Genomic DNA, 56,061 nt, shown 5'->3' with positions numbered 1-56,061 from the left:
ATCTGCCGCGGCCGGGCGCGACACCGCTTTCCAATCTCGGCTGGAGCACCTTCCAGACCGGCTGCCTCTATGCGCGGATGGGCTTCACCACCGTCGTCGAGCCGGCCATGCCGCCGGGAACCGCGCTTCACACCCATCTGGAGCTCGCCGACATCCCGATCATCGACAAGGCGACGCTGGCCGTTCTAGGCAATGACGACTTTCTGCTCTCGCTCATCCGCGACCGGGCTTCATCGGAAATGATCGAGGACTACGTCGCCTGGACCGTCGCCTCCACCCGGGCGCTCGGCGTGAAGACCATCAATGCGGGTGGTGCGGCGGCCTTCAAGGAGAATGTCCGCACCTTCTCGCTGGACGACGTGGTGCCGTCCTACGGCGTCTCCTCGCGCAGCATCGTCAAGACGCTGCAAGCCGCCGTCACCAGTCTCGGCGTGCCGCATCCGCTGCACGTCCACTGCAACAATCTCGGCGTGCCGGGTTCCGCCGATACCGCCGCCGCCACCATGGAAGCCGCCGAGGGCGTGCCGCTGCATCTGGCCCATCTGCAGTTCTACGGCTACGGCAAGGAGGGGAAGCGGCGCTTCTCCTCCGCCGCGAGCCGCCTTGCAGAGCTGGTCAATTCCACGCCCGAGATCACCATCGACGTCGGCCAGGTGATGTTCGGGCAGACGGTCACGATCTCGATGGACGTGCTCAGGCAGTATCCGGCGCGCAAGAACGCGCATCCAAAAAAATCCTTCATCATCGACGGCGATGGAGAAAGCGCCGGCATCGTGCCCTATCGCTACCGCAAGGATTTCTACGGCTCGCTGCAATGGGCGGCGGGGCTGGAGCTTTTCCTCTTGATCGACGATCCCTGGCGGGTCTTCTTCACCACGGACCACCCGAACGGCGCGCCCTTTACCGCCTATCCGGCGCTTTTTGCGCTTCTTATGGACCGGGAGGCGCGGCGGCGGACGGCCGAGAATCTGTCGAAGCCGGCGCTGGCACTCACCACGCTGCCGACGATCGACCGCGAATACACCTTCGAGGAGATCGCCATCATGACGCGGGCCGCACCGGCGCGCCTGCTCGGCCTCAAGGACCGCGGCCATCTGGGGCAGGGGGCGATCGCCGACATCGCCGTCTACCGCAAGGACCGCGACATCGAAAAGATGTTCGCCGCCGCCGCCTACGTCTTCAAGGACGGCGAGATGGTGGTCGAGGAGGGCGAGATCACGGCCCTGCGCTGGGGCAAGACCCTGCGGATCGCGCCCGAGCCCGACAAGGCCATGCTGCGGCGCATGGAATCCTACCACCAGGAGCGCTATGGCCTGTCGCTCGACTGGTTCGTCTTCCCCGACTGGGCGATCGACCGCGAAGAGCCGTTCGGGGAGGTGCCATGCATCGCGTGACGGTCAACGGCGTCGAGATCGACGATACTTTCGCGGAAGCCTTCGGCATGCGCGCCACGGCGATCATCGTCACCGCGCCGACGCGAAAATGGGTGCTGGAGGCGGCGCGCTCCATGACCGGCTTCGCCACCTCGGTGATCGGCTGCGGCTGCGAGGCCGGCATCGACGTGGAACTGCCGCCCTCGGAGACGCCGGACGGCCGGCCCGGCTGCCGCATCATGCTGTTCGCCGTCAGCACCGACGAATTGCAGAAGCAGCTTTTGAAGCGCGTCGGCCAGTGCGTGCTGACCTCGCCGGGCAGCGCCTGCTTCGCCGGGCTCGACGGCACGGAGCCGCTCAAGCTTGGCTCGTCGCTGCGCTATTTCGGCGACGGCTGGCAGATCTCAAAGAAATTCGGCGGCCGGCACTACTGGCGCATCCCCGTCATGGACGGCGAGTTCGTCTGCGAGGCGGCCACGGGGCTCACGAAGAAGGCGGTCGGCGGGGGCAATCTGCTTCTCTTGGCCGGCAGCAACGAGCAGGCTTTGGTGGCGGCGGAAGCCGCGGCCGAGGCGATGGGCAAGGTGCCCGGCGTCATCCTGCCTTTCCCGGGCGGGGTGGTGCGCTCGGGCTCGAAGGTCGGCAGCAAATACAAGAGCGTCGTCGCCTCCACCAATGAAGCCTATGCGCCGACCCTGCGCGGCCGGGTGGACAGCGCCCTTGGCGCCGAGATCAACGCCGTGCTCGAAATCGTCATCGACGGCGAGACAGACACGGCCGTCGCCGCCGCCATGAAGGCGGGGCTCGACACCCTGATCGGCCTCGGGTCGGAGCGCGGCGCGGCGCGCATCAGCGCCGGCAATTACGGCGGCAAACTCGGCAAGTTCCACTACCACCTGAAGGAACTGTTGCCGTGACGTCTCTCACCTTCACGCTTGTCTCGGAGCCGCCGGAGCGGCTCGATCTCTCGCCGCTCACCCCGCAAGGGCTCGCCGGCCTTTCCCGACGTACGATCGAGCAAACCAGGCTGGGGCTGTCGAAAAGGGGGGCAAGGGTAGGGGACCTCTTCCGCCTGTCGGGCGAGGACGCTGAAAGCATCGTCTTCGCGGGCGGCAGCGTCCGTTTCGATCGCCTGGGCGCCGGAATGACGGAAGGCGCCATCCGCGTGACCGGCGACGCCGGCGCGCAGGCCGGGCGTAAGATGTCGGGCGGATCGCTCACGATCGAGGGCAGCGCTGGCCCGCATGCCGGCTCCGGCATGACCGGCGGGCGGCTCGATATCCACGGCGATGCCGGCGACTTCGCCGGCGGACCGTTCACCGGCGAGATGCGGGGTATGAACGGCGGCGTGCTCGTCATCCGCGGCCGCGCGGGCGACCAGGCGGGTGACCGGATGCGGCGCGGGCTTATCGCCGTCGGCGGCGGATGCGGCGACTATGCGGGCAGCCGCATGATTGCCGGCACGCTGGCGATCGCCGGCGGTGTGGGCCACCTGCCGGGCTATCTCATGCGCCGCGGTTCCATTCTTCTCGACCGCCCGCCCGCAACCCTCTCGCCCAGCTTCACGGGAAGCGGTGCCGTCGAGAGCGTCTTCGCCTCGCTGATGGACCGCTATCTGATCGCCGAGAATATCTTCGACAAGCCGCTGCTCACCGGCGCGGCCGGCCGCTACTGCGGCGACAATGCGGTGCTGGGCAAGGGAGAGATCCTGTATTCGCTTCGATGAGCCGAGGTCGGGCCGGCCAGGGCGGCATTGACCCACACCGCAGCCGATTGCACATTGCCCGTCATTTGATGACGCTTTGATAATGGTGATGGACATGGGATTGCTGGACGGTCTTCTGGGACATGGCAGCGCGGTCGATACCGCCAGGCTCGCACAGCGCCTCGACGGCGTGCTCATCGAGGGAGAGGATGTCAGGCTCGCCTTCAAGGTGATCCGTGACCTCATCGTCTTCACCGACAAGCGGATGATCGTGATCGACGTCCAGGGTCTGACGGGCAGCAAGGTCGACTATCTGAGCATCCCTTACCGGGCCGTCACCCGCTTCTCGGTGGAGACGGCCGGCACCTTCGATCTGGACACCGAGCTGAAGATCTGGGTTTCCGGCACCTCCTCACCGATCCAGAAGACGCTGAAGAAGGGAACGGATGTCCGCGGGATCCAACGCGCGATCGCAGCCGGCGTTCTCGGTTGAAAGCCGGCCGGCCCGACACGCGCGGATTCTTCCGGGTGAACTGACGAGGCAACTCTTCGGGTTTCGAGCGGTCATGGTGTTGCGGCATTCGCCGGCCTTGGCCGGTTCCGCCGCAGGAAGCGCCCAAAGGGGGCGACCTTCTGGCGACCTTGCACATAGCTTTTCTTCAGTCCTCTGTCGGCTCGGACCTTCGTTCAACGTCCTACGAAAGCAATCACGATGGGGTAGAAGCATGCTGGTTATTGCAGGTCACTTCAAAGTTCCGGCCGATCGGCGGAAGGCGTTCGTTGAAGCACACGCAGATCTGATAAGGCGTGCCCGCGCATATCCGGGTTGCCTCGACCTATCCATCAGCGAAGATCCTTTCGATCCTTCGCGTGTCAACCTGATGGAATTGTGGGAGTCCGAAGCCATTTTGGAGGCTTGGAGAAAGATATCAAATCCGCCCAAAACAGATATTCAGTTCGAAGGCGGAAATGTCCAAAAGCACCATATCAGCCACTCCGGTCCTCCATTCTGAAGAACACAGGCAGCTTTCCTCCCGATCCGACGCGGCGCGGGCTGTTCTGGCGAGGAAATTGCATAAGATTTATTATGGAACTTACTTGCACGGCGCGGCAGCTTGATTGATTGCTGCCACCGCCTTGCCCCAGAGCGCTCCACTGACAATCAGTACGCGCTGTGCAGGTGCTCGGGCCCGCGTCAGACCACGAGGTTTGCGACCGTCGCGCGCGCGGCATTCACCAGCGCTTTCGGCTCAGCGGCGAAGACGGCGTCGTGCGCGCCGGCGGCCGCCCACACGCAGCCTGCACTTCCTGGCGCGGACCCAACATCGGCATCAACCTCCCAAATCAATAGGAAAACTGAATCGGCGCCGAACACCCGCTTCAGGCGGAATTTTTCAACGGTATCTGGACGAAATGGGCTTTCAGACCTACTCGGCTCTGCGCGCGTTTCTATGTCACTTGCGTGAACGATTCCTCGAGGATTGGCGAAATCCTCTCACGGATTATGCGGAGGCTACATAAAAGTTGCTGTAAATCGGGGAATTGATGTGATGCCTTTATTGGTACCTGCCAACAAGCCACCACGATCACCCGTCAGTTAGATTTCTCGGTTGCTTACCCAATGATCCGATGGAATCATATGTTGCATTGCAGCATTACGGCATTGAGAGGTGCAGAGAGTGAGCGATGGCTGTTGCCTGGAACGAAGCGGGCGAATGTTCGGCGCGCGAGGGCCTCTTGCGTAGTGCGATTGGTCCTCGCCGAACCTCAAAGATCGAAAGCAACCACCCAGACGCCTACATTGAAGGACCTGTGAGGGATCGACGTGTTCGTTCGGGATTTTCTCGCCGAAAGTTGCCTATCACGCTGACTGCCTCGGCACGCGGTGTGCTTGCCAATGACAAGGCACACCGGCTCGGATGCCACCTCACGCTCGTTCGTCGGTGACTTGAATGGACGCCTTCGAAGATCCCGGACCAAGGACAACTTGGAGTAAACGACAAATGGCCTCGCCAAGGCGCCCCATGTCGCTTCGGTCCCAAATAGTCGGCTGCCGCTGTGGGCAGAGATCCGCTGAAGGAACAGAGTTTGCTGGATCGTAGCGACAAGAGCCTTGAGCAGGAAGAGGAGGTCGTCCACGGCCGCCTGCGCAGTGGTCGGGCACGCGCAGCCGTCCACGGCGTGTTCTGGTCGGCCCTGAGTGGCTTTGCGCCGGCGGCGGTCGCTGCGGGTGTGTTCACTGTCACCTCGCGCTTCCTCACACCCGCAGAGTTCGGTCTGGTCGCGCTGGCGGCAAGCATCGCCATGTTCGCCAGCGCTGTCGCCCCGGCTGGCTTCGGCCAGGCTCTCATTCAACGCACCGATCTGGGGCGGCGGCATCTCGATTCGGTGTTCTGGCTTTGTGTCGCCGCCGCACTGATTATCTACGCGGTGATCGTGCTGACCGCCCCGGTATTCGCCTATTTTATGGGCGAGGCCGGCCTGGCCGCGCTCCTGCCTGTCATCGGCCTGCGTGTCGTCTTCGACCTTGCCGTCGTCGTGCCGAATGCGCTTCTTTCGCGCGCCATGGCTTTCAGCAAGATGGCCATGCGAACGATGATCGCTTCGCTTGTTTCCGCCGCCGTCTGTCTAGGCCTGCTGGCCCTTGGATACGGGCTTTGGGCGCTGGCGCTGTCGCAGCTGGCCGCGTCGGTTGCCATATGCGTGGGCACGCTCCTGTCGGTCAACTGGCGGCCCGGTCTGCGCTTCGAATGGAGAGCTCTGCGTGAGCTTGCCCACTACGGCATGTTTGCTTCGGGCCACCGGGTCTTCCGCATGATCAGCTTGGACCAGATTCTGATCGGCAGCCTTCTGGGCACGACGGCGCTCGGCATATACAGTTTCTCGCGGCGGATATTCAATATCCTCAATGATCTTGTCGCCGGGGCGCTGAACTCGGTTTCCTATTCGCTACTGTCGTCCCTGCAGAGTGAGCACGAGAAGTTGAAGGAGGCGTTCCTCTTCGCGACCTTCGCCTCCTCGGCGCTCTCATTTCCAGTGTTCGTCGGACTGGCTATCGTCGCAGGCGATCTCATCCCGATACTCTTCGGCGCGCACTGGATCGAGGCTATACCCGCTCTCCGCAGCTTCTGCGTCATTGGACTGATGAGTTGCATCGGCATCCTGCAAGCATCACTCATCAACAGCCAGGGCAATGCGAACTGGTGGTTCTACTATATGGTGGCGAAGCAGGTTATGACCGTGCTGGTGGTTGTGATCTTCCATCGCTTTGGCGTTTCCACGCTGGTCTTCGCCATTGCTGTACAGACCTTCCTCATGTGGCCGGCTGCCGTCTGGATGGTGCTGAGGATACTGAAGATCGGTCCCTGGACTTATCTGCGGCCCTTTTTCTCTCCCGCGTTTGCCAGCCTGGCGATGTTCGTCGGTGTATTCACTCTGCGGCAGTACATAGCTGAGGAGTCGGCATATTTGCGTCTCGCCGGCGAGGTCCTATCCGGTGCGATAATCTATTGTGCTGTGCTTACCGCTCTCGACGGTCGCCGGATATTTCAGATGCGCAACCTTGTGCTAAAGCGAAGAGCGATTTCGGCATGAAGCTCACTTACTACAAGGGCAGTGTGCCCAATTTCGGTGACGAACTGAACACCTATATGTGGCCGCGGGTGCTGCCACAGGGCTTCCTCGACGAGGATGACAGCGAATTGTTTCTCGGCATCGGCTCGATACTGTGGGAGCATCATCCGAAGAAAGCCCGAAAATATGTTCTCGGATCGGGATATGGAGGATATGCAGCCGCGCCCGATGTCCATGACGGCACGTGGGATGTGATATTCGTGCGCGGGCCCCGAACGGCCGCGCAACTCGACCTGCCGCCATCCAAGGGCATTTGCGACAGCGCTATCCTCTTGCGTAAATTCGACTTGCCGCCTGCGGCTGAAGAGCTCGGCATTGCATTCATGCCGCACTATCATAGCTTTTCACGGGGTCATTGGCCGGAGGCCTGCGCGCAAGCCGGCATTCGCCTCATCGATCCCCGCGAAAATGTCGAAACGATCATCAGCGAGATTCGCGGTGCGCGCATGCTGATCACCGAGGCCATGCACGGCGCTATCGTTGCCGACGCCCTGAGAACTCCATGGCTTGCGGTCCGTCCGATACACGCCGAGAACGCTGCCAAATGGTCCGACTGGGCCGAATCTCTCGGATTGGATCTGAACCGACACCAGCTCCAGCCGTCGAGCCTGTTCGAATTCTATGTGAGCGCGACAAAAGGCCGGCGCTACTATGAGGGCCGCGCGAGGAAATTGGGCAAAAGCGCGATTGCAAAGCCGGCCGACCGGGTCTTGATTTCCCTCGCCGCACGACATCTCAGAAAATTGTGCCGATGCGAACCGCAGCTGAGCCACGATGACCGCCTCGATAACGCTTTCAATCGTGCAATGGAGGCGGTCGAGGATTTCGTTCGGTCGCGCGCATCCATTATGGAGCGACGGCCATGAATACCAGGATCGCCGTCGTCATCCCCTATTTCCAGCGGAAACCGGGTATTTTGCGCAGAGCGGTCGATTCGGTCATAGCCCAGAACCTGCCCGGCGGTTTCGATGTGAAGATCGTTGTTGTTGACGACGAGTCGCCACTTTCCCCGCAGAACGACCTTCGTGACCTTGATCCCCCCTCCCCATACAGCATTGTCGTGCTGAATCGGAGCAACGGCGGCCCGGGCGCCGCGCGGAATACGGGGCTCGACCATCTTGATCCGGCAGAGACGGACTTTGTGGCCTTCCTCGATTCGGATGATGTGTGGTTCTCCGGTCATCTCCGTCAGGCTGTCGCGGCGCTTGCCGATGGAGCAGACTTTTATTTCGCCAATAGCATGCACGACAGTGTCACGTCGTTCTCCTATTACGAATACATGACGAAGAACCATGATGTTCGGGTCGGTGCGCAACCCGAGTCGCGATCGATATCGGGAAATGAGGCCTTCAACGAATTTCTGGTTCACTGCATCCCGCACACGTCCAATGTCGTATACAAGTTTCCGCCCCACTGCGACGTACGCTTTGCCAAATTGCGCCGCACCGGTGAGGATCAGCTGTTCTGGATCACGCTCGCGAAGCGGTCTAGCAAGGTCAGCTATTCAACGGCTGTCATGGGAACGCGCGGTGAGGGCGTATCGGTCTACCGGGAAGCTCTCGCTTGGGATTCGGTCAACGCGCCCGACCGCCTGATCGACGGTCTCGTCTTCAGGGACAAGCTTGCCACCACATTCGATCTGGATCCGACGCAAAGGAGGCTGAGCGAACAGGAGGCCCAGGTAACGCGTGATCACCTGGTGTTTCTGTGCCTTAGGAATCTTCGCTACAGACCGCTTGCCACTCTGCATGCAGCTCTAAGGATATCGCGGGAACTGCCCTCATTCTGGCTTCACTTTCCAAAGACCTGCCTTCGCGTTCCAGCCCACTACCGTACATTCAAAACTCAGGCAGCCGTTCCGCAACTCTAACCTGATGAGCGAAATGTATGAATATCGTTTTCGCCAGCGCCCATCCGTACCTCCCGCAGATCGCCGGCGGCAGCCAGTCAAATACTCATGAAATGGCGCGGGAGCTCCTTGCACGCGGCCACGAAATCAGCGTCCTAGCCGGCCTGACGCCCGACGGCTGGATCGGCGCACGCGGTCGGGTGATGATGAAGCTGTTGCGGCGCAAGACCGTGTGCGACCGCAGCCAGGGCTACCCCGTTTACCGTTCCTGGTTCGCCTGGGAGGGGGCTGCGGACGTTGCACGTTCGGTGGCGCCAGATGTCGTCGTGGCCCAGTCCGGCAAGGTCCTGCGCATTGCCCGGACCTTCCGGGACATGGGTCTACCGACGGTCATCTATCTTCACAACGTCGAGTTCGAGGATCACGGAGAGCCGATCGAGGATTTCGACGACGCCGTCTTCCTTGCCAACTCACAATTCACCGCTGACCGCTACGAAGAAGCCTACGGAATTCGCTCGACGGTCTTGAATCCGCTTTTCCAGCCCGAACGCTATCAGGTTCCTACGCGCCGCGAACGGGTCCTGTTCGTGAACCCCCATCCCTTAAAGGGGGTCGATCTTGCCCTCGCGCTTGCACGGGCGTGTCCCGATATCCCGTTTGATTTCGTCGAGAGCTGGACGCTGTCGGAAGACCAGCGATCGGCACTTTTGCAAAGCATGGCGGGGCGGGACAACATCACGCTGCATCCACGGACTGACGACATGCGCGAGCACTACGGTCGGGCCCGTGTCGTTCTGGTCCCCAGCCAATGGGAGGAAACCTGGGGGCGCATTGCCTCTGAAGCGCATTACAGCGGCATCCCTGTTCTTGCCACGCAGATCGGCGGGTTAGGTGAAGCTGTCGGGCCGGGCGGTATTCTCCTGCCGCCGCAGGCGGAACTGTCAGAATGGATCGCGGCCCTGCGTTCCCTTTGGGATGATTCGACCCTCTACGAATCCCTCTCTCAGGCCGCAAAGCGTTATGCCGAACGCCCTAAGCTCGATCGCGCGCGCCAGATCGAGCAGATGGAGGAGATATTGGCCACAGCCGTCGATTATTGCGCAGAAAAGGCCGCATAAGACGGGACGGTCCAATAAGCAGGAAGTTTGAGGCAAAAATATCGAACTGTGGGCTTGCGGATATTGCGGCCAGCTGCAATCCCGTCAAGGATGAACCCATGTGGTCAACGGGTCGTTCACCGCGAAACAGCGCTCCCCTTCATCCACTCTCCAGCATCCAGCGATAAGACGTCTTCCCGACCATTTCCCGCAGCTCGTCATAGTTCTCGATCATGTCACTAAGCGGATCGGGGTTGGTCTTGCGCAGAAGGATATCCGGCTTGCCGGGCTCCAGCCCCATAAATTCCATTACTTTGCGGTAGGCGACGAGCGGGTCATCGCTGATGTGCTCTTCGTAACTGAGTTCGCACACTTGCTTGCCTGCGAGGAGCCGATCGAGATGCTCATGACCTTCTTCGATCATCCGGATTGCGTCGACCAGGTCAAGATATCTGGCACCGAGCGGTATCCTGTGCAGATCGAGATGGAAGCGTCTCTTCTGCCGCTTCTGGTCCGCGCGAATATGAAACTGGCCGGTTTCGCGCAGGACGGCACCGGAAATCAGCCGGCGCAGGACGTTCTTCCTTTTCAGCACGACAAAACGTTCGAATCCGAGTTCGGACAGTGTGTCCACATAACGCTCCAGATCTAGGCCAATCACCTTGAGATGGTGCTCGTCGAGAAACTTCGTTTCAAAACCAAATATCCGGTTGCGCGCCTCGCGCATTTCTGTCCGCAGAACCTTTAATGGGTCCTCGGGAAGAGAATAGCCGCCAGACGCGACGGCTTCCATGTAGCGGTCATGTTCCCTCTGGAACACCTCACCAGCCCAGTAGATGCGTCGGTGCTGCTGCAGCATACCTACCACCACAGTGCTGCCGACGCGCCCAACATGAAACATGGCGACGTTTCCCGGACGAAAGATGCCAAGCAGCGGATTCAATACGGCCTTGGCGTATCTGCGCGTCTGATGACCGATGAAGGGTTGGAGAAGTTCCGACATGGGCGCCTCCCTGCGTTCGGCACGGAGCGCGGCGAGCTCGCTACGGCTCGGCCCGTCACGCTGCGCACTGGCGGCAGCGACCCGGCTCGCACTGAGTCGGGTGAGCCACTAAATGGGCTCGGCCATGAGCCGCCGACCATATTAGACCCCCCAGAATGGATAATTATAACCGGGGTGAGGCGAATTGCACCCGCCTTATCGCACCATGCGCAATTCTTCTGGCAATCTATCACGCCTGTCATCGACTTCTTGGTGGTGCAAACGATTAGCGAAATTGGCTCGTCTTGGCTAATCGCTTGCTAAAACTGGATTATTTTAGTTGGCGAGGCATGCAGATCGGGTAATCGAGCGAGCGATCTGCGAACATGGCAGCGTAGGATTGCTCCTCGACCGGGAGCCGATGGGCGGCTCTGGAACCCGAGGAGACGCGATCATGAAATACCACGCTGGATGTATCTCTCGACGAGACAAGCGTCTGCATTGTCGACGAAGCCGGTACCTATGTGACAGAGGGGAAGGTCACCAGCGATCCGGCAGTCCTCGCCGACTATCTTCAGGCGACGGGGCTGTCGTTTGTGCGGGTCGGGCTGGAAGCTTGTCCACTGTCGCAATGGATCTATAGCGGCCTAGCCGACGCCGGCTTTCCCGTGGTCTGCGTGGAGGTCCGCCGGGTCAAGGCGGCGCTGGCGGCGATGATCAACAAAACCGATCGTAACGATGCCCGCGGCATCGCGCAGATGATGCGAACAGGCTGGTTCCAATCGGTTCATGTGAAGACCAACGAGAGCCACGAGCTGCGCTTCCTGCTCGTCGCGCGCAAGCTGCTCCTCAAACAGCAATACGAACTCGAGAACAGCATCCGTGGATCATTGAAAGTCTTTGGGCTCAAGGTCGGCACCGTAACACGGCGGATGTTCGAGCCACGTGTCCGCGAACTGGTCGACGGCAGACCGTCGCTTATCGCCATCGTCGACCCGCTCCTGCGGTCCAGGGCTTTGTTGATCACAGAACACAACCGGCTCTACCGCATGATCGTTAGGGCAGCACAAGGCGACGCGGCCTGCCGACGCCTGATGAGCGTCCCCGGTGTGGGAGCCCTGGTCGCGCTCACCTATCGCACCGGCATCGATGTGCCGGCAAGGTTTGTCAGGTCAAAATCGGTCGGCGCTCACTTTGGGCTCACACCGCGCAAGCATCAATCCGGGGAACTCGATCGCACCGGCCATATCAGCAAGGTCGGCGACGAGATGGTTCGATCGGCCTTGTATGAAGCGGCCAACGTGATGATGAGCCGCGTGGTTAAGTGGTCCGCCCTCAAGGCCTGGGCGATGCGGGTCGCCAAGCGACAAGGGCTGAAGAAAGCCAAGGTCGCCCTCGCCCGCAAGCTGGCCGTGATCCTTCACCGCATCTGGGTCGACGGCACCTCATTCCGCTGGAGTGACAGCGCTCCCGCCGTCGCCTGATCCTGGGCCATCGCTGACATCTCTCCAGACACCGGAAGTCCCTCCACGGGGACGATGGGTCGGGTGAAGCCGATATCGGTGGAGTGCCCCGCACGGAAGCACGTCTTGCAGCATGGCTTCCCGACCTTCTTACCCGATCATGAGGCGGCCGAATGCCGACCTCGGACAGAAGCCAGAGCCCCGTGGTAGGACAGCTGAGGATTTGCGCTTGACCTCAAACGCTCGATTACAGAAACCTTCGATATCAGCAGGGTCTCTTCCAGGCGGCCGCATGATAAGCCAGCATAATCCAAGTTTGCTCTCGATAGCTCGTTCCAGAGTGCGCCTTGTTCTCTCAAGTTCCCAATGTTTCCGAACTATAGTGAAGCATGGCTGGCCTGCTGCCGGTTCCTCAAAACACCTTATCTCGGTGTCCACAAAGCCTAGCTGCGCAAACCGGGAATGGTTGTCCAGCTTTCAACAAACTGAAGTATCTGCGCGACTATGCTGGTCAAGACGATATAGACGAGTGCCAGGAGCACAAAGACCTCAAAGAATCGGAAAGTTGTATAGCCGATCTCCTCCGCCTTCGCCGTAATTTCGGATACGCCGATCGCATAGGCGATGGAGGTGTATTTGAGTTCTAGGATCGCCTCGTTCGACCATTGCGGGATCACCCGTCGAAGCGCCTGCGGCAGCACTATCCAACGCAGGCCTTGAAGCTGTGTCATTCCCATGGCGCGTGCGGCCGTCATCTGTCCGCTCGGGATGGAGCGAATAGCGCCGCGGAAATATTCCGCCTGATATGCGGCGGTGTTCAATCCAATGGCCACGACCGCAGCTGTAAAAGGGTCAAGAACAATGCCGATTTCAGGCAAGCCCAGATAAATGAAGAACAGCTGGACTAGCATCGGCGTGCCGCGGAAAATCTCGACATACACGGTCGCGGCCAGATAGATCGGCTTCGGCCCGTAGACCCTGCACCAGGCAAAGACAAGGCCAAGCAAAGCGCCGCCGGCCATAGCCAGCGCCCACAGGCTGAGTGTGACCGGCAAAGCTTGAAGAATCTCCGGTAGACTCTCGGCAGCAAAGCTCACGAAATCGTTCATGAACCACGCTCCTCGTGTCCGAGTACGTCGAGAAACTGCCTGGTGCGCTTGTGTTGAGGGTCGACGAACATTTTGGACGGCGGCCCTTGTTCGAGAATTTCGCCTCCCTCCATAAAGATGATCTCATCGGCCGCTTGACGGGCGAAGTTCACCTCATGGCTAACGACAAGCATGGTCATGCCGTCGGCGGCCAGTTGACTCATGACCGAAATGACCTCGCCGGTTAATTCCGGGTCGAGTGCGGATGTCGGTTCATCGAAAAGGATCACCTTCGGCTGCATCGCAAGGGCGCGGGCGATGGACACACGCTGCTGTTGCCCTCCGGAAAGTTCCGCCGGATAGGCATGTGCCCTGTCGGCCAGACCCACCCGCTCCAGTTCATGCATGGCAAGATCGCGGGCCTCCTTCTTCTTCATGCCCCGGATCTTTTCTGGACCGATCTGCACGTTGTCGATCGCACGCAGATGCGTGAAAAGGTTGAAATCCTGAAACACGAAGGCCAAGACCTCGCGCATCTTGTTGATGTTTTTCGGTGTCAACTCCTCCCCATCCAGGAAGACGCGCCCGCCGTCGGGCAGCGTCAGGTGGTTGATACAGCGCAGGAGGGTCGATTTACCCGTTCCAGACGGTCCCATAATGACCTTGGATTGCCCCCGGGACAGGCCGAGCGAGACGCCCTTGAGTATCTCGGTATCGCCGTAGCTTTTTTGGACATTTTCGACCTGAAGCAGCATCAGTCATCCCGCCGCGTTTCAAAACCCGGAAGGGCCAGCGACCGTTCGAGTTTGTAGAGGAGTTGATTGCCGAGCCAGTTCGCCACGAAATAGAGGGCGGCAACGACGGCGAAGACTAGAAGCACGTTACCTTGTGTACTGGAGATGATGTAACGGCCCTGACGAGTGAGTTCGACCACGCCGATAACGTAAGCGAGGGAGGTTGCCTTGAGTTCGCTGGAAAACTCGTTGGTCCAGGGACCTATGGCTTGGCGCAATGCTTGCGGCAGGATGATGTGGAAAACGGCTTTGTGCTTCGGCATGCCCAAAGCGCGGGCGGCGGCCATCTGCCCAGCGGGCACGGCCTGGATCACCCCGCGGAATATTTGCGACTGATAGGCTGCCGAGCGCAGTCCCAGCGCCAGCACCGCCGAGGTGAAGGCACTGAGCTCGATGAACTCCGTGACACCATAGTAAAAGAGGAGGAGCAGAACGAGAGCCGGAATCCCGCGAAAGATCCTTTCAAAGAGAATGCCGGCCCAGCGCAGCGTCCAGTGGCCGTAAACCTCCATCAGAGCTATGCCAAGACCAAGCCCCAGGCCAAGGATAAGCAGAAGGGCCAGAAGTTGCAGGGCGACCCAAAGGCCGCCCAGCAAAAATGGCATCTGACTGATAACAACGCTATTGAACGCTTCCATCGTCCCTACGACGCCACCTTTCGCTAATTGCTAAATTGTCGAATCTGGCTGGGTGGTCATTCCGAATAGCCGGGGATCGGCTCATGGTAGGAATCGACATAGTCGGGCATTGTCGTCGGGATTTGGCGGATTGTCGCCTGCGGTGAGTAGCGATGCACGATTTCCGCCCAGCGTCCGTCGTTGTAGAGCTTGAGAATCCCGCGATTGAGGCTTTCGAGAAGCCCGTTGGGATCACCTTTCTGAACAGCAAGCGCCTGCGGCTGGTTCTGCTGGATTGTCCCGACAATCTTGATCGGCCGGTCGTTCGCGAGGAAACTCTCGGCGGTGTCGGTCGAGGTGACCACGGAATCGAGCCGGCCGGCCAGCATGTCTTCAACCGCGATCACATAGTCCTCATAGGTTCGGACGGCCAAATCGACGTTTTCATTATCCGCCAGGTTTTCCTCCAGCCACTGGGCCTGGGTCGCCCCGCCCTGTGCTCCGACCGTGGCGCCGCAGCACAGGGCCGTGACAAGGTTTAGGTCGGAATCCTCGGGCACCAGAACCTCATCGTCGTTCTCCCACCAGGGAATGGTGAAGTCGAGCACCTCGGCACGTTCAGGTGTGACGTTCAAACCCGTCACGAGCAGGTCTATGCGCCCGCGGGACAATGCTGGAATGAGGGAGGGCCAGGGTAGATCCCGAAACTCCACGTTTAGCCCTTCGTCCTTTGCGATCTCGCGCATGGCGTCAATGGCAATGCCCTTGAATTCACCATTCTCGACATAGGCCCAGGGCGGGAAGGCAGCTTCAACACCGGCCGTAAGCGTTTCCTGCGCAAGGCTCTGCGACGGCGCGGACGCCACGGCCAGCAAAGCGGCGCCTGAAATCAACGCGCAAAGCTTTTCTCTCATATTCATTCTTTCAACCACTCCTGTGCGGGATGCATGCAAAACGTCGTGAGACTACATGCTAGGCCCAAAGAAGCAAAACGGCCGGTGAAACCGCATAAACCTGCCCCGGTTCTCCACACGTCGGTGCGTCCTGGGCATTTTCCAGAACCCGCCCTGCGAACTTCTTCCTTTGGCCATCTTTCTCGCAATTTATGCTGCGCCTGAAGGAAATCTGGACCACTGCCGGTTTCGGCGCGATTCAGGTCGCCATTAGCACGCCGTTTGTGTCGATCGGCGCCGGAAGCACAAGGAGACGAGATGAAGGCAAACTTGCTCTTGGTCGCCGCCATATTACTCCTCGGCACTGCCGCCACGATCAGCTCGGCTGACGCCGAAGAAGCTTACACGACAACCGACGTTAATTTACGTGCGGGTCCGAGCACCAGGTTTTCGCGCGTGACAACACTTCCTGCCGGCGTCGTCGTCACCCTCTACGGTTGCACAGAAGCCTGGGGTTGGTGTGATGCGGGTTGGAGAGGGCTGCGCGGTTGGGTCAGTGGTCACTACTTGGAAGCCCTCTATGACGGGCGTAGGACCATCCTACCCGAATATGTTCCATCTGCGGGGATTCCGATCATAACTTTCGAGTTCGGGACATACTGGGACCGCTGGTATCCGGATCGTCCTTGGTATGAAGAACGTGATCGGTGGCGCCGTGAGTGGAGAAGCGGCTGGACCGTCGAGATTGACCCCCGACCCACCTACCGGGTCATAGATCCCGCACCGCACCGGAGGGGCGTGCCGCCTGGCATTCGTAAGAAGGGACCCGGCTTCTGTCCGCCCGGCCTGCAAAAGCAGGGCCGGTGCTAAGGAACCTGATAGCCTATTCGGAGCGAACGAGCTCGTCACGGGAGGCATTGAGCGTAACGCGCTCGTTCGAGACCGATGAAATCTGATCGGGCAGGATGTACCGATCGGCAGCGAACAAGCCCTTCGCGTCCACCCGCACGAACCCTTCCCGGAGCAGGCGGCCCTGAAGCGTCTCAGGCACATCGTCGGTTCTGAAGGCATCAGCGATCAGATCGGTGAGGTCAACTGCTCTGCGTGCGCCGCTGGTTCCCGGTGTCGCGGTTTCGGTTTCAGGTGTTGTGGGATCTTCATCGGACATCTTCACCCATTCAACGGTGCCGATCTCGTCGCCCTGGGCATCGACGACGCGCATGCCCTCGCGAACCTTGTTCAGGATGTTGGTCATTGAGATAGCCTCCTCTCGTCCATCGTCAGGTCAAGAACGGGATTGACGAGGAGTCGGTTCCTGGAGCCGGAGCGGCGCGCGCAACGGGATCCCAATTCTGAATAGTTCGCAGTCAACGAAAATATTTGACGTTCCATTCAGTCGATATGCCTATGGGATGAGTGGTGAGGCATGTGAAGGTTGAACCAGTCCATCATGAAAGCTGGAGCGGACGGCGAACTTGAAGACAGAATTCGAGAAGATCAGCTTGCCGATCTAAGGACTGGCCTGCTCTTTTCAATGCCGATCAGCACTGCGCTCACTGTCCTGATCCTGATCGTGCAGTTGATGTCCGGTAACGCTTTTGCCGCGGCCGTTTGGTTCCTGGTGGTCAATGCCATCAACACCTCCCGCCTCGTGCTCGCGCTGTGGCGATCGAAGGACGTATCAGAAGAGCGCAACAAGGATTTGCAAGCGACGTCGCGGCAGCTTCGCTTCTATAGCATCCTTGCTCTTTTGTCGGGCCTTGCCTGGTCGTTTGTTGCCCTTCTCACGGACGGGTTTACGGCGCCTCATTCATCGCTCCATCTGGTCATTCTTGCAGGCATTTCAGCTGGTGCGGTCACCTACGGCAATTCATATGCCGCGCCGTCCATCAGTTTCATTACACCCCCGCTCCTGATTACAGCCGGGTGCCTGGTGGCGATCGGGAATCTTGATGGCTACGTGTTGGCGTTCGCCGTCCTGCTCTTTCTGGGAGGGATGGTGCGGAGCTCCCTGCTGGGACAAGCCCGGTTCCGCGAGGCAAGTCGTCTAAAACATGAGGCAGCACAGATTGCGACAGCGATGGAGCTACGTTCAAGGCAGGACCCCCTAACCGGTCTCCTCAACAGACGCGGCTTGGAACACGCCGTTGACGGGCTCAGGAATACAAATGGCCCATTTGTGATGATGCTGGTCGATCTGGACGGATTCAAAGCCGTCAACGACACGTATGGCCACAAGATCGGTGATGACCTTCTCGCAAGGATTGCGCGCAGGATCGAAGAGGAGGTTTCACCGGGTGCGACGCTCGCCCGCATCGGCGGCGACGAGTTCGTGGTGCTGTTCTCCTCGGCCTCAACGTCACTATCTGCCACTGATCTAGCATCCCAAGTCATAGCTAAGCTCGCCAGCCCATATCCTGGGCTCGCCTCAATCCGAATTGGTGCGTCGATCGGCATTTATCTATCGGATGAACCACGGCTCACCGAAATGTTGTTGCGAGCCGACATGGCGCTCTACACGGCCAAACGTCGTGGCAGAAACGAGTTCTGCCTGTTCAACTGCGAGCTCGATGGGGAACTGCAGCGCCGGCAATGCATCGAACGAGATCTTCGCTCGGCTATTGAGACAGCTAGCCTCAGCACGTGGTTTCAACCGGTCGTAAGGCTCAATAGTGGAGCTGTTATCGGCTTTGAAGCGCTACTGCGGTGGAACCACCCGCTCCACGGTGACATCTCCCCACCCGAAATCGTAACCGCAGCGCGTGAAACTGGAATGCTTCAGTTGCTCACGGAAACCGTATTCCTGAGTTGCTGCGCTCTGATTGATGATCTCGCCAAGGCAAATCGTCGTCAGGTTCGCGTCGCCATGAACGTCTCTCCTCGTGAGTTGGAGGCTGGCAATATCGATGACCTGATCTTGAATGGCCTGGAAGAACGAGGCCTCCCAGCAACGATGTTCGAAATCGAGATCACCGAGGAAGCTCCCGTGGACCCGGACAGGGTCGACGAGAAGCTCGGGCGACTTGCACATGCCGGCATTTCCATCGCTCTTGATGATTTCGGCACCGGCTTTTCCACGCTGGCATCACTCAAGGATGGGCGAATAAGCAAGGTCAAGATCGACCAGGCTTTTATCCGCAGCTTGGCCAAATCCCGGGAGGATCAGTTACTGGTGAAAACGGTCATCGATCTTGGCAACAAGCTCGGGATAGAGGTCATGGCAGAGGGCGTCGAAACGGAGGCAAATCGGAGAATCCTTCAGACACTGGGATGCAGAGCGGCCCAGGGCTTTCTGTTTTCAAAAGCCATACCTCCGCAACATGCGCTTGAAATGGCGATAAGGGAGCATGCTAGGCTGCAGTGAACAATCGGGGACGAAAAACATGGGGCCGGGAACGTCCTGGCCACCATACTGGCTCAGGTAGGATCGACGGTCTAACAATCAAAACACTAACCAGCAGTAGAATTTTCATTAAGCCCTCCCGAGAGAGGGAATCCCAAGCGCAGTACGGCAGGCCGTCCAGCAAGATAACAGGGCGGCAGTGTCTCAGTCTGCGTGGCTCGCTCCCCTCCAGCTTGCGCCCCCTACTGGGATCAGGACCTATTAATTTGGCTTGAGATGTGATTCACGATCTCCCATGAAGGAGGCCGTGATAAGTGATTTGTTCTGCTGAGCGAACGCCAGCCGGCTGGGTGTGTTCGACAGGATCTTCGCCGCGCTCGCCGGCGAAGGGCCGGAGCCCGAGCGCATCATGATCGACGCCACGCATCTGAAGGCCCACCGCACGGCGGCGAGCCTGCTTAAAAAGGGGATGTTCCCCGCCGTATCGGGCGAACCAAAGGCGGGCTGAACTCCAAGCTGCATGCCGTCTGCGACGCCGAGGGCCGACCGCTCGTCCTGCTTCTGAGCGTGTAGCCGTGGTCGACACTTTCCCGCCCGAAGGGTCGGCACACGGGTGTGATGTGCAGTTTACACGACGATGGCCTCTTTTCATGTCACCCGGGAAGCTGGCATACAACAAGCGCACGGCAGATTGCCGGGATCCGGGGATCATCGAAGATCCCGACCGCCCGGTGGCCCCGAGAAACCGCGATGCCGAAAAACGTGACGAGGAAATTCCGATGCAGCTCAAAGTCTATCTGGCCGGCGAAATCCATACCGATTGGCGCGAGACGATCGTGGAGTCCTGCAAAGGGCTCGACATCGCATGGTTGGGACCGGTCACCGATCACGACGCGTCTGACGATTGCGGGGTCGAGATATTCGGCGCCGAGGACAAGAAGTTCTGGCACGACCGCAAGGGTGCCCTCCTGAACGCCGTCCGCATCAGGACGGGCATCGAGCAGGCCGACATGCTCGTCGTCTGTTTCGGCGAAAAATACAAGCAATGGAACGCCGCGTTCGATGCAGGCTATGCGGCCGCGCTCCACAAGCCCATCATCGTCCTGCATCCGCCCGAGTTCGACCATGCCCTGAAGGAGGTCGACGCCGCGGCCAACGCCGTCGCCCGCACGCCTGAGGAGGTCGCCCGCGCGCTGCGTTACGTGATCACCGGAAAACTCTAGAGGCTGTCAGAGCCGATACACGACGCCCAAACCGGGCGCTGTCCCGAGATTCGGGGACGGCCGTGCGTGTTCGGATTAGCCGAAGACGAGGTTCGGCACGAAAAGAACGGCGCCGGGGACAAAGATCAGGATCAGGGTGACCGCGGCGACCGCCAGAAGCAGCGGTACGGATTCGCGCGTATATTCGCCGATCGGGCATTTGAGAATCGTACAGACGGAATACATCGCCGCGCCGACCGGCGGGGTGAAATTGCCGATCGTGGCCGCCAGGATGAAGACGATGCCGAAATGGACGGGATCGGCGCCAAGCTGGCGCACGACCGGCAGGAAGATCGGCGTCAGCATGATGATGAGCACGGTAGCGTCGATGAAGAAGCCGATCACCAGAACGAAGAGCGCGATCAGGATCATCGCGCCGTAAAGATTTCCGGTCAGTCCGAGGATCCAACCGGACACCACCTCCGGAATGCGCTCCATCACGATGCCGTAGCTGAAGATCGCCGAAAGGGCGATCAGGAACATCACCGCGCCGACATCGGCAAGGCTGCCCTCCAGGGCCTCGATGAAGGTCCGCGCCTTCATCTTGCGGTAGATCAAGACCCCGATGAAAACAGCATAGAGGACCGCGAAGGCGCCGATTTCCGATGGCGTGAAGACGCCCATGCGCAGCCCGAACAAAAGGAAGACCGGGAACAGGATCGCCCAGATGCCACCCGTCAGGGCGTGGCCCACCTCCCCCGCCGAAGGCCACGCCACGCGCTCTGGTTCATAGCCGCGCCGGCGCGCCGTCAGCCAGACGGCGGACGACAGGGCGAGCCAGAGGAGAAAGGCGGGAAAGAAACCGGCCGCGAAGAGCCGGCCGATCGACACCTGCCCGATCGTGCCGTAGAGGATCATGCCGATTCCGGGCGGTATGATGGGGGTCAGAACGGCCCCGTAGGACAGGACGCCGGCGGCGAAACCGCGCGTGAAGCCCCGGTCCACCATGCCCTGCCCCAGCATGCGCGACTGCATGGCCGCATCGGCGATGGCCGAACCCGACACGCCGCCCATGAGCACCGAAAGCGCGATCGAGACCTGCGCCAGTCCGCCTCTCATCCGGCCGGTCAGAACGGACGCCAGCTCCAGAAGACGCTCGGTGATCCCCGACTTGTTCATGAAGTTCCCCGCCATAATGAACAGGGGAACGGCGAGAAGGGCGAAGTTCTGGGTCTGCGAGACCGTCACCTGCACGGGGATCGTGAAGGGCAGTTCCGGATGCTGGATGAAGAACAGCGCCCCGGAAATGCCGATGGCGAAAGCGACCGGCATGCCCATAAGAAGAAGGACGACGAAGGCTATGGTGACGATCAGCATGGCTTCACCGGGTGGCCTGCTGCGATGCGCCGGCGGCACGGTCCTGCCGTAGCGAACGGTAGGACTTCTGGCCCGTGGTGAAGAGGAGAAGCAGGCCGCCGACCACGATGCTCGCCGTCACCCATGAATAGCTTACGCCAGGGATTCCCTGAAAGCTGCGGGCGCGGCTGACCCAGGAAAGCCAGGCGCCGGCATAGACGACATAGACCAGGAACACCGAGATGATCAGGTAATTGGCGTAGAGCAACGCGCGCGCCGCCTTCGCCGGCACCATGGCGGTCACCACGTCGATCGACATGAGCGCGTCGCGCCGCCAGGCGACATCGGCGCACAGAAAAGCCCCCCAGGCAAAGAAGCAGGTGGACAGGTCGATCGTCCAGTTGAGCGGGTGGCCCAGCATGCGCGCCAGGCCGCCCGCGAAGATCAGGAGCACCATCAGAAGCAGGAACGTGCCCGCGAGAACCGCCTCGAGCCTGCGCAGGAATGCGTAGGTTGCCTTCATTGTCCGCCTCGCGCGAATCCTGCTCGCCCTATCGGCCTATTGAGCGCCGATCTCCTGCTGCACCTTGTTCTTGGCCTCGACCAGGCCAAGCGCCTCGTAGGCCTTTTCACCGGCCTGGCGGAATGCCTCGAGGTCGACGTCCTCGATGATCGTCATGCCGCTCTCGGCCAGTTGCGCCTTGGCTTCTTCCGAAGCCTGGCGGATGACCTCCGAGGTTTCCTGGCCCGCCGTGCGGCACTCCTCGACAAGGGCCGTCTGATAGTCCTCGGGCAGACTATCGAACCATTGCGAACTGACCACCTGGAAATTGACGAGCAGAATGTGCCCCGTCTCGTTGGCATGGCTCAGAACCTCGTTGAGGTTGGCGGCCGTGATGTTCGGATAGACCAGTTCCGCCCCATCGATCGCCCGCTGCTGGAGGCCCGGATAGACGTCGCCGAAGTTCATGGCCGTGGGCTCGGCCCCGAGCGCCCGGATCGATTCCTGCCAGATCGGTGCGGGCGGCGTGCGGATACGCAAGCCGTCGAGGTCTTCCGGCGTGCGGATCGGCTCGTTCGTGAAGAAGTGCCGGAAGCCCTGCACCCAGTCGAAGCACACCACCTTCAGGCCGTGCTGCTCCGCGAGCTCCTGCTGCCAGTCCTGCATGGTCGGGGAATCCGCCAGGGCGTAGGCCTCCTCGGCCGAGCTTACGAAATAGGGTCCGTTGACCACGGCGATCCCCGGAACATAGTTGCCGAGCCGCGCGGCATCGGTGTTCTGCCCGATATTGGCGCCCTGGCGGATCTGCTCGATGATGTCCTCCTCGACGCCGAGCTGGGCGCTGTGGAACACCTCGATGGTGAGCCCGCCGTCGGTGCGTTCGTCGACCCGCTCGGCCCATTTCAGGAAACCTTCATGGAACGGCTCGCCCGGTCCGAGCACATGGTTGAAGCGCAGCGTGTATTGCTCCTGCGCCTCGGCACCGCCCGCCAGGCCGAGCGTGAGCAGGGCGGCACAGGCCGCCGAGAATGGTTTCGCAAATCCGTTCATCGTCTCCTCCATTGCAAACGTCTTGTGGTTGGTGCTCAGGCACCGTCTCCTCCCGCCTGCGCCGGCATTTCGATACCGAACCGGCCGGCCAGCCGCCGGAACGCTTCGAGCGTCACCGGATCGAGCGGGATGCCTTCCCTTTCCCGCCTGTCCGCCTCCGCCCATTCGCGATCGCCGGGCGCCATGACACTAGCGCCCGCGCGCGCCGGCGAGCCACGCAGGGCCGTGAGATAGCGTCTCATCCCGTCATCAAAAGTTTCTTCATCCACGAAGGCGCTCGGCCGCAGCGCGAGCACGAAGGCGCCGAGCCCGCGCGGCGTCGAAAAATCCGGGCCGGCCATGGGCGCGATTTCGGTGCTCAGCCGCATGCCCGAGAGGACGGCGCTGAAGATCTCGACCATGCCGGCCAGCCCCGCACCCTTGAAGCCGAAAGCGTCCCCCAGCGGAGCGAGCATCTCCGCGCGCCCGGCATCCACGGTGTCTTCTCCCCGCTCATCCGATGCCGTGCCCGGCGGCAAGGCGCGGCCGAGGCTTTTGTAAAGCTGGACGCGGTTATAGGGGATCGCGCTCGTTGCCATGTCGAGAAGCCAGGGGCGTTCGCCGGGAACCGGCACCGCGCAGGCGATCGGGTTCGTGCCGTGAAAGCGCATCGCGCCGTCGTGCAGCCGGACGAAGCTGTCGGAGTTGCACATGGCCACACCGAGCATGCCCGCCTCCGCCGCCGACAATGCAAAGGCGCCTGCGGGACCGAAATGCGAGCTGTTGCGGATCGCCACGGCGCCGATGCCCGAAGCCCTCGCCAGCCGAACGGCCTCTCTCATGGCGAAACGCGCGGCGAGCGCTCCGTGGGCGTTGTCGGCGTCCAGGGTGGCAACCGCACCGCCTTCGGTGAGACGAAGGTCCGGCTTCGGATTCACGCGGCCGTGGGTGAGCACCGTGACGTAGTGGTCGAGCAGGCGCACGCCGTGGCTGTCCACCCCGAGCCTCGAGCCGTGCATCATGGCGCAGGCAACCGCATCCACGGTCGCCGCGTCGGCGCCGGCCGCCGCAAGGACGGAACGGCAGAAACGCTCGAGCGCATCCGCCATCACGCGGCAGGCGAAAGCGCCCGACCCCGTGCCTCCGACAGTTGTCACAGCGTCTGCCCTCCGTCGACCACGATGACGGTTCCCGTGGTGAAGGCGGATTCCTCGCCCGCCAGGTAAAGCGCAGCGGCAGCCATCTCGTCCGCCGTCCCGAGCCGCCCCATGGGCTGGCGTTCCATGAAGGCGCGGCGGGTCGTTTCGGGATCTTCCGTCGCGGCGATGCGCGCCTCGAGCGAGGGCGACTGCGTCGTGCCGGGGCAGAGCGCGTTGACGCGCACGCCCGAACGGATCACGTCGCGCGCGACGGCCTTGGTCAGGCCGATGACGGCCGCCTTGCTGGCGCCGTAGGCGGCCCGGTTCGCCACGCCGGTGATCGAGGAGGCCACCGAGGCGACATTGACGATCGAGCCGCTGCCGCGCTCGATCATCCCCGGCAGGACGGCGCGGATCGTATGGAAACAGGAGGTCACGTTCTGGTCGAGGCTGCGCGCCCAGTCCTCCTCGGAACAGTCGAGCACGGTGCCGTCGTGCACCCAACCGGCGCAGTTGACGAGGATGTCGACCGTGCCGGCATCGCTCATGGCCCGGCGCACCGCCGCGCTGTCGGTGACGTCCAGCGCCACGGGCGCGATCAGGGACGAGAAGGCCGGCAGGTCCGCCATCTTCTCGGCCGTGCGGCTGGCCGCGACCACCTTGGCGCCCTCATGCGCAAAAGCGAGCGCGATCGCCCTTCCGATCCCCTGCCCCGCACCGGTCACGAATGCGCGCTTGCCGCTGAGCCGCCCGTCCATTGCGTCTCCTCCCTCGGTCGGATCCCTTGTTCTGGCGTCAATAACGTCTATTGTGCACACTATACAAAATTGAGGTCGAAGAACAATCCCGATTTTGTGCCGGCGGTGCGATCGGCTAACAGTGTGCATCGGAGGCAGCCAATGGTTTCGTTTCTTTCGAGGTTAAGCAGCGCCCTCGTCTTCGGCGCGACCACGCCGGTCCCTGCCGCGTGGAGACCCGGCTCATGAATCACACCGGCGCACCGGGGGCGGGAAGACTGGCGCCAAGGCTCTATCAGCGCGCGTTCGACATTCTGTCGGCCCAGATCGGCGACGGGGCGGTGCAGTCGGGAACCAAACTGACGGAGTCGGCGGTCGCGGCGCAGTTCGGGATAAGCCGTGCGCCGGCGCGCCGGGCCTTGGAGGAGTTGGAAAAGGCCGGCCTCGTCACCAAGTCGGCGGGGCGGGGCTATGCTGTTACAGGGTCGGGGCCGGGCTATAGCTCCGCCAGGCGAGGCCCGGCGGAGAAGGAGGTGCAGCTATCCTCCCTCTCCACCTGGGAGCAGATCTATGCTCAGGTCGAAAAACAGATCATCGGCCGTATCTCCTTTGCGAGTTGGCGCTTGAACGAGGCGGAGCTCGCCCGCCACTACAACGTCAGCCGCACCGTGGCGCGGGATGTCGTCGCCCGGCTTCAGCAGCGCGGGCTGGTGCTCAAGGACGAGCGCTCGCGCTGGTATGCACCCGCGCTCTCACCCGAGCACGTCGGTGAGTTGTACGAGCTTCGCGCCATCCTCGAACCCATCGCGCTGACCAAGGCGGCACCACGCGTGCCGCGCGATCTTTTCGCGCGGATGCGCAGGCATCTCCTGGAGGCGATCGCTCACGCGGAGAATGTGGAGGGTGCCACGCTCGACCGGCTGGAAGAGGAGATGCATGTCGAACTCCTCTCGTTTTGCGGGAACCGCGCCCTCATGCAGGCAATCACCATGCCGCAGTCGCTGCTCATCGCCCACCGCTTCCTCTACCGGTGGACGCCGCGTCTTTTCGCCAGCGAGCCGTTCCTGCCGGAGCACCTGAAGATTCTGGAGCATCTGGAAACGGGAGACGTGGGACAGGCCGCGCGCGCCCTGGAGGCGCATTTGATGGGGTCAAAAGCCCGCGCGTTGGCGCGGGTCGACGTCATCCGGCGGGAATTCCAGCCGGAGGGGCTGCCTTATCTCGACCGGCTGGCATAGAAACCGACGCTGCACGCAACACGCCGGGGCCTGCAGAAATCAGCAACAAGTAGCGATGAAATCCGGGCAGATATTCTCCAATCTGGATGCTGTAAACAGCCCAAAATGCGGAAGATGATCTGTTTCGACCAGAAATTCCATTCGGGTCCGGAGGAAATATAACAATCTGTTGCGGAACGTGACTTGGGTTCCGCGAGCGAATCCGACACCAAGTATGCGCGGCGGACCTAAGGGACGGCCGCCGGGCCGGCACTCAGGCAACGCCTCCTCGGAGGCGCCGGCCCGTGGGGATTTTTGCATCGGCTCACGCGCCGGCGAAAAGCGGGAGGCCGCGGACGGTCAGCGTCCGGACGCAACGTCGAGCACTTCCAGCGCAAGCGTTCTGTTCCTGCCGGACGTCTTGGCCAGGTAGAGCCTGCGGTCGGCGCGGGCGAGAAGCTGCTCTAGGCTGTCGCCGGGCTCGGCGGCGGCGACTCCGAAGCTCGCGGTCACCCGGCCTCCTGAAGGAAGAAACGGGAACTCGAGCGCGGACAATTCCAACCGCAGACGCTCGGCGAACCCGATCGCCTCGCTCAGCGCCGTGTCTCGCAAGAGGATCGCGAACTCCTCGCCACCGATCCGGCCGAAGAGGTCGTCCGCGCGCGCATTGTGTCGGAGCAGGCCGCCGAAGCCGTTCAGCACGCGGTCGCCGGCAGCGTGGCCGTAGCGGTCGTTGATCTGCTTGAAATAGTCGAGATCGCAAAGGATCAGCGAATGGGGCTCACCGCTGCCTTGCGCGAGAAGCGCCCTCGCCCGCCCCTCGAAGCCACGACGGTTGAGCACACCGGTGAGGGTATCGACGTCGCGCTCCCGCCGCAGGTCCTCGATGATGTCCGACAGCGCGGCGGCGAGGATGGCCGTCGCGAACGCCGCTCCCAGGACGGCCAGCGAGAGATGAAGAGCGGCCCAGAAGATGGATACTGCGAAGGCTTCCGTACTGTCGGGAGTCCTGAGCCCGATCGTCAGCACCGTCCGCAGAAAGAATTGGACCGCGAACACCAGCATGACCCAGAACAGGACACGATCGGCCCACTTTCCGTGACGCAGGGCGCCGAGGCGGAGCGCCGCGAAGAGGAGGATCGCGCCATACCCGAAGTTCTGGATATAGATGCGCACAAGGACGTCCGGCACGATCACGGCGAAATACCACAACCCGGCCATGATGGCCGCGAGCATGGCGAGACCGGCCGTCATGCCGAAGCTCTTGCCGGACCGGCGCAGCACCCCTTCCGCGAGAAGCAACACGGCCGTGGTGTAGAAGAGCGCCGATATCAGCGCATTTTCGACCATGCCGGGAGGCCGCTGGAAAACCTGGATCATCACGCCGAACGCAAACAGGACCGGAGCGGTGGCGAGCAGAAGCAGATAGTGGCGCCTCCTCTCGATCGCCCAGGCCCACAGGAAGGCGATCCCGAAGACGCAAAGAACACCCGGCCCTATCAGGACCATCGTGATTCTGGCGGTCGATCCCTCCAAGCCACCCTCATCCAGCGAACAAAACCGATACCGCGGCGAAATACCGCCATGTGAGGACATCGGGGCGCGTTTTCAGCGGCACGCAGGGGCGCCGTAGACGTTTTCAAAGTCAACACGGGGCACATGGCCCACGATGTCTTCTATACCGAAACGAACAGTGCTGCAGCGATATTGATCCGCTAAGCTGACATTTCCGTTAAATCTTTTTCCGGGTAGATCAACTGAGGGTTGAATTTGGCTTCGCCAAGTATCTCATGCGACGCATGCTTTCCCCGATCGGTCTCCGATCGCCTGGTCAGGCCGTTTCCCGCACCTTGTCATAGTTGGGGCCCGCACGGATGAGAAAGCCGTCCGTGGGAGACGCTTCGCGCAGATAGGACAGGACCGAGCGCGAGATCTCGGGGGCGTCCTGTTCAAACAGGCCGCAGCCGGCGATCGCCTTTCTCCTGTCGACCCGGCGGCCCAGATAGTCCAACACCACGCGCGCCGCCACCGGCTGATGGGCTTCGGTCGCGGTGATGCCCATCATGAGACCGATCAGCGCGGACACCCGGTTGCGGTAGGGCGGATAGAGGATGGTCTGCGACATCTCGTTGCCGAGCACGGATTCGTGGTCGATCATGTGCAGCCGGTCGCCAATCGGCAGGATGACTCCGCGATACTTGAACAGATCCGAATTCGCATCGCGCTGCTCCGGCCGGCTCAAAAGCTCGATTGTCTTGTAGAGGGTCAGCTTCTCGTCCTGATAGACGCAGACGAGCGAGCGCAGGATGAAGGAAGGGGTCGAGAAGGAGTAGAAGTACTTGTAGTAATAGCCGCAATATCGCGCCAGCTGCGTGTGCTGGGCCATGGCCTGCCGCATCACCTGGTGCGCCGCCGCGGGCAGATCCGTGGCCATCTCCCGGGTGGTCGGGCGCAGGCGCACGATCTCGCGAAAGCGCTCGTGCGGCATGAGGATCTCGTATTCGTCCACGCCGAAGAAGTCGCAGATGCGCCGCAGGTTGCTGTTCGAGGGAAAGGCGCCACCGCCGAGATACTTCATGAATTGCTGGCGGTTCATGCCGAGCTTGCGCGTCACCTCGGTAATCGAGCGGTGATAGCTGCAAAGCAGACGGAGGTTCTGGATGAAGTCCTGTTCCATGCCATATTCGGACTGTCGCTGATCGAAGCATCTTTAGTGGCAATTCGCGACGCAGCCAAGCGAGATCGCCAATTGCCGGCCACGCTCCTTCGGCACACACTGAAGCGAGGTCGATAAACGTTCCGGCATAGCCGGACAAACGTCGGACGCCGCCAACGGCGTCCATACCTCGAAAACAGTCCTCTTGAGGGAGAAAAGATGAAAAAGTTGAGCAAGGTCTGTGCCGCGGCGGCCATCGCCCTGGCCACGGGCACGGCGGCCGGCTGGTCGCAGGAAACGATCAAGATCGGCGGCATCGCGCCGCTTTCGCCTCCCGGAGGCGTGCAGACGGGCGAATCGTTGCGCGACGGCATGACCATCGCCGTCGACGAGCTGAACGCCGGCGGCGGCCTCATGGGCAAGCAGGTGGAGCTCATCGTCGAGGATACCTCGGGCGTGCCGGAAAAAGGCGTGGCGGCCTTCGAGCGCCTGGCCAGCGAGGGCGTGTCCGCGGTCACGGGCAGCGCGCACAGCGCGGTCTGCTCGGCGGTCGGGCCGGTCGCCCACAAGCACGACATTCCCTTCATCGCCGGCGAATGCTGGTCCGACAGCGTGACCGCGGCGGGAATCCCCGAGGTCTTCCGCATCACCGTGGCCAATTCCCTCGTCTACTCGGTCGCCGCCGACTGGGTGAAGGAAGCCGGCTTCAAGAACATCGCCATCATTTCCGAAAACTCCGATTGGGGCTTCGGCATCATCGACGTCTTCACCAAGAACCTGGAGGACACCGGCGCGACCGTCACCTCCTTCACGGCGGAGCGCACCGTGAGCGATTTCACGCCGCAGCTCCTGCAGTTGAAGCGCGCCGAGCCCAAGCCGGACCTGATCGTCGCCGGCTTCACCGGTTCCAACCTGCTTCTCATGCTGCGCCAGGCCTACGACCTCGATCTCGCACCCACGGCGGACACGGCGATCTTCGCCGCCGGCGCGGACGTCCTTGAGCCGGAGTTCTGGAACGTCATGGGAGACGCCGGCACCTACGTCATCGGCAATCCCGCCGGCCTGCCGGGCAAGCCGGACACCGAGCTCTCGCGCAGCTTCTCCAAGGCCTACCAGGAGAAGTTCGACCGTCCCGCCAACGCGGTTGCGATGGAAGGCTATGACGGTGTCATGGTCATCGCCGAGGCCATCAAGGCGGCCGGCTCGACGGAAGGACCCGCGCTGGAAGAGGCGCTGCGGAACCTGAAATGGGACGGCACGCGCGGCCAGATCCACTTCCCCCAGGACAAGGATCCGGCCTGGCAGTTCCAGCAATGGCCGGATGTGCCGATCTTCGTCATCCAGTACACGGAGCCGAACCAGACACCATCCGAGGCGGCAATCCTTTGGCCGAGAGCGGAAGCCACCGTCGACGAGCTGGTGCTGAAGCCCGAGTGATCCGCGCCCGGATATCCTGCAAAAAAACGCCGCGCCTCCGCGCGGCGCTTTTCGCTGTACGAGAAAGGCACTGTAGGCATTCAGCGCAGAAAAGCCCCCTCTCTTGCAAATTCTACGAACTTAGCTTCGCTAAGCCCAAGAATTTGCTTTCTCCCCCGCCAAGGGGGAGATAGGCGCCCGCGCAACAGCGTTTCCGCCAATCTCCCAGGTCGGTGATTGGCACCGATGATGGTGCGGGCGCCTTTCTCTCCCCTTGCGGGAGAGAAAGTGATTTCAACATCTTAGCCTTAGGCTAAGTGTTAGAAATGGCAAGTGAGGGGGCTTTTCTGCACTGAATGCCCACGGCCTAGATCAGCCAGTCTGCAATACTCTCGCGATACTCGGCGTCGAAGGTTTCCTTGCTGCCTTCGAGCTTGTTGGTGCCCAGTTCGAGAACGTAGATGTAGTCGGCGACGTCGGTCCCGGCGATCACGTTCTGGTCGACCATCAGGATGGTGCGCTTCTCCTCCGCCACCAGGCGGCGCAAATGGGTGTAGATCGCGCCGGCGCGCTTGGGATCCAGCCCGACGGTGGGCTCGTCGATCAGCATCAGGTCCGGATCGCTCATCAGGGCGAGTTCCAGTTGCATCAACCTTTGCTGGCCGCCGGACATCAGGCCTGCCCTGCGGCTGCGGAACTCTTTCAGATACGGCGCTCGCGCGTAGACCTTCTCGACCGCCTCCCGCGCCCGCGCCTTGTCGCCGCGGAATGACCAGGTCGCCATGGCGATGTTCTCGGCGACCGTCATGTCCTGAAACAGCGCGTGCCCCTGGGGCACATAGGCGATGCCGACGCGCACCAGGTCGCGCGTCTCGATATCGCGCAGGTCACGCTCCCCATAGGTGATGCTCCCCGTGTGCGGACGGATCTGGCCGATAATGGCCTTGAGAAGCGTCGACTTGCCGACGCCGTTGGCGCCGATGATGGTCGTCAGCTGGTTGGGCCGCGCGATCACGTTCACCCCGCGCAGGATGTCGATGTCGCGGCTGTAGCCCGCATGGATGTCCTTCACTTCAAGCTGCATGCTGGTCTCCCAGATAGGCCTCCAGCACGGCCTTGTCGGCGCGCGTTTCCTCCGGTGTGCCGTCGCAGATGATGTTGCCGTAGCTCAAGGTGACGACGCGGCGGCACAGGCCGAAGATCGAACCCATGTCATGGCTGATCAGGATGACCGTAACGTTGTCCGCATTCCAGGCACGGACCTTGTCGTACATGAAGCTTTTCAGTTCCGGATGCACGCCGCCGAAGGGTTCGTCGAGCAGAATGAGCTTCGGTGAGAGCATCATGATGCGGGCGAACTCCAGAAGCTTGGCCTGTCCGCCCGAAAGGTTCGCCGCCGGCTCGTGGGCGAGGTGCGTCAGCTTGAAGTCGTCGAGAATGGCCATGGCGCGGTCGGTGGCGGCGGCACGCGACTCGCGCCAGTCGGCCAGGCCCGAAACCAGCATGTTCTCCAGCAGCGTCAGGCGGCGGAACACCTTCGTGACCTGGAAGGAACGGCCGATGCCGATGCGCGCGAGCTGGTGCGGCGCCCACCCGAGGATCGCACGCCCCTCGTACCGCACCTGCCCGTCATTGGCGGCGTAGTAGCCGCTGACGATGTTGAGCAGCGTCGTCTTGCCCGAGCCGTTCGGCCCGATCAGGCCCACCAGTTCCCCCCTGGCGATACGAAGATCGATCGCGTCGAGCGCGACCAGGCCGCCGAACGACTTGGTCAGCCCGCCGATCGCCAGCTGCTCAGCCATGGCTTTTCCCCTTCTTGCGCAATGTGTCGGCAAGCATGCCGAAAAGGCCGTTCGGCGCGAAACGCAGCATGAGGATGGCCAGGAGGCCGAAAATGACGAGCCGCCATTCGCCGAACGCGCGCAGCGCTTCCAGAAGCGACTGCAGCATGACGCCGCCCAATGCCGCGTAGAGCACGTTGTGGAACCCGCCGACGACGGCCATCGCCAGCACGAAACCCATCTCCTGAAGCGACATCATGGAGGGCGTTATGAGCTGGACGAAATGGGCATAGAGCCCGCCCGCCAGGCCCGCAAAGGCGCTCGAACAGGCAAATGCCAGCGCTTTCCACAGCGTGACATCGACGCCGAGGCTGGCCGCGCCGTCCTCGTCCTCCCGGATCGACTGGAAGAACAGGCCGATGCGCGAGCGCAGGATGAGCCACATCAGGAGGAGCGAGAAAACGGTGATGGCCAGAAAGAGGTAGTAATAGTCGAGCTGCGTTCCGCCGGGTATCAGTGCCGGCGCCTGCAGGCCGCGGCTGCCCTCCGTCACCCCGTGTTCGGCGGTGATCGCGATGCGCAGGATCTCGCCGAAGGCAATGGTGGTGAGCCCCAGATAGGCGCCGTGCAGGCGCAGCGTCAAAAGGCCGATCGCAAAACCGATAAGCCCGGCGAGCAGGATACCGAGGAGCAGCCCACCGGCCACCGGAAGGTTGAAATGGATGACACTGAGAGCCGAAACATAGCCGCCGAGGCCGCTCATGGCCGCCTGGGCGAAGCTGATGCGGCCGACATAGCCCACCAGCAGCGACCAGCTGGCCGCCAGGAGCGCATAGTAGAAGCCGATGGTGAGCGTGTAGATCCAGTAGTCGGTAAGCCCGAGCAGGGGCAGTCCGAGGAAGAACAGCAACAGGCAGGCGGCACCGGCCGCTTTGAAGGAATTGCGCCGGATCATGCCCGCCGCTCCCTGGTGCCGAACAGGCCTTGCGGGCGTATCAGGAGGACAAGGATGAGGACGATAAGCCCGTAGGCGTCCTTGTAGGCGAGCGCCCGGCTCGGATCGGGAATGAGGATGGTGGCGAAGCTTTCCACCTGGCCGAGGATCAGCGCCCCGACGACCGCCCCGGGGATGGAGCCCAGGCCGCCGAGGACGACGATGATGTAGGCCTTGATGACGGGCACCACGCCCATCGGCGGCGTCACGTTGAAGACCGGGCCGATCAGCGCTCCGGCGAGGCCGGCCAGCGCCGCCCCCACGCCGAAGGCGATCATGCCGACGCGCGCGACACTGATGCCATAGATCTCCGCCGCCTGCCGGTTCTGGCTGACCGCGCGCACGGCCCTGCCGGCCCAGGTGAAGCGCAAGGCCAGAAGGACAACGCTGATCAGAAGCACCGCCGTCCCCGCCGCCGCCAGCCGGTCGCCGCTGATGATCAACTCGCCGATCTCCACGCGGCCGCGAAACAGCGGCGCCGGGCGCTGCGGCCAGGGCCCGAAGACGCTATTGGCGAGGTTGAGCAGCAGGATCGACAGGGCGAAGGTGACCATGATGGCATATTCCTCCGGCCGGTCGACCTTGCCCTGGTGGACCGGGCGGATGAGCAGCCCTTCGATTAACGCGCCGATCGCCATCAGGGCGCAGGCGGCGATGACCACCCCGAGAACCGGCGGCACGCCAAGCGCCGTCACCGCCAGGTAATAGGCGTAGCCGCCGAGCATATAGAGCTCGCCATGGGCGAAATTCACGATGCGCAGGACGCCGAAGATGATGGCGAGACCCAGTGCCGTCAGCGCGTAGAACGTGCTGACGATCAGTCCGTTGATGGCTTGCTCTGATATGGCCAGGAGGCTCATGCCGATCCTCGTCCCCTTTTTCTTCTGCTCCCACCGCGACGATTAACGGTTTCACGCCCGGTCACAATGGCTATGCAAAAGACATTCTGGCGCACAACGTCGCGCCTGAAACGTCAGTATGCGACAAGCCGCCGGCGAAGGACATCTGCGCGCCGGCGGCGGCAGGCAGTATAAGCGTTCGAGGCGTCACTTCATTCCCGAGGTCTTCCGTGCACGAAAACGACCGCGTCACCCCGCCCATCCGCGTTCTGGCGCAGCAGATGTCGGAGGGGCGGCTGTCGAGCGTTGCGTTCGTCAAGGCATGCCTGCGGCGCATCGAGACGACCGGCAGTGCGCTTCATGCCTTCGTGCGGGTTTATGCCGAATCAGCGCTGCAACGCGCCGAAGCACTGGATGCGGAGCGCGCCCTGAAGGGGGTACGCGGGCCGCTGCACGGGATTCCGGTGGCGGTCAAGGACCTTGCGGACGTGGAAGGCGACGTCACCGGTTTCGGCTCACGCGTCTATGCCACCGCGCCCGCCCTGCGCACGGCGGCATTCGTGCGGCGGCTCGAAGATGCCGGCATGATCGTCATCGGCAAGACGCAGATGGTCGAGTTCGCATTCGGCAGCTGGGGCACCAATCATGCGCTCGGCACGCCGAGAAACCCGCACGCAGCCGACCGGCATTTCGTACCCGGCGGTTCGAGCAGCGGATCGGCCGTCGCGGTGGCCGCCGGCCTCGTGCCCGCGGCGATCGGCACCGACACCGGCGGCTCCGTGCGCATCCCCGCCGCGCTTTGCGGCATCGTCGGGTTGAAGACGACGATCGGCGCGGTGTCCACGGATGGCGTCGCACCGCTCAGCCCGACCCTCGACACCATCGGTCCCATGACCCGTTACGTGGACGATGCCCGCCTGATCTTCGGGGCGCTGCGCTCGACCACCGAGGCATCGGGCCGCAACGGGCGGGAGGCTGTGCGCGTGCGGCGGGTCGGTCGCGACGCGCTGGAGCCGCTCGATGAGCAGGTGTGGAGCGCCTATGAAGATGCTCTGGAACGGATAGCACGGCTCGGCCTGGAGGTGGCGCCGGTCACGCTGCCGCGATCCTTTGCCGACTATCAGCGCGACAGCGGTATGATCATGGCATACGAGGCCTATGCGGCGCTCCACCGCCTGGTCGACGATCCGGAAACGCCGCTCGACCCGTTCGTCCGTGCCCGCGTCATGCAGGGCGCGACCATATCCGATGAAACCATGGCGGCGATCCGGCGCGAGCGCGATGTCGCCATCAAGGCATTCGGGACGGTCCTGCCGCGCGGCGAGATCCTGGTTTTGCCGACGACGCCCTATCCGGCTCGGCCGCTCGCCGAAGTGGACGAAAGCACCTTCCCCATGTCGCGCTTCACCCGCATCGCCAACCATCTCGATCTGTGCGGGCTCTCCATACCGTGCGGCCGGGCCGACAACGGCATGCCCATCGGCCTCCAGCTCGTCGCGGCAGGCGGTGCCGAGCACATGCTGCTGACGTTTGCTGAGCGCCTGGAGGAGTGTGCCGACGCGGCATGAGGTGAAGGGGCTCGGCCGGAACCGCGCCGGACCAGCCGATCGGCGCTGAAGGGCCGTTCAGGCGTCGCGCTCGTCGACCGTGCCCTCCGGATGGTACTGATAAAGCCAAGTCTCCGTCCGTGCCTGGCCTTCCTTGTCCCGCACATACATCCGCATGTCGATCGGTTCCGTTCCCTCGACGATCGTATCGAAGAAGGCACGGTAAAGGCCCGGCTGCCCGACGACCGGATGCGCGTCCGAGAGGCTGACCTCGCCACGCGAGAGGTCGACGACGGGCTCCGCATCGCCGCGCGCGAGGTCGCCGATCGCGCCGCCGCGAAAGTCGACGACGAAGCGCACGGCGTTCTCGGGCCGTGGCTGGCCCGGAATGCCGCCGATGCCCGTATAGCTCGCGACCACCCGCCCGAGCTCCGCCGGATAGGGCTCGTTGGCCGTCCAGTGAAGCCGATAGCTGAAGTCGAGCGGCCGTCCCGGTTCGACCGCGCCGTCGGGCACCCAATAAAGGACGATGTTGTCGTGTATTTCATCGTCGGTCGGAATCTCGACGAGCTGCACCTGTCCCCTGCCCCATTCGTTCGTCGGCTCGATCCAGGCAGAGGGACGGCGGTCGTAGAAAACGCCGTCGTCCTGATAGTGCGTGAATTCCCGGTCCCGTTGCAGAAGGCCGAAGCCCTTCGGGTCTTCATCGAGAAAGGCGTTGGTCACCGTCGCCGGCGGGTTGTTGAGCGGCCGCCAGATGCGCTCCCCGTTGCCCATCCAGATGGCCAACCCGTCCGAATCGTGGATTTCCGGCCGCCAGTCGACAGCCTGTCTTCGGTTGGTCTCCGAATACCAGTACATCGACGTCAGCGGCGCGACGCCGAGGCGCTCTATCGCCCTGCGCGGATAGAGCGAGCATGCGATGTCCATCACGGGACCGGCGGATTTCACACAGTCGAACCTGTAGGCGCCGGTGATGCTTGGACTGTCAAGCAGGGCGTAGACGAGCACCCGGCCCTCCTGCCCTTGCAGGCGTTCGAGCCATATCCGGCTGAAGCGCGGAAACTCCTCCGGCGTTTGCAGTGCCGTGTCGACGGCGAGGCCGCGTGCCGAAAGGCCGTATTGATTGAGCTCACCCGAGGAGCGGAAATAGGAGGCACCCAGAAAGGCGAGCCAGTCGGACTTTTGAGAGGGCTCCTCCAGCCGGAAACCCGAAAAGCCGATATCGTCCGGCAGGCCTTGCGCCGGATGATCGGCGGGCATGTCGAAATAGCTGCGACGGTAGAGGATCTCGCGCGCGGTCCCGTTCTCGACCACGTGGAGCTTGACGGGCTCCTGAAAGTAGCGGCCCAGGTGGAAGAACTGCACCGGCGCCCCGCCCTTCTCGTCGGCCCAAAGCGCATGGCTCTTTTTGAACCGGATCGCCTGGAAGGCGTCGTAATCGATCTTCTGAAGAATATCGCCGTGCGGCGATTTCTCCTCCTGCCAGGGGGCTTCCGCCATCTCCGCCGCGCGCTCCTTCAAGGCGTCGAAGCTGAAGGGCTCGGGGGGCCCGAACGTCAGGCCATAATCCTCGCCGCCCGCCGCGGCGCGCGCCGGAACCGGCAAAACGGCTGCCAAGGACGATGAAAGGACGAGCGATAGGATGTCGCGTCGGTTGAACTCGGTCATGGATGTAACGTCCCCTTGCTCATTCATGAAGGAATTCGGCGCGCGCACCATGTTGACCGGAAAACCCGGCAGGAAAGCGAAGCTCGCGCATCCTCGCAACTTCCATCCACAGTCTGCAACCGCCCCTAGCATGGCATGTCTCCCGAGCGGCATCACGATCTGTTCGCCACGTTTGCATCGCCGTTATGCGCCCGGCCGGATCCTCCACGGCCCGCAGACTGACCCTGGACAAGCCCCCTCCCCTATCCGCGCATATAGGCAGCCGGCTGCCCGCCGGTGCTGCTCGGCACCGCGCCGGCGCCGATACGCGCGCGTGCCGCTCGCCGGTTCGGGTCAGATAGCACCCCTGCCGCATAGTAGAGCAGGAAGGAACCGACGACATAAGGCGTGATCACGTCGACCTCCACCGCCGAGCGGACAAGCAGCATGACGCTGAGACCGAGCATGATCTGCGCGGTCGGGTCGTGGCGGCTGCCGAGAAGCACCAGCACCTGGCCGGCAACCACACCGATCATCAGGACGACGATCAGGACGGTGCCGACCACCCCCAGCTCCACGAACGTCTCGATATAGGTGTTGTGGAAGTGGAAGCCGGTCCTGGCGGTGATGTAGAATTCTTCCCAGAGCCGCTCGGCGTGGGCGAAACCGTGTACCCAGAACGCCTGATAGCCTCTGCCAAAAAGCGGGTTTTCCTGCGCGGCGACCATGCCTTCCGACCAGAGATAGGTGCGGCCGGTAAGCGTCGCGTCCTTGCCGAACGCCTCCAGAACCGCGTCGAAGGCGCCGAGCTGCAGGGCGGCAAACAGGCCGAGGAGCGCAAGCGCCGTGCCGGCGGTGAAAAGCAGCTTGCGCGGCAGGGGCGCGAACAGCTGCAGCGAACGCATGAAGATGCCGGCGGCGATCGCAATCGCGACGGTGATCACGGAGGTGGCCGATTGCGAGGCGAGCAGGCTGTAGCCCGACAATGCGCCCACCGACAATGCCAAAGCCGCGGACGGGCCGCGCTCCTTGAGCACGGCGAGCGACACGAAGGCCAGATAGATGCCCAGCGAGGCGAAAAAGCCGAGCTGGTTCTTGGACGAGAAAGCTCCGACGAAGCTGTATGCACCGTCGATCGGGTCGTAGTGGTAGCCGCCGACGGCGAGCGAATACCCCAGCACCAGCGTGACGCCACCCAGGCCGCCGAAGATCAAGGTGCGCGTGCTCACGCTGCGCGCGGCGATCAGCGCGCAGGCGACATGGGAGAGGTACTGCACGCTCGCGCGCGCGGTCGCCCCGGGTGCCGCAGACCAGAAGGTGGAAAGCAGCGCGAACACGCCGAACGCGACGATCCAAGGCAGATGTGCGTTGCCCCTGAGGTAGCGCGGCGGATCGAGCAGGGGCAGCGGCAGCCACAAGGCATAGTAGAGGAGGATCGGCGCCTGGCCGAAACGCGTCGAATAGGCGAAGACGAAGAGCGACAAGGCGACGGCAACGGCGCCGTAGCCGAAATTCCGTTCCGGACTGACGAACAGGGCAACGGGAATCTTCATTGCGACTTTTCGCGGCGGACGCTGCGGACGCTACTGGACCGAAGGCGGGACGATATCCACCTTGACCACGTCGCCCGGGCGGACCGCCGTGCTCTCTTGAGCGCTGATTTCCTGTGTCTCCGCGCCGGTCGTACGAACGATGCGATAGCTGACTTCGACCGATTCGGCGTCGATGCTGAGGGCCACCTCCGGAGCGAGCGAAGCCGCTTCGGCCATCAGCCCGCTATGCATCGCGATCTTCAGATCCAGTGCCTCGATGGCCGCCTCGGTGTCCTGCAGCTCTCGGGCGATTTCCGTCTCGCGTTCGTCGCGCAGCGTGGCCGCATCGCGCTCGGCGCGGTTGATCTCCTGCCTTGCCCGCACCGCGGCGGTCTCCATGTCCAGGACCTTGCCCTGCAGATCGGCGATGGAGCGCTCGACCCCGAGCACGCGCTGATTGACCACGAGCCCGCGCTCGGCAAGGCCGCCGATCCCCTCGAGCTCCTCGCGCAAGAGATCGATCTGGCGATTCTGGGCCGCGATCTTCCGGTCCAGGGATTCGATCTCGCCGTTGAGCAGCGTCTTCAGATCCTCGATCCCGGAAAGCTCGCGCTCAAGCCTTTCCTTGCGCGCTTGCATGAGGGCCGTCTCCTTGGCGATCAGCGGCCTGCCCTCGGCGCTGCCGGCGAGTTCCTCGGGAGGTTCGATCGCCGTGGCGCCCTCCGCTTCGGCCGCCAGCCGGGCGCGGCGCGCAATCAGCCGCTTGCGCTCCGCTGCCAGCACCTCATAGTTTCCGTGCGCGTTGATATAGTCCCGCTCGAGCCGCAGGCCCTCGTTCGATGCGCGGCGCAGGCCGCCAGCCAGGCTGACGGCCTTCAGGACCGTCAGACCGGGACCATAGGCATACTGGCCGGGGGTCTGGACATCGCCGGAGACGAAGACAGGCCGAAACTCGGCCACCTCGACCGAGGCGTCGGGGCGCGTCAGCAGACCGAGCGTCTGCTGCAGTTCATCGCCGATCGTCTTGGCGACTTGGGCAGCCGTCCTGCCGGCCGCCGGCACCTCGCCGATGAAGGGCACCGACACCGCCCCCGAGGGGCCGACCGTATAGTCGCCGCTAATGGACGACCATTCGCGCACCGAAGCGTCCGCGCTCTGCCACTCCGCCACCCGGACATGCAGCTTATCCATGGGGCCAAGCAGATAGTCCTCGGCTCCCGCGCTCGCCGGGACCAGAAGCGCGACCAGGAGCGCGGCCGGCAGAAAACGCCAGCAAAGGAATGCGGCAAGGCCTTTCAACACCGGCGTGAGTGGCATGCTTCAATAGCTCCCGCGTGATGAGATGACGGCGGGCAAGGTCTTGACGATGATCAGCAGGTCGAAGGCGAAGGACCAGTTCTCGACATAGTACCGGTCGAAGCCCACCCGCTTGGTATAGGAAACGTCGTTGCGCCCGCTGATCTGCCAGAGCCCCGTCAGTCCGGGACGCGCCTGCAGATAACAGTCCACCGCCGTTCCATACAGATCGAGCTCGTCCTGGACGACCGGACGGGGTCCGACGAAACTCATCTCGCCGCGCAGAACGTTGAAGATCTGCGGAAGTTCGTCCAGGCTCAGTTTGCGCAAGACCAGCCCCACCCGCGTGATACGCGGATCGTCCTGCAGCTTGCGCGTTGCATTCCATTCCTCGCGGGCAGCGGGATTCCGGCGTAGATGCTCGGCGAGAACCTCCGAGCCGTTCTCGACCATGGTGCGGAACTTTAGGCACGGGAACATGCTGCCGTTGCGGCCGATGCGCGGATGGGAGTAGAAGACCGACCCGCCGTCGGAGAGCTTGACCAGCAGGGCAAGCAGGATCAGCAGCGGGCTCAGGAAGAAGATAGCCGACAAAGCGGCGACAATATCAAATCCACGCTTGAACGTACCCCCCACGGCGGGCTTTGCCGCGGCATGGTACCGAATTCCAGCGGGCGGTTCGGCTAACCTTGTCGCATGCTTCATGTGCGTCTCCCAGCCAGTGACAATGAGATATCAGGCAAATGCTGCGATGCAGCACGATAGCTGGGGATATATGTGATGCACACAACGAAAGTTTGGCGATATGGCAAAACAGAATCATATTATGTAACGAAATGATATATATGTTGCATTATGAATATAAAAATATTTATCCGATGAATAATGTAATCTTTTGACGTAATGAATTGAAGAGTTTGTTATAACATTTCGTGTTCATTTTGATGAATGAATGAACTATCATCCTACTTTATCATCTTTGTTCTTCTTGATCATTTAGAAAAAATCGTCTTCTTTGAATACGCGAGTTGCATTTCGGATTCCATCCATCACCCGGCAAGGGTTTCCCCCGAAAAGGGACTGCGGAGTTGGGAAAAACCCGGCTTCGTATTGCTTCACGATCCTTGGCTCAATATATGTAGGGGGAAGGGTAGTGGTGAGGCAATGGACGACCTCTATTTGGATCGCTTCGGCAGTCCGCGCTCAGCGGCGCAGGAAGACTTGTCCATTGCTGTGGGGAGGACGACGCGATGATCCGCCGCAAGAGCAGCATACGAGCTTAGGTATGCATTTCCCGCTCTTCCTACGCGGCATGCTGATGGCCCTTACCGCGTTTGCCATCACGACATATATCGTGACGCAATCCGCATGGACGACGTTCGTCTCCACGCTGGTCTGCGCCGCCGTCATTCAGGTCGGCTACTTTGCAACCATCCTGATCATCATCTGGGCGCCCTTCCGACGTCGGCAGAGCGGCGAAGAGACAGCGGAAAGCGAGCAAAAGAAGGCTTCCAGGAAAAATGGCGAGCCGGCCGCGGGCGCAAATCACGTCTCGGGCGTGCGACGGTCCTCGCAACTATAAATCGTATTTCCTTCCCGCCTGAACAGTAATGACCAGATCAAATCTGGCGTTGCGACACGGCTATGTCATATTGCAATCCCCTTTTTGTGCGTACACCCTCCGGGTTCTTGCTGGGAGGAACCGATAAATCGCGGTCGCGCCGCCTCGGGTGCGGCCGACTTCCGTCAACATTCGTGCATACGAGGTTGCAGTGGATTCATCGGCTCCAGACACGGTGTGCGTCATCATCGCGGCCAAAGACGCTTCCGACACGATTGCTCGGGCCACCGCCTCCGCGTTGCGTGAGAGGGAGGTGGGCGAAGTCGTTGTCGTCGACGACGGGTCCAGCGACGATACCGCAGGAGAGGCACACCGATCCGACGACGGCACCGGCCGCCTGCGGGTCCTGCGCCTTTCCCGTAATCGCGGTCCCGCATTCGCGCGCAATCACGCCATCGCCAATTCCACAGCCCCCCTGATCGCCGTGCTGGATGCGGACGATTTCTTCCTGCCCGGGCGCTTCGAGACGCTCCTTACCGGGGATGATTGGGATTTCGTGGCCGACAACGTCATGTTCGTCGGCGCCGAGGTCGGCGAACCGAACATACCGCGCTTTGCCCCGGAGCCGCATTTTCTCGACCTCCACACCTTCATCGAAGGCAACATCGCCAGACGCGGCCTGTCCCGCGGCGAGATCGGCTTTCTCAAGCCGGTGGTGCGCCGCGCGTTCCTCGATCGTCACGGCCTGCGCTACAACGAAGAATTGCGGCTGGGCGAGGACTACGATCTCTATGCGCGCGCCCTGGCACAGGGTGCGCGCTACAAGGTCGTCCGCGCCTGCGGCTACGGCGCCGTGGTCCGCCCGGATTCGCTGAGCGGGCGGCATGCCACGCAGGATCTGAAGCGCCTGTGGGAGGCCGACGAGGCGATCATGCGCTCGCCCACCCTGCCGCGGGAGGCGAAAACGCACTTCAGGCGGCACGCCCACCACATCCGCGCGCGCTATGAGTTGCGGCGATTTCTCGACGTCAAGGCGGGATCGGGGCTGATGGCCGCGATACGGGATGCGTACGTGCGCCCCATGTCGCTTCCGGGGATCGCCGGCGGAGTGCTGGCCGACAAGACCGAGTCCTTCATGCGCCGACGGGCGTGGTCGGCGTCTCCCCCGGGGCCGCGCTATCTGCTCGAGGGGCGTCTGGCGATGGATTGAGCGAGACCAGCACGAAACGGCGGTATTGGGGCGACATGGAACAAGGGACTTCACATGACGATTGAGCTACCGCAGAACATCTCCAGCGGTCGATCCCGCCGGCTCGCCGACTTCGTCCGGCTCACACGCCAGCGGGCGCGCCTCGCCTTCGAACCCGGCCCCCCGCCCGATCCCATCTTCGTGCTCGGTACGGGACGTTCGGGCACCCATTGGGTCGCCTGGATCCTCGAGCCGCATACGGCGCTGCACACGCTCATCGAGAAGCCGCCCATCTTCAACTGGGTCACGGAGATGGCCATCGACCCGAGCGCGGAAGCCAGGCTCCTGCCCGGCCTGCTGCGCCGTTACCAGCTCGAAGCGGCGAGTGCGCGGCCGAAGCGGCTGCTCGACAAGAGCCATCCCAACATCTGGCTGGCCGAGCAATTGGCCGAGGCCTTCCCGGCCGCCCGCTTCATCGGTGTCCTGCGCGACGTCTTCGGCACGGTGGCAAGCAGCCTGCGGCACGAGGGCGTGCGCTACTGGGCGGAGAACTGGGACGCCTATCCGGTGCCGAACCGCTTCCTGGGCGTCAGCGAGGACAATCGCGAGGCCTATGCGCGCATGTCGCTTGCCGGCCGCTGCGCCGTCAGATGGCATGCGCATCTGCGCCGCCTCGACGAATTGGAAACGGTGCTCGGCGAGCGGATGATCCGCATGCGCTATCACAAGCTCCAGACCGACACGGCACAGGAGCTTCAGCGGCTGCAGGAATTCCTGGACCTGGACGACCCGATCGCGCGGCCGGAGATCAAGTCCAAGTCGCTCGTCCGCTGGAAGGAGGATCTTTCCGAGCAGCAGGTCGCGGAGATCCGCGCAATCGTCGGGGAGGACGCCGAAAGAAGCTGACGGACGGCGGCCGTCCCGCCCTGACCTTGAAAGGAACCTCATGGCACTGCTCAGCTTTCGAACCCGCAATCCGCAACGCGATCGCGCGACCGATCTCGGCCGTCGCGACAGGCTGCTTCAACTGCTCCACCAACTGCACGCCGAAATCGAGGCCGAACGCAGCGGGCTTCAGGCGCGCTACGAGACCGCGCAAACCTCCGCGGCATTCGCGCTCGAGGCTTTCGAGAACGGAGAGGGAGAGGCGCTGTCTGCAAAGGCCGACGACCTGTCGACGCAGATGCAGCGTTACCAGGCGCGCATTGCCGCCCTCGAGGGACAGGCCGCGTTCATGAGGCACGCCGAGATGGACGCGAAGGCGTTCTTCGACACGGCCGAGAAGTTCGATCCGATGGAAAGCGACCAAAACAAGAATTTCGACTCAAATAATGTTGCTTCCACTGCGGATGATTGATCGTCAGCGACCACGCAAAGGAATTCGCGCCTCATTGTCATCGAAATACGCATCACTCTGCAGCCGCACTGAAGGACCGCCGCAAACGGGAGCATGAAGGACATTGCGCAATCTTCTTAGCCGACAAAGAAATCTGCCGCTTGCACTGCTCTTTATTGTCGGGGCCGCTTGTCCGGCAATCGCCCAGGAGGGCGGCGCCTCGTTCGTGGAAGACTTCGATCGCCTCGACGGAGCCCGCTGGTATGTTTCCGATGGATGGGCCAACGGCGCGCACCAGAACTGCACCTGGTCGAAGGACCAGGTGGCGGTTTCCGACGGCGTCCTGTCACTCGGCTTTACCGAGCGCGAGACCGGTGACCGCGCCTATGCCTGCGGCGAAATCCAGACCAACAAGCGCCTCGGATACGGCACCTATGAGGCCCGCATCCGGGCGGTCGCCGGCTCGGGCATGAACACCGGCTTCTTCACCTATATCGGACCGGCGCACGGGCAACCGTGGGACGAGATCGACTTCGAGTTCCTGGGCAAGGACCCCTCGCAGGTTCAGCTCAACCAGTATGTCTCGGGCGAAGGCGGCAACGAGAAGCTGGTGCCCGTCCCCGGCGGTGCGGACGCGGCCTTCAACGACTACGCCTTCGTCTGGGAGGAGGGCCGCATCCGCTGGTTCGTCAACGGCGAGCTGGTTCACGAGGTGAACGACCCGGCCCTCGTCCCCACCCATGCCTCCAAGATCTATCTGAGCCTCTGGGCGAGCGACAACATGGAATCGTGGCTGGGGACGTTCGCCCCGCCGGAGGGCGCGCTCTCGGCCGAAGTGGACCGGGTCGCCTTCACGGCGCTGGGCGACGACTGCCAGTTTCCGGAGTCGATCGTATGCACGCTCGAGTGACCCCTTGGACAGGCGTGGCGAATGCCTTCGCTGCGGTGCAATATAATATGTTGCGCCGCGGTATCATGTTCGATAACGTTTCCCGTGGGGGCGGATCGCGGTGAGTTTTCCTATGCTGCACGTCCTGTACCTCGTGCATGACTTGTCCGACCCCGCGACCAGCCGGCGCGTCGCCATGCTGAAGGCCGGAGGTGCGGCGGTTTCCCTTGCCGGCTTCCACCGCGACCGGGAGCCGGCGCGCGAGGTTGCAGGCGAGAGGCCGGTTGGCCTCGGCAGGACGCACGACGGCAGGTTCGCCCAGCGCCTGGCCGCGATCGCCGGCGCAAACCTGGCGCTCGGCCCCAGGTTCAGGCACGTCTCGAAGCCCGACGTGATCATCGCCCGCAATCTAGAGATGCTGGTGTTCGCCCGGCGCCTGTGCGCGCAGTTCGGCGGCGACATTCCGATCGTCTATGAATGCCTGGACGTTCACCGGCTGCTGCTCAGACGCGACGGGATCGGTCTTGCCATGCGCGCGGCCGAGCGCGCCCTCGGCGGCACCGCCGCCCTCCTGATCACGAGTTCGCCGGCCTTTCTGCGCGAATATTTCGCGCCGCGCGGGCAGATCGGCGCGCCCGTGCTTCTCCTCGAGAACAAGGTCCTGGAACTCGGCCCTGTCACAAAGACGGCGGCGCAAAACGCGCCGGTGCCCGGCGCGCCGTGGCGGATCGGCTGGTTCGGCGCGCTGCGCTGCCGCCGCTCGCTGGCGCTCCTGTCCGCCTTCACGCGGCGCATGCAGGGAACGTTCGAGGTCGTGTTGCGCGGCCGCCCCGCCTATTCGGAGTTCGACGATTTCGACGCCACCGTCGCCGCCGAGCCGCACATGCGCTTTGAAGGCGCCTATCGCAATCCGGATGACCTCGCCGCGATCTACGGCACCGCGCACTTCGCCTGGGCCATCGACTTCTTCGAGGAAGGCCTGAACTCGAAATGGCTGTTACCGAACCGGCTCTACGAGGGATGTCGCCACGGCGCCGTGCCGATCGGCATGGACGGCACGGAAACGGGCCGGTTCCTGGATAGCCACGGGATCGGCGCCCTTCTTGCCGAGCCTTCCGCCAACGCGCTCACCGCCCTGCTCGGCTCCGTCGATGCGGCCTCCTACACGGACCACCGCGCGCGTGTCGCGGCGAAGCCCGACAATACCTGGATCTGCGGTCCTGCGGATTGCCGCGCGCTGGTGGGGCGTCTCGAGGGGCTTACACGGGCGCGGGCCGACGACAAGATACTGGAGGCTGCGGCATGAATTGTGAAGCACCCGCAACGATGCGCAAGGACGCTCCCCAAACGCGGTTGAGCGCCATTGTGGTGATCCCCTGCCTCAATGAAGCGGCGCATATCGAGCGCCTGCTTCAGGATCTCGACGGCGCGGCGGACCGGCTGGACATGCCGATCGTGGTCGCCGACGGCGGCAGCACCGACGGCACGCGCGAAATCCTCGGCCGCATCGCCGAGGTCAATCCGCGTGTCGTGGTTCTCGACAACCCGCGAAAGCTCCAGGGCGCGGCCGTCAATCTCGCCGTCCAGGAATTCGGCGACACGGTCGATTGCCTGATCCGCATCGACGCCCATGCCGACTATCCCGACGATTTCTGCGACCGCCTGATCGAGGAGGCGCAATCGACGGGGGCGGATTCGGTCGTCGTCGTCATGACCACGAAGGGCCGCAGCCTGTTCCAGCAGGCCGCGGCAATGGCGCAGAACTCGAAGCTCGGCAATGGCGGGTCGAAACACCGCGCGGGCGCCAAGGGGCATTGGACCGACCACGGCCATCACGCGCTCATGCGGATCGCGCCATTCCGCGCCGTCGGCGGCTATGACGAGAGCTTCGGCCACAACGAGGACGCCGAACTGGACCACCGCCTGGGCGCGGCCGGCTACCGTATCTGGCTGACCGACAGGACCGGCATGACCTATTACCCGCGCGATACGGTGTACGGCCTCTTCCGGCAATACGTGAATTACGGGAAGGGACGCGCGAGCAACTTTCTCAAGCACCGCACGCTGCCGAAGCTGCGGCAGATGCTACCGGCGATGGTCCTGCCGTGCGCGGCCGGCGCGTTGCTCGCGCTGTTTCACTGGTGGACGGCCGTGCCGTTTTTCCTGTGGGTCCTGATCTGTCTCGGCTACGGCGTCGTGCTGGGCGTCGGACAGCGCGATCCGCGCGCGGTGCTGGCCAGCGTCGCGGCGATGGTCATGCATTTCGGATGGTCCGCCGGCTTCTGGCTGCAGATGCTCAGGTCCCGCAGGCGCGGAAAGGGCACGTCATGAGCACCGCGCTCCTCACGCCCCTGTCGCCGTCAATCGACATCTGCATCTGCACCTTCCGGCGCGATGCGCTGCTCGACACGCTGCGGTCCGTGGCCGATCTCGATGTGCCTGATGGCGTGCGGCTGCGGGTGATCGTGGCCGACAACGACATCACGCCGAGTGCCCGCGAGCGCGTCGAGCGGGTGGCGGAAGGTTTTCCCCACGAGCTGGTCCATGTCCATGCCCCGGCGCGCAACATCTCGATCGCCCGCAACGCCTGTCTGGATGCCGCGAGCGGGGACTTCCTGGCCTTTGTCGACGACGACGAAACCGTCACTCGCCCCTGGCTCGGCGCGCTCCTGGCGACGGCGCTGGACACCGGGGCCGATGCGGTGCTCGGCCCCGTCCGGGCGATCTACCGTCCCGGCGCGCCGGGCTGGATGCGGCGCGCCGACAGCCATTCGACATTTCCCGTCCGGGTCAGGGGCGAGATCCGCACGGGCTACACGTGCAATGTCCTTTTGAAGGGCGCCTCGCCCTTCGTCAGGGGCCGGCGTTTCGACCTGTCGCTCGGGCGCTCCGGCGGCGAGGACACCGATTTCTTCTCACGGCTCTATCAGGCCGGCGGCACGATCGCCTATGCACCCGAGGCCTGGGTGGAGGAGATCGTGCCGGACGGCCGCGCCCGCTTTTCCTGGCTCGCCAGGCGCCGCTTCCGCATGGGGCAGACGCACGGGCGGCTTTTGGCGAATGGCTCGGTGCCGCCGCGGCGGCTCGTACATCTGGGGCTGGCGGGTCTGAAGGCGGGATACTGCTTTGCCGCCGCCGCCCTCCTTTGTCCCTTTGCGGCCAGGCGCAATCCCTCGATCCTGCGCGGCATCATGCACGTCGGCGTGACCGCCGGGCTCCTCGGCTTGCGTGAAATCCGCCAGTACGGCGGCCCTTCCCCGGCGGCGGAGCACGGCAATGCAGCCTGACGTCAGCGTCATCATCGCCGCGTACAATGCCGAGGATACGCTGCCCGATGCGATCCGCAGCGCACTCAACCAGCGTGACATCGCGGTCGAGGTCGTCGTCGTCAACGATGCGTCCGGCGACCGGACGGCGGAGATCGCCCGCGGCTTCCCCGAAACGGCAGTGAGGCTCGTCGATCTTGCCGAAAACCGCGGCCCCGGCGGTGCGCGCAATGCCGGCCTCGCTGAGGCGCGGGGCCATTGGATCGCGGTGCTCGACGCCGACGACGCGATGCAGCCCGACCGGCTCACCCGCATGGTCGCACGGGCGAGGCGGGAAGGCGCCCAGATCGTCGTCGACAACCTTTTCATCGCCCAAAACAGCGCGGAAACCCGCCACCGGATGATGTTCATGCCGCGGGATCTCGAAAAACTCGAGCGCCTGACGCTCGCCACCTTCATCCATTCCAACCGCATTTTCGAGGCGACGTACAATTTCGGCTATATGAAGCCCATCTTCGAGCGCGCGTTCGTTGAGGCGCACGGCCTGCGCTACGACGAAGAGCTGCGGATCGGCGAGGATTATCTCTTCCTGGCTGCGGCCCTGGCGAAGGGCGCGCACTGCGTGGTCGAGCCGCAGCCGGGCTACATCTATGCCTTGCGCAGCGGGTCGATCTCGCGCGTTCTCGAAAAATGGCACGTCGAGGCGATGCTCGCCGCCGACGCCGGCTTCGAGCGGGCGCACGATCTGGATCCGGCTTCACGACGGGCGCTGCGGGAGCGCCGCCGGAGCCTTCGCCAGGCGGTGTCGTTTCTGTCCGTCGTTCAACACCTGAAAGAACGGGCGCTTTTCAAGGCCGCCCGCTGCGCCGTGCGCGATCCGGTGGCGCTGCGTCATATGCGCATGCCCATCGGCGCGCGGCTGCGGCGCATGGCGGCGCGATTCAACCGGGGGACGATCCAGGGGCACGGGGAATTCCAATCCTAGCGGAGAGAGAGGACGCAATGCGGAAAGTCAGAAAAGCGGTGATCCCCGTGGCGGGAATGGGCACGCGGTTCCTGCCTGCCACCAAGTCCATGCCGAAGGAAATGCTCACGATCGTCGATCGCCCGGTCATCCAGTACGCGGTCGACGAAGCGCTGGAGGCGGGCATCGAGCACATCGTCTTCGTGACCGGGCGCAACAAGGCCCCGATCGAGGACTATTTCGACGTCCAGCCCGAGCTCAACGACACGCTGAAGCGGGCCGGCAAGTCGAAACAGCTCACCGAGCTCGATGCGCTTCAGCTCCCCGCCGGCGCGGTGAGCGTCACGCGCCAGCAGTCGCCGGACGGTCTCGGCCATGCGGTCTGGTGCGCGCGCGACCTGGTCGGCGACGAGCCTTTCGCCGTTCTCCTGCCCGACATGGTTTCCTACGGCGAGCGCGGATGCCTTTCCGGCGCCATGGAGCTCTACGCCGAGACCGGCGGCAATGTGATCACGGTCGAGGAATGCGATCCGAAACTGACCCACAAATACGGTATCGTCGGCAAGGGAACGCAGATCGGGACCGGATTTGAAGTCACCGAGATGGTGGAGAAGCCCGATCCCTCGGTCGCGCCTTCCAACAGCTACATCAACGGCCGCTACATCCTTCAACCGGAAATCTTCGCTTTGCTTGGCAACCAGCAGCGTGGCGCGGGTGGCGAGATTCAGCTGACGGATGCGATGCACCGCCTGATGGAGGTGCAGAAATTCTACGCCGCCCCGTTCACCGGCCGGATGTTCGATTGCGGCTCGAAGGAAGGCTTCATCCAGGCGAACGTAGCTTTCGCATTCGCCCGCTCCGACATTCGCGATCTCGTGCTCGAACCCATCACGGAGATGGTGGCGGCACAGGAGATCCGCAGCAACGCGGCATGAGCATGGCTCCTTCGCGGCACACGCGAAACAGCGCCATGCGGGTAACTTGATGCATCAGAGAAGCCAGCAACTGGACAGCCATCTTTTCCGGGACGATGAGCCGAGGGAGGAGCGGTTCATCGACCTCGAGGTCCTCGCGGCCGCCATATGGCGGCGCGCGTGGCTGATCGCGCTGTTCGCGGCCCTGGGCGTAGCGCTCGGGGTCGCCTATCTGCTGGTCACGCCGCCCGTCTATACGGCCGCGACCCGCATCCTCATCGATGAAAATCTGGCGAAGTTCACACAGGAGGAGCCGCCCGTATCGAGCAATATGCGGATCGATTCCATGATGTCGAGCGAAGTGGAAATCCTCAAATCCGCACAGCTCGCCCGCACGGTCGTGCTTGCCGAGGACCTGCAAAACAACGAGGCCTTCCTCAACCCGCCCAAGGCGCCGGTGGCGTGGCTCAAGTCGCAAGCCAGGGCGGTGCTGAGCCTGTTCGGACCATCGAAGTCCGACCGGCAGACGGAGGAAGCGAATATCGGCAAGGCGACCGCCCTCCTCCAGCAGGACGTGTCGGCCGAGCGGGTCGGGCGCAGCCTCGTCATCCAGGTGTCGTTCAGCGCGAGCGACCCGGCGCTCGCCGGAGCAATCACGCGCGCCTACGCCGATGCCTATCTCGCAGACCAGCTCGAAGCGAATTTCGACGCCACCCAGCGCGCCATGACGTGGCTGCAGGGCAGGCTCGACGAATTGCGGCAGAGCTCGCAAACGGCCGCCCTCGAGGTCGAGCAGTACCGGGCCGAACACGGGCTGACCGCTTCCAGCGGGGAGCTGATTTCCGAGCAGCAACTGTCGGACCTGAACAGCCAGCTCATCCTGGCGCGGGCCGAGACCGCGAATGCCCGCGCGCGCTACGAGCAGTTCAAGTCCATCATCGAGAGCGGCGCCGAGAATGCGGTGCGCAACGCCACCATCCCAACGGAGCAGCCGAACAGCACCCTGATCAACGAGATGAAATCGCGCTATCTCACGATCAGCAGCCGGCTTCAGGACGTCGAGGCGCAATTCGGCGAGGACCACCCGCAGGCCGTCAATCTGCGCCGCGAGCAGGGCGAGCTCGAGCGGCAGATCTTCCGCGAGCTCGAACAGCTCACCGAAACCTACCGCAACGAGTACAGCGTGGCGCTGGCCCGCGAGGAGTCGCTGAGCGGCAATGTCGGGACCATGTCCGACGAAAGCTCGGAAACGGGCAAGGCGCTGGTCAAGTTACGCGAGCTGGAGCAGAGGGCGACGACGCTCGCCAACCTCTATCAGACCTACCTGGCGCGCTACGAGGAAGCTTCGCAGCAACGCTCGCTGCCGATCGCCAAGGCGCGTGTGATCTCGCAGGCCGAGGATCCCGTCGGCCCCTCCAGCCCGAGCAGGACGGTCGTACTCGCTCTGTCTCTCGTGCTGGGATTGTTCGCCGGCGGCGGCACGGCCGCGTTCCAGGAGTTCCGGGAGCGCTTCTTCCGCACCAGCGAAGACGTCAGGGACGCCCTCGGCCTCAAGTTCCTCGGCTATCTGCCGCTTCTCGGGAAGACCGGACGGGCAGGTGCGAAAGGCGGCCGGAACGACAGGCCTCAGAATGAGAAAACGGTTACCGTGTCGCCGAACATCCTGCGCGTCACCAAGGATGCGCCCGGCTCGTCCTTCGCCGAAACCATGCGCAACACGCGGCATTCGGCCGATCTCCTCCTGCACGGCAACAGCAGGGTGATCGGCTTCGTTTCGGTTCTCCCCGACGAGGGCAAGACGACGGTGGCGACAAACTTCGCCTGCCTGACCGCGGCAAGCGGAGCCAAGACGTTGCTGATCGACGGCGACCTGCGCGGCCGCGGGCTGAGCCGCAGCCTTTCGGGGACCTCCGGCGGCGGGCTGGTCGAGGCGATCGCGGGAGACAAGCACTGGCCGAACTACGTACGCATCGACCGCGCAACGCAGATGGCCATTCTGCCGGCCAGCGGCCGTCACTTCGCACATACGAGCGAGCTGCTCTCCGGCCCCGGCATGCAAAAGCTCATAGACGAGGCGCGCCGGATGTTCTCCTACATCGTGATCGACCTGCCTCCACTGGGACCGGTGATCGACGCCAAGGCGTTCGAGCCCATGGCCGATGGCTTCGTCATCGTGACCGAATGGGGCGCCACGCCGCGGGCGCTCTTGCGCTCCACGCTCCAATCGGAGCGCCGGATCGCCGCAAAGGCGATCGGCGTCATCCTCAACAAGGCCGACATGAAGAAGCTCGCCCGTTACGCAACGCCGGGCGGGGCGGAAAGCTATGTGGGCCGGTACGGGGCCTATTACGGGGATCGGGTCGAATGAGAAGACACGCCGGGAGCGCTCGCATGGCTCTGCAGAAAGAGGCCCTCGCCGCGCCAGATACGCACGGCGGTCAGCGGTCCTCCAAGATAGGCGCCGCTGTCGATATTGAGCCGCCTGCCCTCGAGCCGGGGTCGGGAGATGGGCGTATGGCCGTGCACGACCGTCCGTTCGAGCAGATGCGCACGCGTGTAGAAGGCCTCGCGGATCGAGACCAGCTGGCTGTCCGACTGACGTTCGAGCGGCAGGTCCGGGCGGAAGCCCGCATGCACGAAGGCAAGCCCGGGTGCCTCGACCAGTACCGGCAGCCTGCGCAGAAAGGCGGCATGGGCGTCCGGAATCGTCCGGCGGATGAGTGCATCGACCTGCCTTGGCTGCGTGTAGACCCGCGAAAGGCGATCGCGATCGATGCCGTAGGAGGAGAGTGTGGCCTCGGCGCCGAGCGCCAGCCATTGCGAAAGCGCAGCACGCTCTTCCAGATAGGCCAGCATGAGCGCCTCGTGATTGCCTGCAAGACAGATGCGTTCGAAGCCTGCGGGCGGCGGTGCGTCGAGATGGTCGATCACCTGCGCGGAGGCCGGCCCTCGGTCGATATAGTCGCCCAGCATGACGATCAGCTTGGCGCCGGGCAGCGCCCGCGCATCCGCGACGATCTTTTCTTCCAGCGCCAGGAGCTGTTCCAGGCAGCCGTGCACATCGCCGATGGCGTAGATCGGCATGTCGGCTGCGCTGAGGCGCAGCCTCGGACGCCGTTGCGGCACCCTTCGGCCCCACAGGTTCAAAAGACCGGCCAGTCCCTTCATCGGCATTCTTTTCGCATCGGGCCTGCTGGATACCACGGAGAAAGCCATTTAACTGGCAAATATTGTCGCCTCCGTGTCCCGGAAACGGAGATCCACGGGCGCAACCGCCGGAAAGGCGTTTCCGCGGAGGGCCCATGCCCCCGCACCTGACCGACGCCGCGCCGACCGGAAACGGCGAGATCCCCCGCCATCAGCACAAGATGGGACGCCCCGCGGTCGCCTTCCGCGGCGTCTTCTGGTACGCCATCAGCATCTCCGTTCCCGCGGCCGTCAATTTCCTCGTCTTCCTCATCACCTCGCGGGTGCTCTCACGGTTTCCATGCTGGCGAGACCAGTAACTTCTCTGGGGTCAGGCGGCACGCAGAAGAGGCGGTTTCGGCTTGAATATTGGTGGCACGCTAGGTTCAGGCTGTCTGAACGGCGCGCGCAGCTGTTTGCGAAGTTCGCCGTTGATCTCCGCCGCCCGGACCTGCATGAGCATATGCGCACCGTGGAGCGACCAGCGCATCTGCTGCTTCTTGACCATCCGCTTGCCGACAAGTGAATTCACCGCCGACTCGGCGCGGGTCGTGGCAACGCGAAGTCCGGACCGGTGGCGCTTTCCATAATTGACAATCGCACTGCGGTTCGAACGAACATAGGTCAGGAGTTGCGCGCCGAGGCTGTGAAGCCGTGCGATCGAGAACTCGCCTTCTTTCTGCGCATCCTTCACTCTCGCCAGGAGCCGCTCCAGTTCCCGGATCGCACGATCAACCCGGGCATGCCACAGGCGCCATTTCACGGCTCTGATGTCCGGGTCGATGGATGGAAGCGCGTCAAAGGTTCCAGATCGGGATCGCACGATGTGGTCAGCGATCTGCTGCATGGGTTGGATCTTCATGGCGATGTGGAACCAGTCGACGATGTGGGTCGTCGGCTTCGGCATGGCGCGGGGCAGCCGCTTCAGGATTTCCGCGCCGTCCGAGATCACCGTCGCATCGCCAAAGCCGCGATACCCGACTTCCTCGAGGGCGTGGAGAGCACGATCGCGTATTGCATGCTGGGCGGTGCTGCCGGATATGAAATAGCGGCCACCAGGTTCGCCCCGGCCGCCGCGGCCACATCTCGAAGTTTCGCGCTGAATTGGGCTCGGCGCTGCGAACATGAGCGGTATCGATGCTGACAACGAACTCTTTGCGCAGATCGCCGAGAAGCTGCATCTCGAGCTGGCGGCGATCATCCATTTGAGACCTAGCCCGCCATCAAGCGCCACGGGCGGCCTGAGGAAGTCGCCGGGATGGTAGCTTGGCTTGCGGGCCCTGAGGCCGGCTTCGTGACAGGAGCGATGCATACGATTGATGGCGCGTTTGGCGCTTGATCACCAAGACGCGAGCGAAGCCGAAGCGTGCGCCCCTCGCGTTGCGAGCTTTGGTCCGAAGGCTGCCCGCCGTTCCCCACCGGGTGGAGCCGTAAATTGCTGTGCCGGATTGGGGTCGCATGCGGATTGTCCGCTTCGGCGAAATGCTTCCCGATAGCGGACAGTCCGCTACGGGGCCGTAAAGAGACAGTCGGCTTGCGTGCTCCGGTTGGACTTAGCTGACATTCGTCGACCCTGGATGCGCTGGCGATTCCGGCCCTTTGCGGACGCTCGCTTGCTGACTCAGCGCCGCGACACAGATTCACCGAACCGGTCAATTCGTCGCGCATGTGACGTAAGTGGCAGGATGGAGGTCCGCAGAGCACGAAAATAGCCAGTCGGTTCCGGGCCGAAAACGGCGGAATCTATTTCTACGGCTCCGGGCGTTTTCGTTTTGGCCCGGCGGTCCGTTCGTCCTGCACGAGGTGAAGACGGCCGACGGCCGGCAATCACCAGACCAGAAGGCATGGGAAGCAGGGTGCCAGGAGATCAGCGCCGAGTGATACGCGCTTCGGCTGATCGAAAACGCGTAGGCTGTCAAGCTGTGGCTCACCATTGGTTGTAGAACAACATCGCCGAGCCCCGGAAGGTATTGAAGTCGGCTAGGTTCCAGCACACCGAATGCCCATCGCGAAGGAGGTAGTGGATGTCGTTAGCGCAGGTCAGATCGCCGGTCGGGCACGTCTGAAGCCAGTGCATGTAGTTCTCGAACGTCTGCTGACGGCTCGCCACGAAGTGCTGCGTTGGAACATTGGAGAGCATCCCTCGAGGAAGTACGATGGGGCCAGCCCGTCATTGATGTAGCCCTGTTCGATCATGGCGTTTCGCATGTTCTTCAAAAGGCGAATGCTCGGCTTGAATCGGCTCGCGGTTGCCCCGTTCTTGGCTGTGCAGTTGTCGAGGTGCTGACGCGGATAGTTGACGATCTTCTCTCCGTCCGATGTCCAGAAGCATACGCCCTCGACGAAGGCGGGTTCACCCGTAGCAGGGTATGACATGAACGTCTTGTTCGCCACGCAGACAAGGACGTCCGAGTCCCGTCGATTCCCATTGCCGGGTATGAAGTTTGCCTTCTTGCCAGCCTTCACGCCTGCGCCGAACTTCTCCTTCAGCCAGGCAAGCACTTGCGCCACGCATCGGACATTCACGAAGTCAGGGGCCAATCGGAAGGATCCGGAGCGCACACCGCCGATAGCCGCCGCTGCTCGTGGAGCCTGTGCGGCCGCCGCAGTGAAACTTTGTGCCCCCGAGTTCTGACCGTCGCAAGGGTACTCCCGGCCTGATCGGCCTCGTTCTCGATCCGGTCGAAACTGCCGACGAACGTCTGCTCGGCGCTCTTGATGTTGCGCAGAAATGTGTCCGCCTTGGCCTGCAAGACAACCGTCACTTCAGAGGATCTGTCGCTTAAACCGGGGAACATTCAGACCGCGGGCATGTTGATTCCGCAGACGATGGAGAGTCCCATGAACAAAGACATGAAGAACCAACCGCATTCCGATCAAGAGAAAGAGAAAATCCGCAAGGCCGGCGGCGATAAGCCGATGAAAGAAGGGGGTACTGCTGGTGGGCTCGACGAGCGCACGAAGCATGGCCTTGGCGAGACCGAAGACAAGATCCGGAAACGCTTGAAAGACAAAGAGTAACAGTG

The 56,061-nt window shown here is 62.9% G+C and carries 54 protein-coding genes and 2 pseudogenes (1 of these 56 only partly in view); 32 read left to right on the top strand and 24 right to left on the bottom strand.

The genetic code is table 11. The features are described from left to right. From SIN08_RS02630 to SIN08_RS02590, 9 genes are all read left to right on the top strand, one after another. A protein-coding gene (locus SIN08_RS02630) for a formylmethanofuran dehydrogenase subunit A (protein ID WP_322449955.1) crosses the window boundary here: on the top strand, positions 1 to 1,394 show its 3' portion. 238 nt of this gene lie to the left of the window's left edge; only the last 1,394 of its 1,632 coding nucleotides appear in the window; the start codon falls outside the window, past its left edge; it ends in the stop codon at positions 1,392 to 1,394. Next, on the top strand, positions 1,382 to 2,290 hold the full coding sequence (gene fhcD, locus SIN08_RS02625; RefSeq protein ID WP_322449954.1) for a formylmethanofuran--tetrahydromethanopterin N-formyltransferase: 909 nt from the start codon (positions 1,382 to 1,384) through the stop codon (positions 2,288 to 2,290). Before SIN08_RS02630 ends, fhcD begins: the two co-directional genes overlap by 13 nt. After that, the gene (locus SIN08_RS02620; RefSeq protein WP_322449953.1) at positions 2,287 to 3,099 is read left to right on the top strand and encodes a formylmethanofuran dehydrogenase subunit C; all 813 of its coding nucleotides are present in this window, start codon (positions 2,287 to 2,289) and stop codon (positions 3,097 to 3,099) included. The genes fhcD and SIN08_RS02620 overlap by 4 nt, the downstream gene beginning before the upstream one ends. Positions 3,100 to 3,193: 94 nt before the next feature. Next, complete coding sequence (locus tag SIN08_RS02615) at positions 3,194 to 3,571, top strand: PH domain-containing protein (protein WP_322449977.1); 378 nt, start codon at positions 3,194 to 3,196, stop codon at positions 3,569 to 3,571. Between the two features lie 232 nt (positions 3,572 to 3,803). After that, positions 3,804 to 4,091 (top strand): antibiotic biosynthesis monooxygenase family protein, encoded by a 288-nt coding sequence (locus SIN08_RS02610; protein WP_322449952.1) that lies wholly within the window; start codon positions 3,804 to 3,806, stop codon positions 4,089 to 4,091. 1,075 nt (positions 4,092 to 5,166) lie between these two features. Continuing rightward, the gene (locus SIN08_RS02605) at positions 5,167 to 6,672 is read left to right on the top strand and encodes a lipopolysaccharide biosynthesis protein (protein WP_322449951.1); all 1,506 of its coding nucleotides are present in this window, start codon (positions 5,167 to 5,169) and stop codon (positions 6,670 to 6,672) included. Further along, positions 6,588 to 7,577 (top strand): polysaccharide pyruvyl transferase family protein, encoded by a 990-nt coding sequence (locus tag SIN08_RS02600; protein ID WP_322449950.1) that lies wholly within the window; start codon positions 6,588 to 6,590, stop codon positions 7,575 to 7,577. The genes SIN08_RS02605 and SIN08_RS02600 overlap by 85 nt, the downstream gene beginning before the upstream one ends. Then, a complete protein-coding gene (locus SIN08_RS02595) occupies positions 7,574 to 8,581 on the top strand; it encodes a glycosyltransferase family 2 protein (protein WP_322449949.1) in 1,008 nt (335 codons plus the stop codon). The genes SIN08_RS02600 and SIN08_RS02595 overlap by 4 nt, the downstream gene beginning before the upstream one ends. Positions 8,582 to 8,598: 17 nt before the next feature. Further along, positions 8,599 to 9,678, top strand: a complete 1,080-nt coding sequence (locus SIN08_RS02590) for a glycosyltransferase (protein ID WP_322449948.1) — start codon at positions 8,599 to 8,601, stop codon at positions 9,676 to 9,678. 139 nt (positions 9,679 to 9,817) lie between these two features. On the opposite strand, the gene SIN08_RS02585 is transcribed toward SIN08_RS02590, so the two are convergent. After that, positions 9,818 to 10,660, bottom strand: a complete 843-nt coding sequence (locus tag SIN08_RS02585; protein WP_322449946.1) for a hypothetical protein — start codon at positions 10,658 to 10,660, stop codon at positions 9,818 to 9,820. 446 nt (positions 10,661 to 11,106) lie between these two features. On the opposite strand from SIN08_RS02585, the gene SIN08_RS02580 reads away from it, so the two are divergent. Continuing rightward, positions 11,107 to 12,123, top strand: coding sequence for an IS110 family transposase (locus SIN08_RS02580; RefSeq protein WP_322449976.1), 1,017 nt, complete (start codon positions 11,107 to 11,109; stop codon positions 12,121 to 12,123). A gap of 422 nt (positions 12,124 to 12,545) precedes the next feature. Here SIN08_RS02580 and SIN08_RS02575 read toward each other — a convergent pair whose 3' ends face one another. Genes SIN08_RS02575 through SIN08_RS02560 form a run of 4 tightly spaced genes read right to left on the bottom strand, consistent with a single transcriptional unit; the run spans position 12,546 to position 15,521 of the window. Next, positions 12,546 to 13,211 carry an amino acid ABC transporter permease gene (locus tag SIN08_RS02575; protein ID WP_322449945.1) on the bottom strand — a complete coding sequence of 222 codons (666 nt, stop codon included), beginning with the start codon at positions 13,209 to 13,211 and terminating at the stop codon, positions 12,546 to 12,548. Further along, entirely contained in the window at positions 13,208 to 13,942 is a 735-nt protein-coding gene (locus tag SIN08_RS02570) for an amino acid ABC transporter ATP-binding protein (RefSeq protein WP_416208002.1), read from the bottom strand. The genes SIN08_RS02575 and SIN08_RS02570 overlap by 4 nt, the downstream gene beginning before the upstream one ends. Before the next feature lie 2 nt (positions 13,943 to 13,944). After that, a complete protein-coding gene (locus tag SIN08_RS02565; protein ID WP_322449943.1) occupies positions 13,945 to 14,622 on the bottom strand; it encodes an amino acid ABC transporter permease in 678 nt (225 codons plus the stop codon). Between the two features lie 56 nt (positions 14,623 to 14,678). After that, complete coding sequence (locus SIN08_RS02560; protein ID WP_322449942.1) at positions 14,679 to 15,521, bottom strand: ABC transporter substrate-binding protein; 843 nt, start codon at positions 15,519 to 15,521, stop codon at positions 14,679 to 14,681. Positions 15,522 to 15,812: 291 nt separating this feature from the next. Here SIN08_RS02560 and SIN08_RS23585 point away from each other — a divergent pair, with 291 nt between their 5' ends. Then, positions 15,813 to 16,364 carry an SH3 domain-containing protein gene (locus SIN08_RS23585; protein ID WP_416208001.1) on the top strand — a complete coding sequence of 184 codons (552 nt, stop codon included), beginning with the start codon at positions 15,813 to 15,815 and terminating at the stop codon, positions 16,362 to 16,364. A 13-nt stretch (positions 16,365 to 16,377) separates the two neighbouring features. On the opposite strand, the gene SIN08_RS02555 is transcribed toward SIN08_RS23585, so the two are convergent. After that, positions 16,378 to 16,749 (bottom strand): hypothetical protein, encoded by a 372-nt coding sequence (locus SIN08_RS02555; protein ID WP_322449941.1) that lies wholly within the window; start codon positions 16,747 to 16,749, stop codon positions 16,378 to 16,380. Between the two features lie 180 nt (positions 16,750 to 16,929). Between SIN08_RS02555 and SIN08_RS02550 the strand changes: the two genes are divergently transcribed. From SIN08_RS02550 to SIN08_RS02540, 3 genes and pseudogenes are all read left to right on the top strand, one after another. Next, entirely contained in the window at positions 16,930 to 18,858 is a 1,929-nt protein-coding gene (locus SIN08_RS02550; RefSeq protein ID WP_322449940.1) for a putative bifunctional diguanylate cyclase/phosphodiesterase, read from the top strand. Between the two features lie 319 nt (positions 18,859 to 19,177). Continuing rightward, positions 19,178 to 19,404 (top strand): annotated as a pseudogene (locus SIN08_RS02545) (IS5/IS1182 family transposase); the annotation flags it as partial. Between the two features lie 212 nt (positions 19,405 to 19,616). After that, positions 19,617 to 20,060, top strand: a complete 444-nt coding sequence (locus tag SIN08_RS02540; RefSeq protein ID WP_322449939.1) for a YtoQ family protein — start codon at positions 19,617 to 19,619, stop codon at positions 20,058 to 20,060. Between the two features lie 75 nt (positions 20,061 to 20,135). On the opposite strand, the gene SIN08_RS02535 is transcribed toward SIN08_RS02540, so the two are convergent. The 5 genes from SIN08_RS02535 to SIN08_RS02515 are packed head-to-tail and all read right to left on the bottom strand — an operon-like array spanning position 20,136 to position 24,823. Then, a complete protein-coding gene (locus SIN08_RS02535; protein ID WP_322449938.1) occupies positions 20,136 to 21,416 on the bottom strand; it encodes a TRAP transporter large permease in 1,281 nt (426 codons plus the stop codon). A gap of 4 nt (positions 21,417 to 21,420) precedes the next feature. Further along, complete coding sequence (locus SIN08_RS02530) at positions 21,421 to 21,918, bottom strand: TRAP transporter small permease (protein ID WP_322449937.1); 498 nt, start codon at positions 21,916 to 21,918, stop codon at positions 21,421 to 21,423. Positions 21,919 to 21,954: 36 nt separating this feature from the next. Continuing rightward, positions 21,955 to 22,947, bottom strand: a complete 993-nt coding sequence (locus SIN08_RS02525; protein WP_322449936.1) for a TRAP transporter substrate-binding protein DctP — start codon at positions 22,945 to 22,947, stop codon at positions 21,955 to 21,957. Between the two features lie 35 nt (positions 22,948 to 22,982). Next, complete coding sequence (locus SIN08_RS02520; RefSeq protein ID WP_322449974.1) at positions 22,983 to 24,035, bottom strand: Ldh family oxidoreductase; 1,053 nt, start codon at positions 24,033 to 24,035, stop codon at positions 22,983 to 22,985. A 44-nt stretch (positions 24,036 to 24,079) separates the two neighbouring features. After that, on the bottom strand, positions 24,080 to 24,823 hold the full coding sequence (locus SIN08_RS02515) for an SDR family oxidoreductase (RefSeq protein ID WP_322449935.1): 744 nt from the start codon (positions 24,821 to 24,823) through the stop codon (positions 24,080 to 24,082). A gap of 224 nt (positions 24,824 to 25,047) precedes the next feature. Between SIN08_RS02515 and SIN08_RS02510 the strand changes: the two genes are divergently transcribed. Further along, positions 25,048 to 26,040 carry a GntR family transcriptional regulator gene (locus tag SIN08_RS02510; RefSeq protein ID WP_322449934.1) on the top strand — a complete coding sequence of 331 codons (993 nt, stop codon included), beginning with the start codon at positions 25,048 to 25,050 and terminating at the stop codon, positions 26,038 to 26,040. A 339-nt stretch (positions 26,041 to 26,379) separates the two neighbouring features. Here SIN08_RS02510 and SIN08_RS02505 read toward each other — a convergent pair whose 3' ends face one another. Together SIN08_RS02505 and SIN08_RS02500 are read right to left on the bottom strand one after the other, a co-directional pair. After that, positions 26,380 to 27,555: a GGDEF domain-containing protein gene (locus tag SIN08_RS02505; RefSeq protein WP_322449933.1), complete on the bottom strand. Its 1,176-nt coding sequence runs from the start codon at positions 27,553 to 27,555 to the stop codon at positions 26,380 to 26,382. 295 nt (positions 27,556 to 27,850) lie between these two features. Next, complete coding sequence (locus tag SIN08_RS02500; protein WP_322449932.1) at positions 27,851 to 28,696, bottom strand: helix-turn-helix transcriptional regulator; 846 nt, start codon at positions 28,694 to 28,696, stop codon at positions 27,851 to 27,853. Positions 28,697 to 28,894: 198 nt separating this feature from the next. Between SIN08_RS02500 and SIN08_RS02495 the strand changes: the two genes are divergently transcribed. Then, positions 28,895 to 30,112, top strand: a complete 1,218-nt coding sequence (locus SIN08_RS02495; RefSeq protein WP_322449931.1) for an ABC transporter substrate-binding protein — start codon at positions 28,895 to 28,897, stop codon at positions 30,110 to 30,112. A 346-nt stretch (positions 30,113 to 30,458) separates the two neighbouring features. Here SIN08_RS02495 and SIN08_RS02490 read toward each other — a convergent pair whose 3' ends face one another. Genes SIN08_RS02490 through SIN08_RS02475 form a run of 4 tightly spaced genes read right to left on the bottom strand, consistent with a single transcriptional unit; the run spans position 30,459 to position 33,726 of the window. Next, the gene (locus tag SIN08_RS02490; RefSeq protein WP_322449930.1) at positions 30,459 to 31,175 is read right to left on the bottom strand and encodes an ABC transporter ATP-binding protein; all 717 of its coding nucleotides are present in this window, start codon (positions 31,173 to 31,175) and stop codon (positions 30,459 to 30,461) included. Beyond that, positions 31,165 to 31,893, bottom strand: coding sequence for an ABC transporter ATP-binding protein (locus tag SIN08_RS02485; protein WP_322449929.1), 729 nt, complete (start codon positions 31,891 to 31,893; stop codon positions 31,165 to 31,167). The genes SIN08_RS02490 and SIN08_RS02485 overlap by 11 nt, the downstream gene beginning before the upstream one ends. After that, a complete protein-coding gene (locus tag SIN08_RS02480) occupies positions 31,886 to 32,827 on the bottom strand; it encodes a branched-chain amino acid ABC transporter permease (protein WP_322449927.1) in 942 nt (313 codons plus the stop codon). The genes SIN08_RS02485 and SIN08_RS02480 overlap by 8 nt, the downstream gene beginning before the upstream one ends. Beyond that, on the bottom strand, positions 32,824 to 33,726 hold the full coding sequence (locus SIN08_RS02475; RefSeq protein ID WP_322449926.1) for a branched-chain amino acid ABC transporter permease: 903 nt from the start codon (positions 33,724 to 33,726) through the stop codon (positions 32,824 to 32,826). The genes SIN08_RS02480 and SIN08_RS02475 overlap by 4 nt, the downstream gene beginning before the upstream one ends. A 209-nt stretch (positions 33,727 to 33,935) precedes the next feature. Here SIN08_RS02475 and SIN08_RS02470 point away from each other — a divergent pair, with 209 nt between their 5' ends. Continuing rightward, on the top strand, positions 33,936 to 35,273 hold the full coding sequence (locus tag SIN08_RS02470) for an amidase (protein ID WP_322449925.1): 1,338 nt from the start codon (positions 33,936 to 33,938) through the stop codon (positions 35,271 to 35,273). 57 nt (positions 35,274 to 35,330) lie between these two features. Here SIN08_RS02470 and SIN08_RS02465 read toward each other — a convergent pair whose 3' ends face one another. The 4 genes from SIN08_RS02465 to SIN08_RS02450 form a co-directional block, all read right to left on the bottom strand. After that, positions 35,331 to 36,923, bottom strand: a complete 1,593-nt coding sequence (locus SIN08_RS02465; RefSeq protein ID WP_322449924.1) for a glucan biosynthesis protein D — start codon at positions 36,921 to 36,923, stop codon at positions 35,331 to 35,333. A 242-nt stretch (positions 36,924 to 37,165) separates the two neighbouring features. Beyond that, positions 37,166 to 38,455 (bottom strand): O-antigen ligase, encoded by a 1,290-nt coding sequence (locus SIN08_RS02460; RefSeq protein WP_322449923.1) that lies wholly within the window; start codon positions 38,453 to 38,455, stop codon positions 37,166 to 37,168. A 30-nt stretch (positions 38,456 to 38,485) separates the two neighbouring features. Beyond that, positions 38,486 to 39,751 carry a polysaccharide biosynthesis/export family protein gene (locus tag SIN08_RS02455; RefSeq protein ID WP_322449922.1) on the bottom strand — a complete coding sequence of 422 codons (1,266 nt, stop codon included), beginning with the start codon at positions 39,749 to 39,751 and terminating at the stop codon, positions 38,486 to 38,488. Positions 39,752 to 39,754: 3 nt separating this feature from the next. Next, positions 39,755 to 40,435 (bottom strand): sugar transferase, encoded by a 681-nt coding sequence (locus tag SIN08_RS02450; RefSeq protein WP_322449921.1) that lies wholly within the window; start codon positions 40,433 to 40,435, stop codon positions 39,755 to 39,757. A gap of 580 nt (positions 40,436 to 41,015) precedes the next feature. Between SIN08_RS02450 and SIN08_RS02445 the strand changes: the two genes are divergently transcribed. From SIN08_RS02445 to SIN08_RS02395, 11 genes are all read left to right on the top strand, one after another. Further along, positions 41,016 to 41,312 (top strand): exopolysaccharide production repressor protein, encoded by a 297-nt coding sequence (locus SIN08_RS02445; RefSeq protein ID WP_322449919.1) that lies wholly within the window; start codon positions 41,016 to 41,018, stop codon positions 41,310 to 41,312. Between the two features lie 190 nt (positions 41,313 to 41,502). Then, positions 41,503 to 42,501: a glycosyltransferase family 2 protein gene (locus tag SIN08_RS02440; protein WP_322449918.1), complete on the top strand. Its 999-nt coding sequence runs from the start codon at positions 41,503 to 41,505 to the stop codon at positions 42,499 to 42,501. Between the two features lie 54 nt (positions 42,502 to 42,555). Next, positions 42,556 to 43,386 carry a sulfotransferase gene (locus SIN08_RS02435; RefSeq protein ID WP_322449917.1) on the top strand — a complete coding sequence of 277 codons (831 nt, stop codon included), beginning with the start codon at positions 42,556 to 42,558 and terminating at the stop codon, positions 43,384 to 43,386. A 40-nt stretch (positions 43,387 to 43,426) separates the two neighbouring features. After that, positions 43,427 to 43,837 (top strand): hypothetical protein, encoded by a 411-nt coding sequence (locus SIN08_RS02430; RefSeq protein WP_322449916.1) that lies wholly within the window; start codon positions 43,427 to 43,429, stop codon positions 43,835 to 43,837. 103 nt (positions 43,838 to 43,940) lie between these two features. Beyond that, on the top strand, positions 43,941 to 44,726 hold the full coding sequence (locus tag SIN08_RS02425) for a glycoside hydrolase family 16 protein (RefSeq protein ID WP_416208000.1): 786 nt from the start codon (positions 43,941 to 43,943) through the stop codon (positions 44,724 to 44,726). A gap of 112 nt (positions 44,727 to 44,838) precedes the next feature. Next, positions 44,839 to 46,011: a glycosyl transferase family 1 gene (locus SIN08_RS02420; RefSeq protein WP_322449915.1), complete on the top strand. Its 1,173-nt coding sequence runs from the start codon at positions 44,839 to 44,841 to the stop codon at positions 46,009 to 46,011. Further along, positions 46,008 to 47,036, top strand: a complete 1,029-nt coding sequence (locus tag SIN08_RS02415; protein WP_322449914.1) for a glycosyltransferase family 2 protein — start codon at positions 46,008 to 46,010, stop codon at positions 47,034 to 47,036. Before SIN08_RS02420 ends, SIN08_RS02415 begins: the two co-directional genes overlap by 4 nt. Beyond that, positions 47,033 to 47,992, top strand: a complete 960-nt coding sequence (locus tag SIN08_RS02410; protein WP_322449913.1) for a glycosyltransferase — start codon at positions 47,033 to 47,035, stop codon at positions 47,990 to 47,992. The genes SIN08_RS02415 and SIN08_RS02410 overlap by 4 nt, the downstream gene beginning before the upstream one ends. Then, entirely contained in the window at positions 47,982 to 48,956 is a 975-nt protein-coding gene (locus SIN08_RS02405) for a glycosyltransferase family 2 protein (RefSeq protein WP_322449912.1), read from the top strand. Before SIN08_RS02410 ends, SIN08_RS02405 begins: the two co-directional genes overlap by 11 nt. 17 nt (positions 48,957 to 48,973) lie before the next feature. Further along, a complete protein-coding gene (locus SIN08_RS02400) occupies positions 48,974 to 49,870 on the top strand; it encodes a UTP--glucose-1-phosphate uridylyltransferase (protein ID WP_322449910.1) in 897 nt (298 codons plus the stop codon). A 49-nt stretch (positions 49,871 to 49,919) separates the two neighbouring features. Continuing rightward, on the top strand, positions 49,920 to 52,217 hold the full coding sequence (locus tag SIN08_RS02395) for a Wzz/FepE/Etk N-terminal domain-containing protein (RefSeq protein ID WP_322449909.1): 2,298 nt from the start codon (positions 49,920 to 49,922) through the stop codon (positions 52,215 to 52,217). On the opposite strand, the gene SIN08_RS02390 is transcribed toward SIN08_RS02395, so the two are convergent. After that, entirely contained in the window at positions 52,196 to 53,023 is an 828-nt protein-coding gene (locus SIN08_RS02390; protein ID WP_322449907.1) for a metallophosphoesterase, read from the bottom strand. The two genes, SIN08_RS02395 and SIN08_RS02390, sit on opposite strands and share 22 nt — an antisense overlap. Positions 53,024 to 53,151: 128 nt before the next feature. On the opposite strand from SIN08_RS02390, the gene SIN08_RS02385 reads away from it, so the two are divergent. Further along, positions 53,152 to 53,355, top strand: a complete 204-nt coding sequence (locus tag SIN08_RS02385) for a hypothetical protein (RefSeq protein ID WP_322449906.1) — start codon at positions 53,152 to 53,154, stop codon at positions 53,353 to 53,355. An 11-nt stretch (positions 53,356 to 53,366) separates the two neighbouring features. Here SIN08_RS02385 and SIN08_RS02380 read toward each other — a convergent pair whose 3' ends face one another. Next, positions 53,367 to 54,161 carry a hypothetical protein gene (locus SIN08_RS02380; protein ID WP_322449904.1) on the bottom strand — a complete coding sequence of 265 codons (795 nt, stop codon included), beginning with the start codon at positions 54,159 to 54,161 and terminating at the stop codon, positions 53,367 to 53,369. Between SIN08_RS02380 and SIN08_RS02375 the strand changes: the two genes are divergently transcribed. Together SIN08_RS02375 and SIN08_RS02370 are read left to right on the top strand one after the other, a co-directional pair. Further along, positions 54,160 to 54,300: a hypothetical protein gene (locus SIN08_RS02375; protein ID WP_322449903.1), complete on the top strand. Its 141-nt coding sequence runs from the start codon at positions 54,160 to 54,162 to the stop codon at positions 54,298 to 54,300. The genes SIN08_RS02380 and SIN08_RS02375 overlap by 2 nt on opposite strands. Continuing rightward, positions 54,255 to 54,374 (top strand): annotated as a pseudogene (locus SIN08_RS02370) (SDR family oxidoreductase); the annotation flags it as partial. The gene SIN08_RS02375 and the pseudogene SIN08_RS02370, both read left to right, overlap by 46 nt. 701 nt (positions 54,375 to 55,075) lie before the next feature. On the opposite strand, the gene SIN08_RS02365 reads toward SIN08_RS02370, so the two are convergent. After that, positions 55,076 to 55,576, bottom strand: a complete 501-nt coding sequence (locus SIN08_RS02365) for a hypothetical protein (protein ID WP_322449902.1) — start codon at positions 55,574 to 55,576, stop codon at positions 55,076 to 55,078. Positions 55,577 to 55,876: 300 nt separating this feature from the next. Here SIN08_RS02365 and SIN08_RS02360 point away from each other — a divergent pair, with 300 nt between their 5' ends. Next, on the top strand, positions 55,877 to 56,056 hold the full coding sequence (locus tag SIN08_RS02360; protein ID WP_322449901.1) for a hypothetical protein: 180 nt from the start codon (positions 55,877 to 55,879) through the stop codon (positions 56,054 to 56,056). Positions 56,057 to 56,061: the final 5 nt, after the last annotated feature.

The organism is Chelativorans sp. M5D2P16, assembly GCF_034427935.1.
Taxonomy (GTDB): Bacteria; Pseudomonadota; Alphaproteobacteria; order Rhizobiales; family Rhizobiaceae; genus Chelativorans.
Note: the sequence above shows the minus strand (reverse complement) of the source record. Positions and strands in the feature narration are given on the sequence as shown.

Bases quoted from the DNA above. Each gene is read 5' to 3' on its own strand.
- SIN08_RS02615 (WP_322449977.1), top strand. From the start codon at position 3,194: ATGGGATTGCTGGACGGTCTTCTGGGACATGGCAGCGCGGTCGATACC.
- SIN08_RS02415 (WP_322449914.1), top strand. From the start codon at position 46,008: ATGAATTGTGAAGCACCCGCAACGATGCGCAAGGACGCTCCCCAAACG.
- SIN08_RS02485 (WP_322449929.1), bottom strand. From the start codon at position 31,893: ATGGCTGAGCAGCTGGCGATCGGCGGGCTGACCAAGTCGTTCGGCGGC.
- SIN08_RS02455 (WP_322449922.1), bottom strand. From the start codon at position 39,751: ATGCCACTCACGCCGGTGTTGAAAGGCCTTGCCGCATTCCTTTGCTGG.
- SIN08_RS02420 (WP_322449915.1), top strand. From the start codon at position 44,839: ATGCTGCACGTCCTGTACCTCGTGCATGACTTGTCCGACCCCGCGACC.
- SIN08_RS02395 (WP_322449909.1), top strand. From the start codon at position 49,920: ATGCATCAGAGAAGCCAGCAACTGGACAGCCATCTTTTCCGGGACGAT.
- SIN08_RS02380 (WP_322449904.1), bottom strand. From the start codon at position 54,161: ATGTTCGCAGCGCCGAGCCCAATTCAGCGCGAAACTTCGAGATGTGGC.
- SIN08_RS02405 (WP_322449912.1), top strand. From the start codon at position 47,982: ATGCAGCCTGACGTCAGCGTCATCATCGCCGCGTACAATGCCGAGGAT.
- SIN08_RS02560 (WP_322449942.1), bottom strand. From the start codon at position 15,521: ATGAATATGAGAGAAAAGCTTTGCGCGTTGATTTCAGGCGCCGCTTTG.
- SIN08_RS02575 (WP_322449945.1), bottom strand. From the start codon at position 13,211: ATGAACGATTTCGTGAGCTTTGCTGCCGAGAGTCTACCGGAGATTCTT.
- SIN08_RS02430 (WP_322449916.1), top strand. From the start codon at position 43,427: ATGGCACTGCTCAGCTTTCGAACCCGCAATCCGCAACGCGATCGCGCG.
- SIN08_RS02465 (WP_322449924.1), bottom strand. From the start codon at position 36,923: ATGACCGAGTTCAACCGACGCGACATCCTATCGCTCGTCCTTTCATCG.
- SIN08_RS02375 (WP_322449903.1), top strand. From the start codon at position 54,160: ATGAGCGGTATCGATGCTGACAACGAACTCTTTGCGCAGATCGCCGAG.
- SIN08_RS02535 (WP_322449938.1), bottom strand. From the start codon at position 21,416: ATGCTGATCGTCACCATAGCCTTCGTCGTCCTTCTTCTTATGGGCATG.
- SIN08_RS02500 (WP_322449932.1), bottom strand. From the start codon at position 28,696: ATGGAACAGGACTTCATCCAGAACCTCCGTCTGCTTTGCAGCTATCAC.
- SIN08_RS02540 (WP_322449939.1), top strand. From the start codon at position 19,617: ATGCAGCTCAAAGTCTATCTGGCCGGCGAAATCCATACCGATTGGCGC.
- SIN08_RS02585 (WP_322449946.1), bottom strand. From the start codon at position 10,660: ATGTCGGAACTTCTCCAACCCTTCATCGGTCATCAGACGCGCAGATAC.
- SIN08_RS02480 (WP_322449927.1), bottom strand. From the start codon at position 32,827: ATGATCCGGCGCAATTCCTTCAAAGCGGCCGGTGCCGCCTGCCTGTTG.
- SIN08_RS02525 (WP_322449936.1), bottom strand. From the start codon at position 22,947: ATGAACGGATTTGCGAAACCATTCTCGGCGGCCTGTGCCGCCCTGCTC.
- SIN08_RS02410 (WP_322449913.1), top strand. From the start codon at position 47,033: ATGAGCACCGCGCTCCTCACGCCCCTGTCGCCGTCAATCGACATCTGC.
- SIN08_RS02515 (WP_322449935.1), bottom strand. From the start codon at position 24,823: ATGGACGGGCGGCTCAGCGGCAAGCGCGCATTCGTGACCGGTGCGGGG.
- SIN08_RS02510 (WP_322449934.1), top strand. From the start codon at position 25,048: ATGAATCACACCGGCGCACCGGGGGCGGGAAGACTGGCGCCAAGGCTC.
- SIN08_RS02360 (WP_322449901.1), top strand. From the start codon at position 55,877: ATGAACAAAGACATGAAGAACCAACCGCATTCCGATCAAGAGAAAGAG.
- SIN08_RS02520 (WP_322449974.1), bottom strand. From the start codon at position 24,035: ATGGCGGATGCGCTCGAGCGTTTCTGCCGTTCCGTCCTTGCGGCGGCC.
- SIN08_RS02590 (WP_322449948.1), top strand. From the start codon at position 8,599: ATGAATATCGTTTTCGCCAGCGCCCATCCGTACCTCCCGCAGATCGCC.
- SIN08_RS02385 (WP_322449906.1), top strand. From the start codon at position 53,152: ATGCCCCCGCACCTGACCGACGCCGCGCCGACCGGAAACGGCGAGATC.
- SIN08_RS02390 (WP_322449907.1), bottom strand. From the start codon at position 53,023: ATGCCGATGAAGGGACTGGCCGGTCTTTTGAACCTGTGGGGCCGAAGG.
- SIN08_RS02495 (WP_322449931.1), top strand. From the start codon at position 28,895: ATGAAAAAGTTGAGCAAGGTCTGTGCCGCGGCGGCCATCGCCCTGGCC.
- SIN08_RS02450 (WP_322449921.1), bottom strand. From the start codon at position 40,435: ATGAAGCATGCGACAAGGTTAGCCGAACCGCCCGCTGGAATTCGGTAC.
- SIN08_RS02565 (WP_322449943.1), bottom strand. From the start codon at position 14,622: ATGGAAGCGTTCAATAGCGTTGTTATCAGTCAGATGCCATTTTTGCTG.
- SIN08_RS02555 (WP_322449941.1), bottom strand. From the start codon at position 16,749: ATGACCAACATCCTGAACAAGGTTCGCGAGGGCATGCGCGTCGTCGAT.
- SIN08_RS02435 (WP_322449917.1), top strand. From the start codon at position 42,556: ATGACGATTGAGCTACCGCAGAACATCTCCAGCGGTCGATCCCGCCGG.
- SIN08_RS02530 (WP_322449937.1), bottom strand. From the start codon at position 21,918: ATGAAGGCAACCTACGCATTCCTGCGCAGGCTCGAGGCGGTTCTCGCG.
- SIN08_RS02490 (WP_322449930.1), bottom strand. From the start codon at position 31,175: ATGCAGCTTGAAGTGAAGGACATCCATGCGGGCTACAGCCGCGACATC.
- SIN08_RS23585 (WP_416208001.1), top strand. From the start codon at position 15,813: ATGAAGGCAAACTTGCTCTTGGTCGCCGCCATATTACTCCTCGGCACT.
- SIN08_RS02475 (WP_322449926.1), bottom strand. From the start codon at position 33,726: ATGAGCCTCCTGGCCATATCAGAGCAAGCCATCAACGGACTGATCGTC.
- SIN08_RS02610 (WP_322449952.1), top strand. From the start codon at position 3,804: ATGCTGGTTATTGCAGGTCACTTCAAAGTTCCGGCCGATCGGCGGAAG.
- SIN08_RS02595 (WP_322449949.1), top strand. From the start codon at position 7,574: ATGAATACCAGGATCGCCGTCGTCATCCCCTATTTCCAGCGGAAACCG.
- SIN08_RS02460 (WP_322449923.1), bottom strand. From the start codon at position 38,455: ATGAAGATTCCCGTTGCCCTGTTCGTCAGTCCGGAACGGAATTTCGGC.
- fhcD (WP_322449954.1), top strand. From the start codon at position 1,382: ATGCATCGCGTGACGGTCAACGGCGTCGAGATCGACGATACTTTCGCG.
- SIN08_RS02400 (WP_322449910.1), top strand. From the start codon at position 48,974: ATGCGGAAAGTCAGAAAAGCGGTGATCCCCGTGGCGGGAATGGGCACG.
- SIN08_RS02445 (WP_322449919.1), top strand. From the start codon at position 41,016: ATGCATTTCCCGCTCTTCCTACGCGGCATGCTGATGGCCCTTACCGCG.